This is a genomic window from Micromonospora sp. NPDC005171, from assembly GCF_040608575.1.
Lineage (GTDB): Bacteria > Actinomycetota > Actinomycetes > Mycobacteriales > Micromonosporaceae > Micromonospora.
Genome location: NZ_JBEXIM010000007.1, coordinates 115,344 through 171,257, shown reverse-complemented (window position 1 = coordinate 171,257; position 55,914 = coordinate 115,344). Strand labels below are relative to the sequence as shown.

52 protein-coding genes and 14 tRNA genes (2 of these 66 running past the window's edge) are annotated in these 55,914 nt (G+C 68.7%); 32 read left to right on the top strand and 34 right to left on the bottom strand.

The genetic code is table 11. The annotated features are described in order from the left end of the window. The 6 genes from msrB to ABZU74_RS13225 all read left to right on the top strand — a co-directional run. On the top strand, positions 1-103 hold the end of the coding sequence (msrB, locus tag ABZU74_RS13250; protein ID WP_355422331.1) for a peptide-methionine (R)-S-oxide reductase MsrB. 389 nt of this gene lie to the left of the window's left edge; 103 of the gene's 492 nt are visible here — the last part of the coding sequence; the start codon falls outside the window, past its left edge; the stop codon is at positions 101-103. After that, entirely contained in the window at positions 100-606 is a 507-nt protein-coding gene (gene msrA, locus ABZU74_RS13245) for a peptide-methionine (S)-S-oxide reductase MsrA (protein ID WP_355422328.1), read from the top strand. The genes msrB and msrA overlap by 4 nt, the downstream gene beginning before the upstream one ends. A 323-nt stretch (positions 607-929) precedes the next feature. Continuing rightward, positions 930-1,586: a TetR/AcrR family transcriptional regulator gene (locus ABZU74_RS13240; protein WP_355422325.1), complete on the top strand. Its 657-nt coding sequence runs from the start codon at positions 930-932 to the stop codon at positions 1,584-1,586. A 606-nt stretch (positions 1,587-2,192) separates the two neighbouring features. Next, positions 2,193-2,621, top strand: a complete 429-nt coding sequence (locus ABZU74_RS13235) for an OsmC family protein (protein ID WP_355422322.1) — start codon at positions 2,193-2,195, stop codon at positions 2,619-2,621. 497 nt (positions 2,622-3,118) lie between these two features. Beyond that, positions 3,119-4,942, top strand: coding sequence for a Na+/H+ antiporter NhaA (nhaA, locus tag ABZU74_RS13230; protein ID WP_355422319.1), 1,824 nt, complete (start codon positions 3,119-3,121; stop codon positions 4,940-4,942). A 137-nt stretch (positions 4,943-5,079) separates the two neighbouring features. Beyond that, the gene (locus tag ABZU74_RS13225; protein ID WP_355422316.1) at positions 5,080-5,559 is read left to right on the top strand and encodes a carboxymuconolactone decarboxylase family protein; all 480 of its coding nucleotides are present in this window, start codon (positions 5,080-5,082) and stop codon (positions 5,557-5,559) included. A gap of 85 nt (positions 5,560-5,644) precedes the next feature. Here the strand turns inward: ABZU74_RS13225 and ABZU74_RS13220 are convergent, their stop codons facing one another. The 3 genes from ABZU74_RS13220 to ABZU74_RS13210 all read right to left on the bottom strand — a co-directional run bounded on the left by ABZU74_RS13220 (position 5,645) and on the right by ABZU74_RS13210 (position 10,847). Beyond that, positions 5,645-8,830, bottom strand: coding sequence for a penicillin acylase family protein (locus ABZU74_RS13220; RefSeq protein ID WP_355422313.1), 3,186 nt, complete (start codon positions 8,828-8,830; stop codon positions 5,645-5,647). Between the two features lie 269 nt (positions 8,831-9,099). Next, positions 9,100-9,588 carry a MarR family transcriptional regulator gene (locus ABZU74_RS13215; protein ID WP_355422310.1) on the bottom strand — a complete coding sequence of 163 codons (489 nt, stop codon included), beginning with the start codon at positions 9,586-9,588 and terminating at the stop codon, positions 9,100-9,102. A gap of 8 nt (positions 9,589-9,596) precedes the next feature. Continuing rightward, the gene (locus ABZU74_RS13210) at positions 9,597-10,847 is read right to left on the bottom strand and encodes an NAD(P)/FAD-dependent oxidoreductase (RefSeq protein ID WP_355422307.1); all 1,251 of its coding nucleotides are present in this window, start codon (positions 10,845-10,847) and stop codon (positions 9,597-9,599) included. A gap of 404 nt (positions 10,848-11,251) precedes the next feature. Here ABZU74_RS13210 and ABZU74_RS13205 point away from each other — a divergent pair, with 404 nt between their 5' ends. Then, complete coding sequence (locus ABZU74_RS13205) at positions 11,252-12,361, top strand: carboxypeptidase-like regulatory domain-containing protein (RefSeq protein ID WP_355422304.1); 1,110 nt, start codon at positions 11,252-11,254, stop codon at positions 12,359-12,361. 193 nt (positions 12,362-12,554) lie between these two features. On the opposite strand, the gene ABZU74_RS13200 is transcribed toward ABZU74_RS13205, so the two are convergent. Then, positions 12,555-13,658 carry a serine hydrolase domain-containing protein gene (locus ABZU74_RS13200; RefSeq protein ID WP_355422301.1) on the bottom strand — a complete coding sequence of 368 codons (1,104 nt, stop codon included), beginning with the start codon at positions 13,656-13,658 and terminating at the stop codon, positions 12,555-12,557. Between the two features lie 344 nt (positions 13,659-14,002). Here ABZU74_RS13200 and ABZU74_RS13195 point away from each other — a divergent pair, with 344 nt between their 5' ends. From ABZU74_RS13195 to ABZU74_RS13185, 3 genes are all read left to right on the top strand, one after another. Then, on the top strand, positions 14,003-15,358 hold the full coding sequence (locus ABZU74_RS13195; protein WP_355422298.1) for a sensor domain-containing protein: 1,356 nt from the start codon (positions 14,003-14,005) through the stop codon (positions 15,356-15,358). Continuing rightward, the gene (locus tag ABZU74_RS13190; protein WP_355422295.1) at positions 15,355-16,002 is read left to right on the top strand and encodes a response regulator transcription factor; all 648 of its coding nucleotides are present in this window, start codon (positions 15,355-15,357) and stop codon (positions 16,000-16,002) included. Before ABZU74_RS13195 ends, ABZU74_RS13190 begins: the two co-directional genes overlap by 4 nt. 66 nt (positions 16,003-16,068) lie before the next feature. Next, entirely contained in the window at positions 16,069-16,635 is a 567-nt protein-coding gene (locus tag ABZU74_RS13185) for a hypothetical protein (RefSeq protein ID WP_355422292.1), read from the top strand. A gap of 130 nt (positions 16,636-16,765) precedes the next feature. On the opposite strand, the gene ABZU74_RS13180 is transcribed toward ABZU74_RS13185, so the two are convergent. Beyond that, the gene (locus ABZU74_RS13180) at positions 16,766-17,776 is read right to left on the bottom strand and encodes a mechanosensitive ion channel domain-containing protein (RefSeq protein ID WP_355422289.1); all 1,011 of its coding nucleotides are present in this window, start codon (positions 17,774-17,776) and stop codon (positions 16,766-16,768) included. A gap of 302 nt (positions 17,777-18,078) precedes the next feature. Further along, positions 18,079-18,471, bottom strand: coding sequence for a nuclear transport factor 2 family protein (locus ABZU74_RS13175; RefSeq protein WP_355422286.1), 393 nt, complete (start codon positions 18,469-18,471; stop codon positions 18,079-18,081). A 285-nt stretch (positions 18,472-18,756) separates the two neighbouring features. Between ABZU74_RS13175 and ABZU74_RS13170 the strand changes: the two genes are divergently transcribed. Both ABZU74_RS13170 and ABZU74_RS13165 read left to right on the top strand, forming a co-directional pair. Then, complete coding sequence (locus ABZU74_RS13170) at positions 18,757-19,107, top strand: hypothetical protein (protein ID WP_355422283.1); 351 nt, start codon at positions 18,757-18,759, stop codon at positions 19,105-19,107. Between the two features lie 103 nt (positions 19,108-19,210). After that, entirely contained in the window at positions 19,211-19,516 is a 306-nt protein-coding gene (locus tag ABZU74_RS13165) for a hypothetical protein (protein WP_355422280.1), read from the top strand. A 133-nt stretch (positions 19,517-19,649) separates the two neighbouring features. On the opposite strand, the gene ABZU74_RS13160 is transcribed toward ABZU74_RS13165, so the two are convergent. Further along, positions 19,650-21,119: a PLP-dependent aminotransferase family protein gene (locus ABZU74_RS13160; protein ID WP_355422278.1), complete on the bottom strand. Its 1,470-nt coding sequence runs from the start codon at positions 21,117-21,119 to the stop codon at positions 19,650-19,652. Between the two features lie 47 nt (positions 21,120-21,166). Here ABZU74_RS13160 and ABZU74_RS13155 point away from each other — a divergent pair, with 47 nt between their 5' ends. Together ABZU74_RS13155 and ABZU74_RS13150 are read left to right on the top strand one after the other, a co-directional pair. Beyond that, positions 21,167-22,516 carry an FAD-binding oxidoreductase gene (locus tag ABZU74_RS13155; protein WP_355422275.1) on the top strand — a complete coding sequence of 450 codons (1,350 nt, stop codon included), beginning with the start codon at positions 21,167-21,169 and terminating at the stop codon, positions 22,514-22,516. Between the two features lie 340 nt (positions 22,517-22,856). Then, a complete protein-coding gene (locus ABZU74_RS13150) occupies positions 22,857-23,711 on the top strand; it encodes an endonuclease/exonuclease/phosphatase family protein (protein ID WP_355422272.1) in 855 nt (284 codons plus the stop codon). Positions 23,712-23,929: 218 nt separating this feature from the next. On the opposite strand, the gene ABZU74_RS13145 is transcribed toward ABZU74_RS13150, so the two are convergent. Beyond that, entirely contained in the window at positions 23,930-24,427 is a 498-nt protein-coding gene (locus ABZU74_RS13145) for an LURP-one-related family protein (RefSeq protein ID WP_355422269.1), read from the bottom strand. 547 nt (positions 24,428-24,974) lie between these two features. On the opposite strand from ABZU74_RS13145, the gene ABZU74_RS13140 reads away from it, so the two are divergent. Next, positions 24,975-25,766, top strand: a complete 792-nt coding sequence (locus tag ABZU74_RS13140; RefSeq protein WP_355422266.1) for a hypothetical protein — start codon at positions 24,975-24,977, stop codon at positions 25,764-25,766. A gap of 29 nt (positions 25,767-25,795) precedes the next feature. Then, positions 25,796-27,361, top strand: a complete 1,566-nt coding sequence (locus ABZU74_RS13135) for a hypothetical protein (RefSeq protein WP_355422264.1) — start codon at positions 25,796-25,798, stop codon at positions 27,359-27,361. Positions 27,362-27,394: 33 nt separating this feature from the next. Here ABZU74_RS13135 and ABZU74_RS13130 read toward each other — a convergent pair whose 3' ends face one another. Continuing rightward, a complete protein-coding gene (locus ABZU74_RS13130; RefSeq protein WP_355422261.1) occupies positions 27,395-28,384 on the bottom strand; it encodes a HEAT repeat domain-containing protein in 990 nt (329 codons plus the stop codon). 498 nt (positions 28,385-28,882) lie between these two features. Between ABZU74_RS13130 and ABZU74_RS13125 the strand changes: the two genes are divergently transcribed. Together ABZU74_RS13125 and ABZU74_RS13120 are read left to right on the top strand one after the other, a co-directional pair. After that, positions 28,883-29,509, top strand: coding sequence for a DUF642 domain-containing protein (locus tag ABZU74_RS13125; RefSeq protein WP_355422259.1), 627 nt, complete (start codon positions 28,883-28,885; stop codon positions 29,507-29,509). A 493-nt stretch (positions 29,510-30,002) separates the two neighbouring features. Continuing rightward, positions 30,003-31,157 carry a serpin family protein gene (locus tag ABZU74_RS13120; RefSeq protein ID WP_355422256.1) on the top strand — a complete coding sequence of 385 codons (1,155 nt, stop codon included), beginning with the start codon at positions 30,003-30,005 and terminating at the stop codon, positions 31,155-31,157. A gap of 154 nt (positions 31,158-31,311) precedes the next feature. Here ABZU74_RS13120 and ABZU74_RS13115 read toward each other — a convergent pair whose 3' ends face one another. The 4 genes from ABZU74_RS13115 to ABZU74_RS13100 all read right to left on the bottom strand — a co-directional run bounded on the left by ABZU74_RS13115 (position 31,312) and on the right by ABZU74_RS13100 (position 34,778). Further along, on the bottom strand, positions 31,312-32,085 hold the full coding sequence (locus ABZU74_RS13115) for a hypothetical protein (RefSeq protein WP_355422253.1): 774 nt from the start codon (positions 32,083-32,085) through the stop codon (positions 31,312-31,314). 459 nt (positions 32,086-32,544) lie between these two features. After that, positions 32,545-33,357 (bottom strand): alpha/beta hydrolase, encoded by an 813-nt coding sequence (locus tag ABZU74_RS13110; protein ID WP_355422251.1) that lies wholly within the window; start codon positions 33,355-33,357, stop codon positions 32,545-32,547. 19 nt (positions 33,358-33,376) lie between these two features. Beyond that, positions 33,377-33,946 carry a DJ-1/PfpI family protein gene (locus ABZU74_RS13105; protein ID WP_355422248.1) on the bottom strand — a complete coding sequence of 190 codons (570 nt, stop codon included), beginning with the start codon at positions 33,944-33,946 and terminating at the stop codon, positions 33,377-33,379. A gap of 88 nt (positions 33,947-34,034) precedes the next feature. Next, positions 34,035-34,778 carry a GntR family transcriptional regulator gene (locus ABZU74_RS13100; protein ID WP_355422245.1) on the bottom strand — a complete coding sequence of 248 codons (744 nt, stop codon included), beginning with the start codon at positions 34,776-34,778 and terminating at the stop codon, positions 34,035-34,037. Between the two features lie 388 nt (positions 34,779-35,166). On the opposite strand from ABZU74_RS13100, the gene ABZU74_RS13095 reads away from it, so the two are divergent. The 8 genes from ABZU74_RS13095 to ABZU74_RS13060 all read left to right on the top strand — a co-directional run bounded on the left by ABZU74_RS13095 (position 35,167) and on the right by ABZU74_RS13060 (position 43,709). Further along, entirely contained in the window at positions 35,167-36,600 is a 1,434-nt protein-coding gene (locus ABZU74_RS13095) for an extracellular solute-binding protein (RefSeq protein ID WP_355422242.1), read from the top strand. Between the two features lie 101 nt (positions 36,601-36,701). Next, the gene (locus ABZU74_RS13090) at positions 36,702-37,547 is read left to right on the top strand and encodes a sugar ABC transporter permease (protein ID WP_355422239.1); all 846 of its coding nucleotides are present in this window, start codon (positions 36,702-36,704) and stop codon (positions 37,545-37,547) included. Then, positions 37,547-38,458: a carbohydrate ABC transporter permease gene (locus ABZU74_RS13085; RefSeq protein WP_355422237.1), complete on the top strand. Its 912-nt coding sequence runs from the start codon at positions 37,547-37,549 to the stop codon at positions 38,456-38,458. The genes ABZU74_RS13090 and ABZU74_RS13085 overlap by 1 nt, the downstream gene beginning before the upstream one ends. Next, the gene (locus ABZU74_RS13080; RefSeq protein ID WP_355422234.1) at positions 38,458-39,525 is read left to right on the top strand and encodes an ABC transporter ATP-binding protein; all 1,068 of its coding nucleotides are present in this window, start codon (positions 38,458-38,460) and stop codon (positions 39,523-39,525) included. The genes ABZU74_RS13085 and ABZU74_RS13080 overlap by 1 nt, the downstream gene beginning before the upstream one ends. Further along, the gene (locus tag ABZU74_RS13075; RefSeq protein WP_355422231.1) at positions 39,525-40,601 is read left to right on the top strand and encodes an ABC transporter ATP-binding protein; all 1,077 of its coding nucleotides are present in this window, start codon (positions 39,525-39,527) and stop codon (positions 40,599-40,601) included. Before ABZU74_RS13080 ends, ABZU74_RS13075 begins: the two co-directional genes overlap by 1 nt. A 154-nt stretch (positions 40,602-40,755) precedes the next feature. Next, a complete protein-coding gene (locus tag ABZU74_RS13070; protein ID WP_355422228.1) occupies positions 40,756-42,216 on the top strand; it encodes an NAD-dependent succinate-semialdehyde dehydrogenase in 1,461 nt (486 codons plus the stop codon). Between the two features lie 94 nt (positions 42,217-42,310). Then, a complete protein-coding gene (locus tag ABZU74_RS13065) occupies positions 42,311-42,454 on the top strand; it encodes a hypothetical protein (RefSeq protein WP_355422226.1) in 144 nt (47 codons plus the stop codon). Position 42,455: 1 nt separating this feature from the next. Then, positions 42,456-43,709, top strand: a complete 1,254-nt coding sequence (locus ABZU74_RS13060; RefSeq protein WP_355422223.1) for an iron-containing alcohol dehydrogenase — start codon at positions 42,456-42,458, stop codon at positions 43,707-43,709. 283 nt (positions 43,710-43,992) lie between these two features. Here the strand turns inward: ABZU74_RS13060 and ABZU74_RS13055 are convergent. The 17 genes from ABZU74_RS13055 to ABZU74_RS12975 form a co-directional block, all read right to left on the bottom strand. After that, positions 43,993-44,063: transfer RNA gene (locus ABZU74_RS13055), tRNA-Cys, on the bottom strand. 9 nt (positions 44,064-44,072) lie between these two features. Then, a tRNA-Arg gene (locus ABZU74_RS13050) sits at positions 44,073-44,145 on the bottom strand. A gap of 5 nt (positions 44,146-44,150) precedes the next feature. Then, positions 44,151-44,234, bottom strand: a tRNA-Tyr gene (locus ABZU74_RS13045). A gap of 1 nt (position 44,235) precedes the next feature. Further along, positions 44,236-44,310, bottom strand: a tRNA-His gene (locus tag ABZU74_RS13040). Positions 44,311-44,330: 20 nt separating this feature from the next. Continuing rightward, positions 44,331-44,402: transfer RNA gene (locus ABZU74_RS13035), tRNA-Val, on the bottom strand. 5 nt (positions 44,403-44,407) lie between these two features. After that, positions 44,408-44,495 (bottom strand) — tRNA-Ser (locus tag ABZU74_RS13030). 4 nt (positions 44,496-44,499) lie between these two features. After that, positions 44,500-44,573, bottom strand: a tRNA-Asn gene (locus ABZU74_RS13025). 1 nt (position 44,574) lies between these two features. After that, positions 44,575-44,648: transfer RNA gene (locus tag ABZU74_RS13020), tRNA-Glu, on the bottom strand. Positions 44,649-44,654: 6 nt separating this feature from the next. Beyond that, a tRNA-Gln gene (locus tag ABZU74_RS13015) sits at positions 44,655-44,738 on the bottom strand. 40 nt (positions 44,739-44,778) lie between these two features. Beyond that, positions 44,779-44,851, bottom strand: a tRNA-Gly gene (locus ABZU74_RS13010). Between the two features lie 17 nt (positions 44,852-44,868). Then, a tRNA-Glu gene (locus tag ABZU74_RS13005) sits at positions 44,869-44,942 on the bottom strand. A 55-nt stretch (positions 44,943-44,997) separates the two neighbouring features. After that, positions 44,998-45,070: transfer RNA gene (locus tag ABZU74_RS13000), tRNA-Ala, on the bottom strand. Position 45,071: 1 nt separating this feature from the next. Next, positions 45,072-45,147, bottom strand: a tRNA-Pro gene (locus ABZU74_RS12995). A gap of 109 nt (positions 45,148-45,256) precedes the next feature. Next, positions 45,257-45,329 (bottom strand) — tRNA-Trp (locus tag ABZU74_RS12990). 73 nt (positions 45,330-45,402) lie between these two features. Then, positions 45,403-45,681 carry a hypothetical protein gene (locus ABZU74_RS12985; protein WP_355422221.1) on the bottom strand — a complete coding sequence of 93 codons (279 nt, stop codon included), beginning with the start codon at positions 45,679-45,681 and terminating at the stop codon, positions 45,403-45,405. Positions 45,682-45,753: 72 nt separating this feature from the next. Next, positions 45,754-45,981, bottom strand: a complete 228-nt coding sequence (locus tag ABZU74_RS12980) for a ferredoxin (RefSeq protein ID WP_355422218.1) — start codon at positions 45,979-45,981, stop codon at positions 45,754-45,756. Continuing rightward, positions 45,978-47,207: a cytochrome P450 gene (locus tag ABZU74_RS12975; protein WP_355422215.1), complete on the bottom strand. Its 1,230-nt coding sequence runs from the start codon at positions 47,205-47,207 to the stop codon at positions 45,978-45,980. The genes ABZU74_RS12980 and ABZU74_RS12975 overlap by 4 nt, the downstream gene beginning before the upstream one ends. A gap of 212 nt (positions 47,208-47,419) precedes the next feature. On the opposite strand from ABZU74_RS12975, the gene ABZU74_RS12970 reads away from it, so the two are divergent. Then, entirely contained in the window at positions 47,420-47,722 is a 303-nt protein-coding gene (locus ABZU74_RS12970; RefSeq protein ID WP_355422212.1) for a hypothetical protein, read from the top strand. A gap of 78 nt (positions 47,723-47,800) precedes the next feature. On the opposite strand, the gene ABZU74_RS12965 is transcribed toward ABZU74_RS12970, so the two are convergent. The 4 genes from ABZU74_RS12965 to ABZU74_RS12950 form a co-directional block, all read right to left on the bottom strand. Further along, positions 47,801-49,096, bottom strand: a complete 1,296-nt coding sequence (locus ABZU74_RS12965) for a low temperature requirement protein A (RefSeq protein ID WP_355422209.1) — start codon at positions 49,094-49,096, stop codon at positions 47,801-47,803. 149 nt (positions 49,097-49,245) lie between these two features. Further along, positions 49,246-50,424, bottom strand: coding sequence for an SGNH/GDSL hydrolase family protein (locus tag ABZU74_RS12960; RefSeq protein ID WP_355422207.1), 1,179 nt, complete (start codon positions 50,422-50,424; stop codon positions 49,246-49,248). Positions 50,425-50,488: 64 nt separating this feature from the next. Beyond that, positions 50,489-51,091, bottom strand: a complete 603-nt coding sequence (locus ABZU74_RS12955) for a response regulator transcription factor (RefSeq protein WP_355422204.1) — start codon at positions 51,089-51,091, stop codon at positions 50,489-50,491. Continuing rightward, positions 51,088-52,242: a histidine kinase gene (locus ABZU74_RS12950; protein ID WP_355422201.1), complete on the bottom strand. Its 1,155-nt coding sequence runs from the start codon at positions 52,240-52,242 to the stop codon at positions 51,088-51,090. Before ABZU74_RS12950 ends, ABZU74_RS12955 begins: the two co-directional genes overlap by 4 nt. A 107-nt stretch (positions 52,243-52,349) precedes the next feature. On the opposite strand from ABZU74_RS12950, the gene ABZU74_RS12945 reads away from it, so the two are divergent. From ABZU74_RS12945 to ABZU74_RS12925, 5 genes are all read left to right on the top strand, one after another. Next, complete coding sequence (locus ABZU74_RS12945) at positions 52,350-53,231, top strand: ABC transporter ATP-binding protein (protein WP_355422198.1); 882 nt, start codon at positions 52,350-52,352, stop codon at positions 53,229-53,231. 26 nt (positions 53,232-53,257) lie between these two features. Next, positions 53,258-53,977, top strand: coding sequence for an ABC transporter permease (locus tag ABZU74_RS12940; RefSeq protein WP_355422195.1), 720 nt, complete (start codon positions 53,258-53,260; stop codon positions 53,975-53,977). Continuing rightward, positions 53,974-54,654, top strand: a complete 681-nt coding sequence (locus ABZU74_RS12935; RefSeq protein WP_355422192.1) for a GPP34 family phosphoprotein — start codon at positions 53,974-53,976, stop codon at positions 54,652-54,654. Before ABZU74_RS12940 ends, ABZU74_RS12935 begins: the two co-directional genes overlap by 4 nt. Before the next feature lie 74 nt (positions 54,655-54,728). Continuing rightward, on the top strand, positions 54,729-55,499 hold the full coding sequence (locus tag ABZU74_RS12930) for an alpha/beta hydrolase (protein WP_355422189.1): 771 nt from the start codon (positions 54,729-54,731) through the stop codon (positions 55,497-55,499). Positions 55,500-55,770: 271 nt separating this feature from the next. Continuing rightward, positions 55,771-55,914, top strand: the 5' portion of a protein-coding gene (locus tag ABZU74_RS12925) for a hypothetical protein (RefSeq protein ID WP_355422438.1). The gene runs 183 nt beyond the window's last position; 144 of the gene's 327 nt are visible here — the first part of the coding sequence; its start codon is at positions 55,771-55,773; the stop codon falls past the right edge of the window.

Here is a 55,914-nt window from a genome sequence, read left to right as displayed (position 1 = left end):
CATCCACCTCGACGACCTGGAGAACGCAGGGTACGGCGAATACCGCACCCTGTTCACGAGTGACACCAACACCGGCACGACGACAGGCAAGGAGATGACATGACCACCGAAAGGGCAATCCTCGCGGGCGGCTGCTTCTGGGGCATGGAGGAGTTGTTCCGCCGCCAGCCGGGCGTCGTGTCCACGCGCGTCGGCTACAGCGGCGGCGACGTCCCGAACGCCACCTACCGCAACCACGGCACACACGCGGAGTCCATCGAGGTCGTCTACGACACCGACAAGACCGACTTCCGCGCGCTGCTCGAGTTCTTCTTCCAGATCCACGACCCTTCGACAAAGAACCGCCAGGGCAACGACATCGGCACCAGCTACCGCTCGGCGATCTTCTACAGCAGCGACGAGCAGAAGCGGGTCGCCGAGGACACGATCGCCGACGTCGACGCCTCAGGCCTGTGGCCCGGCAAGGTCGTCACCGAGGTCACCGCGGCAGGCGACTTCTGGGAGGCCGAGCCTGAGCACCAGAACTACCTGCAGAGCTACCCCGACGGATACACCTGCCACTTCCCCCGCCCCGGGTGGAAGCTTCCGAAGCGGGCGACGGTCTGACACCTCCGACGCGCGGGCCCCGGGCCCGCGCGTCGGTCCCGGCCGAGGTGGTCGGCCCGGACAAGGAGTCGGCCGGATGGGTGCGTGCCCTACGGAGGCCGCTCACGACGCGTGGCGCACCAGCGCTAGACAGGCGTTAGGAATGGGACCAAATAGTCCAGACAATCTCTCACTAAAGATGATCTGGCCATCTGGCACACCACGTACCCGGCCCACCGTCGCGCGCGTTTGCCCTTCCCGTCAGGTGAATGCGACATGACACCGGATGGACTCCAAGGTCCCAATCCGCCTCAATTATCTGGTGCGCTGGATACACTTGACAGATGAGCGACGAGCAGGTGGCTGCGCCGACGAATAGGCGGAGGATCAGCCAACGGGGCATCGCGACCCGAGAGCGGATTCTCGAGGCAGCGAACCGGCTGATGCTCGTGCGCGGAGTGAACGCGACGACCCTTGACGACATCCGCGAGGCAAGCCAGACGAGCAAGTCTCAGCTCTACCACCACTTCGCCGACAAGCAGGAACTCGTGCGCGCCTTGGTCAACTATCGAGGCGCGCTCGTGCTTCAGCGTGAGCGTGCAGGGCTCGAACGACTGAGATCGTTCTCAGGGCTGATCCGGTGGCGTAACGCGCTCGTCCAGGCCAACTCCCTGAACAACGGTAAATACGGGTGCGGCCTCGGGTCGATGGCTCTCGAGCTGTCCGATCAAGATGAGCAGGCTCGATCGTCTCTGTCGGAGACGTTCGCAGCATGGGAAAAGCTGATCAGTGATGGTCTGCACCGGATGCGGGACAGCGGCCTGCTGCGCCAGGATGCCGACCCGGAGAAGTTGGCCACGGGGTTGATGGCCGCTCTGCAAGGTGGCTACCTGCTGGCGAACGCCGCGCACGACGTCGCACCCATGGAAGTCGCTCTGGACATGGCGCTGGAACACATCCGATCGTTCCTCGTGCAGCCGGCCGGTGAGCCGACCCGCTAATTCGACCCATTGGTCGTGCACGACGGGGTGCGAGCAGCCCGGAGTCGATGAGGACGAGATCGTGAGAGCGAGGCGCCCCAGGGGGCCACAGTCGAACCACGATGCGATGTCCCGACCCGGCGGCGACGCCGACCCCTTCCGGCGAGCCCTCTTCACCCGACACCACCCTCAAGACCCAGAAGATCTTGGCCAACCTGGCTGCCGTCACCCGTCTACCCCTACCTGGCACGCGTACCAGTGCCGATCGCGGCGCCCAACTGATCGACCGATGCTGTTCGACATCACGCATCGATCTCCCAGCCGGTGCACAGCGAAGGACTAATTGGTCCATTATCGGTCTCGGGGCAGATCGGGTTTCGGTACGGACATAGGGACCCTAGCTGCCCATCAGTGCAGCTTGATCCACCGCTCTCGCAGGTCAACCTGGGCGAACGGCCCTCGTCGGTGACAGCTGTTTGGACTATCTAGTCCGTCAAGGCTAATCTTCGGAGGCACCCGGCCATGGGGTGACCCGCCTGGCCACAGCCCTCGCTCAGACTGCGGCTCGGCTGCTGCTGGGTCCGTATCCCTGGACCTCATCACTGGATCTACAGGAAGGCGCGGCTGATGGAAATTGATCACGATCATGTCGTCGCATCGGCCCGAGTTGTCCTTCCGGCCACTGAGCGCCGGCGCACGGACATGACGACCCGCGGCTTCACGTTCGTCGCCGATGAACCACACAACGGCGCACTCGGTGAAGGCCCGACGCCGACGGAGTATCTGTTGATGGCGCTCGCGTCGTGCACTGCTCAAACGCTGCGGCAGTACGTCGACTACAAGTACGACACCGCCGGCGATATCACCGTCGAGATCGACTACCACGAACCCGAGCAGGAAGGCGCAGAGCGTTACCTGAAGCGCACGATCACGCTGAGCGAGGAACCTGACCCCGACGACCTGAAGGTGATGCACGAGATTGCCGACAGGTCCCCGGTGACCCTGCTGATTCAGTTCGCCTGGAGCGTGAGGACCGAGTTCGTCGGGCCGCGCTGAGGACAGGCCGCCCGCTGTTCGGCGCACAGCCGCGCAGCGGGCGGTTGCCGTTGGGCCCCAGGCGGCGACAGTGTTTCGGCCACGGCGAGAGCTTGAACGCGACGCGGGGGCCGTGCATGCGCGCGGGTCTTGGCCTTGGCCCGCGCCGGCGGCCCAGAGCCCGTCAGCGACGGCTACCGCCGCAGGCGAATCCCCTCGTGGATGTCGCCGGATTCACCATCGCGTCGATCATGTTCGTGGTCGTCCTGACGATCAACTCACTGATATGTCCCCCGCCGTCCTACAGCTCATCGGCGAGCCTCGTAGCTCTCCCCGCAGCCGACCACCCCTGGGGCGGCCCGATCAGTGCTGAACGGAGGGGTCGGGTGCCCCATCGCGGCACGTGATCCAGCTATCCGTGCAGGCCCCGCCGGCGCGTCGGAAGGTGACGTGTGACCGAAACCAAGACCGGCCGAACGATCTGGAAGCGGAACCTAGCGTCACCGCTGCGAGCATTCTTGCGAATCGAGTCCGGCAGCGCCGGCGTGCTCGTGGCCGCCATCGTCGCCGCACTGCTCTGGGCCAACATCGACCTCGGCTCTTACGAATCCGTCTGGCGCACCCAGTTGTCAGTGCGTCTCGGGCACCTCGAACTCTCCCGCGACCTGCACACCTGGATCAACAGCGGCTTGATGACGCTGTTCTTCCTTGTCATCGGCCTTGAGGCGCGGCGCGAGTTCGACCTTGGCGACCTCCGCGACCGGCGACGTTTCGTGCTGCCCTGCGTGGCCGGCCTGATTGGCATGCTGATCCCGGTACTGATCTTCCTGGCCGTCAACCGCGGCGGGCCGGGCGCGCACGGTTGGGGCGTGGCCATGTCAACCGACACCGCCCTCGCGTTGGGTCTGCTGGCACTGCTCGGTCGGGGTGTGCCCGACCAGGTCCGGATCTTCCTGCTCACCGTGTTCGTGGTCGACGACGTGATCGCACTCATCGTGATCGCCCTGGTCTACAGCGACGACATCACCGTGATGCCCATCGTGGTGGCTGTGGCGGCATTCGCGGTCATGTTGGCCATCCGCGCAGGCGGCGTCCGACGGGGTTGGGCCTACGTACCGGTCGCCGTGGTGATGTGGGGCGCGCTGCTGGTCAGCGGAGTCGACCCTGTGGTGGCCGGGCTGGCCATCGGATTGACCGCCTTTGCCTACTCTCCCGGCCGCACTGAGCTCGAGAAGGTCAGCGGGCTGTTCCGGTCGTTCCGTGAGCAGCCGACGCCCACGCTCGCGCGTACGGCGTCGATCGGCCTGACGAACACGTTGTCGCCCAACGATCGCCTACAGCGCATCTACCACCCATGGTCCAGCTTCGTCATCGTGCCGCTGTTCGGCCTGGCCAACGCCGGCATCAGCATCGACGGTCCGTTCCTGGCCCAGGCGTTCGCGTCGCCTGTCACCTGGGGCGTGCTGCTCGGGTATGTAGTCGGCAAGCCGCTCGCCGTGATCGGCACCTCGGCCGGGCTCACCTGGCTCTCACACGGACGCATCCGTCCGGCCGTGGGCTGGGCGGGCGTGCTCGGCAGCGGCACGATCGCCGGTGTCAGCTTCACGGTGTCACTGTTGGTCGCCAGCCTGGCCTTCACCGGTAACCAACTGGCCGAGGCCAAAGTCGGGGTGCTCGGTGCCGCGGTCGTATCCTCGGCACTGACCTGGATCACGTTCCGCGTCACCAACGCGTTGCCGCAGGACAAACGCATCCGGGCGCTCTTCGGCGACATGACGGACCTGATCGATCTCACCCCAGCGGTAGACGAGAAGCAGGACCACGTCCGCGGCCCAGCCGGTGCGTCGGTAACGCTGGTGCAGTACGGCGACTTCCAGTGCCCGTACTGTGGGACGGCCGAACCAGTCGTCCGAGAACTGCTGGGCGACGCCGACCTGCGTTTCGTGTGGCGTCACCTGCCTCTGTCAGACGTGCATCCGCAAGCCCGACTAGCAGCCGAGGCCGCCGAGGCAGCTGCCGCCCAGGGCAAATTCTGGCAGATGCATGACCTGTTGCTCGGCCACCAGGACGAGTTGGACATCGCTGCTCTGATCGGATATGCCGGCGACCTCGGTCTGGATCAGAGACGGTTCCACGACGATCTGACAAGCCAGGCGCACGCCGGCCGCATCGACAGCGACATCGACTCCGCCGACAACAGCGGAGTGTCCGGCACCCCGACGTTCTTCATCAACGGCCGCCGCCACTACGGCGCCTACGACATCACGGCCTTGACCGCGGCCATTCATATGGCTCGAGCCCGTGCCCGCCTCGGCCGCGACACACAGGCGACCCGTACGTGAGGTGTGATCGGCCCGCGAGGCGCACACACGGCAGCAGAGGTGCGACCGAGACCGTGCGATGGCTCCCCGGGTCTGCTGCACCGATGTGGACGTCCCCACCACCGGTGCTGTCGTTGTCACCTACAGGAGGTCACCTCTTGGATACCAGGATTCAGAACGTCCGACTGAACGCCACAAACGAAAAACTCATGGCTCTGGCAAATGCCGGGGCCGAAGCTTTCGGCCATACCGCCACACTCCAGGTGGACCAGGCGCTGGCCCAGCTCCTGCGATTACGCGTCGCGCAGATCAACAATTGCAGCTACTGCCTGCTGGTGCACCACGCTGCCGCCCGCGCCGCCGGCATCCCGCCGTCCAAGGTCGAGACCCTCACCGCGTGGTGGGAGACGCGCCTGTTCACCGACGAGGAGCAAGCCGCCCTGGCCTATGCCGAGGCGTTGACCCGGGCCGCCGACGCCACCGTCAACACCCGACTTCAGGAGGCACACGACAGGGTGGCTGCGCACTTCACTGAGGACGAGATCCTGGAGATCGTGGCCATCGTCATCAACATGAACATTTGGACGCGGCTCAAGCTCGCCGAGGGTGCCATGCCCATGACGGCGCCGCCCGTATGAGGTGATACCCGGCGCTGTCCTGGGAGAGGCTGCACACGCCCGGAGGGGCCGGCGAGTGATACCCCGCCGGCCCCTCCGGGTGAGATCACTTCCCGTACAGCTCGAATTCGTAGAGCGAGAACCCGTACGAGGTGGCCCGCTTGACTCCGTACACCCGCACGTAGCGGGCCGTGACCGGGGCGAAGGTGGCGTTGTCGACGCCGCCGTTGCCGGTGGTGGTGGCGAACACCGGCGTCCAGGAGTTGCCGTCGCCGGAGACCTCGATCCGGTACGAGGTGCCGTAGGCGGATTCCCAGCGCAGCACCGCCCGGCTCACAGTGCGGGCCGCTCCGAGGTCGACCCGGAGCCACTGGTTGTCGTTGTAGCTGCTGGCCCACCGGCTGCCGAGGCTGCCGTCGACCGCCTTGTCCGGCGTGTGGCTGGTCAGGAACTGGGTGCTCGACGCGGTGGTCGGACGACCCTGCGCAAGGTTGGTGACGTCGTCGCCGCGCCGCGCCGGGAACGAGACGACCTGCTGGTAGGTGGGGCGGTTCTGCCAGGCGATCAGCGGGTGGGTGATGCCGCCGAGCCCGGACTGGGCGATCGAGTCGGCACACCACTGGTCGCCGGCCCCGCAGGACTTGTCCCCGGGGTAGACAGTGGTGGCCGGCACCGCGGCGGCCTGGCCGAGCGTGTCGAGCAGGGCCTGCCGGCACCCACCGAGGTTGCCGTCGCCGCAGTACGCGCGGCCGAGGCCGCCCGCGACGGGGTCGCCGAGGACGGTGCGCAGGTCCTTGTCGACGTAGCCCCACCAGCCGTACTGGAACGACGAGCCCTTGTGCGCCTGCCCCTGCAACGCCCAGCTCGCGGCGCCGTCGCGCCCGCCGTTCTGGCCGCCGGACGGGGCCTCGTTCACCTCGATGGCGTCGACCAGCGCGGCGTAGAGGTCCGGCCCGAGGCCACTGCGGAACTGCGCCGAGGCCAGCAGCGGCCACCACGCGTCGAAGATCCGGATGGCGTCGGCGTGCTGGTAGACCTTCGAGCCGGGAACGGTCTCCACCCGCCGGGCGCCGGCCTGCTGCCAGGCCCGCAGCTTGCCCACCGCGTCGGCCAGCGCCGGATCGGTGACCGGCGCGCTGTCCAGCACCCGCAGCAGGTCGCCGAGAACCTGCTGGCCGCGCAGGTCGGTCACCGCCGCGTCCGCCATGATCTTGACGACGTCGGCGCGGCCGAGCTTGCGCTGGGCGATCGCGGCGCGCACCGGGCCGTCGAGCAGCTGACCCCGGTGTACGGAGCCGAAGCTGAAGTTGCCGTCGGCCGCCCCGAAGTCCCGCGCCTGCTTGTTGTTCCAGCTCACGTAGTAGTCCTGGTTGACCGACTGCGGGTGCGCCGAGGGCGGGGCGTACGTGGCGTCGTTGGTGTCCGGGTTCCAGCCGACCCACTCGTACGCCGGTTCGGCCTTGGTGGGCAGATTCGGGTCGGCGGTGGCCGGCCGCACCGGATTGGAGCCGGAGTTGTAGTACGCCGCCTCGGTCGAGTTGACGTAGAACCAGTTGAACGCGTACCCGACGCTGGCCGCGGACTCCTGGAACGCCGCCGCGCTGCCCATCGCCGACGGGTCGTTGTATGCCTGGAAGCCGATCGCCGAGTCGGCCTCGTGCCGGTAGGTGGATCGCAGCTTCGTGAACGCGGTCGGCTGCCCGTTCACCAGCCCCCGGTAGGACACCAGCCCGTACTTGGTGCGCAGCGCGCGCAGGGTGTAGGAGCCGGCCGGGGTGGAGTCGGCCAGCGTCGGCGACCAGGAGTTGCGCTGCTCCAACGCCTCCATGGCGACGCACTGCCCGTGGTAGAGGTAGCGGTTGGACCGCAGCGTGGGCGCGCTGCCGTCGGTGGTGCACAGCGGCACCGCGTACGTGTCGGTGAGGTCCTGGGAGGCGGAGGTCGCGCTCCACGCGTAGTCCTGGCCCCGACCGAGCAGCACGTAGAGGTTCAGCCCGGCGAACGCGGCGCCGCGCGCGCTGATGCCCGGCCCCTGCAACTCCTGGAGCATCAGCAGCTGCGGCGCGAAGTAGCCGGTCTGCGGGCCGAACACGGCGACCGGGTTGCCGGTGGCGGTGTGCCGCCCGGAGACCACCACCGCGTTGGACATGCCGTGCGCGCGCAGGTTGGACAGGCCGCCGATCAGCTCCTGGGTGGCGGTGCTGGTACCGGTGCGGGCGGCGGCCCCGCCGCTGGCGTCGTAAGCGAGCGGCTCGGCGACCACCGAGCCGGCGTCGGGGAGCACCGCGCTGGTCGCGCCCGGCGGCGTCGCCCCGTACGGGAAGCTCTGCCCGTCGTGCAGGGTGAGCACGGTCTCCGGGTCGTTCTGCGACCGGAACGCCGCCCACACCCGGTCGCCCTCTGTGGCGCCGTACTTGGCCCGGGCGGCCACCCGGACCAGCGCGGACTGGATCTCGCTGCCGCCTCCCCCGCCGAACAGCCCGCCGATCACACCGGCGGTGGCGATCAGGTCGGTCATGGTGAAGTGCTTCGGCTTGCCGGCACCGGCGAGCACGTACTCGCCCGGGTAGTTGTCGTCGGCGATCGACGTGTCGATGTACGCGTTGATGCCGGCGATGTAGTCGACCACGTCGGTGTAGAGCTGCTGACCCCGGGCGCCCTTGGTGCGCAGCGCGTCCACCTGAGCCTGGAGGTCCGCCTCGGTGTAGGGCGAGTTGGCCCAGACGCTCTGCTCCAACTCCCGGTTGCCGGGGGCACCGCCGGCGAACGAGGTGACGTTGCCGCGGCCGACGTGCCGCAGCAGGTCCATCACCCAGAGCCGGTCCTGCGCACCGGCGTAGCCGGCGCCGAACATGGTGCCGGCGCGGGTGGTGCCGGTGATGTGCGGGACGCCGGTCGCCTTGTCCCGCACGATGGTGACGTCCGCGCGCGGCGAGACGGTGCTCTCGACCTGCGCGGCCGGGACGCCGAACGAGGCGTCGTTGTAGAAGTGGGCAATCTGTTCGTCGGTCAGCCCGGCGTAGTTGTAGACCAGGTTCGCGTACTCGTCGAGTTGGTCGCTGGAGTGCGCCGGGCGGGTGCCGAGCGTCTGGTGCGCCAGGATGGCGACGAGTGTGGCGTTGCCGTTCTGCCCAGGGGGCAGGATGTCGGCGCACTGGCCGAGGCAGTAGTCGTTGGCGGCGAACGTGTTGGCGGCCAGCGCCGGCGACGGCGGGGTCACCGTCAGGACGCTCGCGGTCAGGACGGCGGCGGTGAGCGCCGCGAGCCGGTTACGGAGAGCGGGACGGGGCATGGCGATCCTCCGGGGACGCGGAGTCGGGCCGTTCGGTCACGCCCGGCTTCCGGTGCCGACGTCTCCCCCTCGGCGCCCGGGCGTTCCGCCAGGAGGTGAGAGTGATTCGCATCTATCTCCCCGGCAATGATCGACGCAGGATCCCCGTCCGGGATAGCCGTCGTTCATCACGCGCCAATGCCGACGTTTCGCCGCCTTTCGCTAGCCGCACCGATACGGCGGGAGCGGCCAGGGTCACCCGGTGGCGCGGCCGGTCAGGCGACGCCGCCTCAGGCGGACCGCTGCGCAGTGTCGCCGCTGACGAGGTGGTCCAACTCGGCGAGGTACATCGCCTGCATGCGCTCGAAGTGCCGGACCAGCAGCGTGAGCTCGTCGACGCTGTAGCCCTCGATGAGCCGCTCCGCCCGCTCGGCGAACCGCTCGTACGGTCGCTCCAACTCGGCGATCCGCTCCGGCCGCAGGGTGACGATCACCCGCCGCCGGTCCGCCGGATCGCGCTCGGTCGTCACGTAGCCTGCCTGCTGGAGCCGGCGGAGCATGCTGGTCACCGCCCCGGTGGTGAGATTGGTTCGCTCGGCGACCTGCCCCGCGGTGGCGGACCCGACGTCCGCCAGGTAATCCAGGCACTCCAGGTCGCTGACGGTGAGGCCGAGCCGCTCCGCGATGGCGTACCGGAACACCATGGACAGCCGCGACGTCTCCCGCCCGGCGCGCATGAGGTCAGCGATCGCGGACGCACGGGCCGGCTCGTGGGACATGGCGGCAATCATGCCTCCGGTACGGTCACCCGGTGCAGCCGAGGTAACACGCGGGTCAGCACCCAGTGCGGTGCGGCCGCGCCCCCGGTCAGGCGGCGCATCAGCCCGGCGGCGGTGTCGACGGCGCGGAAGGCGTAGGGCAGCATCTCGTCCTGGTAGCGGGCGATCGCCTCCTCCACCGGCGCGCCAGTGGCCCGGGCCTCGACCAGCCTGTGGCCGAGCAGGGCGGCGTCGCGGAGCGCGGTGTTGCCGCCGTGAGCGCCGAACGGCGGCATGACGTGCACAGCGTCGCCCATCATCGTCGCCCGGGGCACCGCCCACCGGCGCGGGCGACGGCCGGTGGCGAAGAGGTTGAGCACCGTCGCGTCCAACTCGGCCGTGCCGACCAGCCGCCGGATGACCGGGTGGAAGTCAGCACTCATCCGGGAGGCCAGTCTCCACAGCGCCAGCAGGTCCCCGCGGACGCCGACGGGCACCTCCTCCTGCCGGAGCAGGAGACCCCACATGACGTAGTCGTAGCCGCTGGGCGCATAGCTGCCCGGGGCCAGGCGCGCGAACGCCTCCGGCGGGCTCTCGCCGAACCGCATCGACGTGAAGAAGAAGGCGCGGCCCGGCCGGTCGGCGATGGCCAGGACCCCGCTGGTACGCAGCGCTTCCGGGATGACACTCTCGCCGTTGCGCCGCAGGGGCGACCGGCCGTAGATGCCCGCCATCGGAGTGTTCGCCGGGTCCGCGTCCGGCATGAGCTGCGCGCGCAGCGCCGATCCGACGCCGTCCGCGCCCACGACGACGCTTGCCGCGGCGGCCCCGCCGTCGGAGAACCGCAGCCGCAGCAGTGTCGGGTCCTCGGTGGTGTCCACCGCGACGGCTTCCTTGCCGTAGTGGATGCGCCCATTCAGCCCGGACTGAAGGATCGACCGCAGGGTCAGCCGGTCGACCTGACGGGTCGCGTGCGGCTCGTCCTTGAAGGTGATGGTGAATGCGTCCCGCAGCCGGCTGTCGGTGAAGCGCAGCTGACCGCCGGGCTCGTCGCCGGTGGTCAGCGCCAGGTTGTACAGCGAGCGGGGCAGGCTCTCGCGCAACGCATCCAGCCCGTACCGGTCGAGGATGATCCGGTAGCCCTGGCGCCGGACGAAGGGGCCCGGGTCCCGCTCGTAGACGTGCACGTCGATGCCGGCGCGCATCAGGTACTGGGCGAGGCAGAGGCCGGAGAGGCCGGCGCCGGCGATTGCCACCGAGAAGTCCGTCGATATGCCCATGCGGTTATCTTAATGGCTAAGATGATTTGGGCAAGGGTGCGTCGGGCCCGCGCCGGGCGACCTCGACGCCGTGCTGCCTGAGGTCCGGGCGAAGGGCTGCCGCGCTCCCCCGTGGCGTGCGGCCGGCCACCTCGGACGGTCGGCCGGTGCGCCCCGGCGAAAGCCCAGCCGTCCGCGACAGCAACGGTCCTCGGCCAGGGTGTGACAAAGCGCACGTCGAGACCTCTTGGCGGCAGTGGTACGTCACCGTGCGTCACCACCGGGCGGCAGCGTGCGGCGCCACGATCGTGTCGTGCGGCCAGCCGTCGGAGGCGGGTCGCGCAACTCGTCCCAGGCACGGCATAGTGGCCCGCGGCGCCACCGACCGGTGGTGCCTACCCTCGGAGAAGAGAAGGTGGTGGGAAGTGACGACCCGCTCAAGTGTCCGATGGACCCGTGCGGCCGCAATGATCACGCTGGCCGGGGGGACGCTCGCGGTGTCGGCGGCACCCGCGACGGCCGCCCCGGAGACCGTCCGCATCCTGAGCGTGTCGGCGGAGAACGTGAAACCCAACGAGACGGTTCGCGTGCAGTTCCGCGTCACCAACAACGGAAGCAAAGCCGAAACAGCCATCGTGGTGGTCGGCGGCGGCTTGCGATGCACCTCCGGATGCCGGGCAGAGCCGAACCTCGGACCTGGCCGGAGCCAAACCTTCGACGCGACGCTCGTCGCCCCCGACGCTCGCCCGGGTGAGATCACCGGCCTCAACATCTCGATCGGCGTACGGCTCGGCGGGCAGAACAGCTATGACTTCAAGATGGTCTACGTCCACGGCCCGGGTGCGTCGTCGTCCGGCGGGGACAAGCCGCCAGCCGGTGTGAAAGGGGTATCCGGCCGGGTCCGCGACGCCGGCGGAAAGGCAATCGGCGGCGTGGACCTGACCGTCCGGGACAGCGCCGGGCATGCCTACCGGGCAACCAGCAGCCCCAGCGGCCAGTTCTCGATCACGTCGAGCGCCAGCAAGACGATCGCCGCGGGAACCATCACTGTCAGCGCGGCCAAGGACGGATACCGGACCGCTCGCACGACCGTACGGGGCAGCGCCGGTGACGTCGCGACAGTGCGGCTGACCCTCTCTGCGGTGGCAGCGCCCACCAAGGCATCGCCGTCGCCCGAGGCGGAGGCAAGCCCTCTCGCCGCAGCGGGCGACGGCACCCCCGAGGCTGCGGCGCCCAACCTCAAAACCGTCAGCGACGAGGAAAGCGGTTCGTCGCCGTTCTTTCTCCTGGGCGGCGTGCTGGTCGCTGCGGGCCTAGCCGCGCTCACACTGCTCGTGATGCGTCGGAGAAACACACCGGACGCGGTGGCGGAGGCGGGTGGCCCCTCGACGACCCAGCTGTTGCCGCCCACCGGCGGGGGCATGGTCGACGCCCCGACCGCGGTACTGCACACCGGGCCGGTCGGCGGCGGGTTCCCGGGCTCGTACGGCGCGCCCCCGCAGGGTGGCATCCACCAGAACGACTACCGAGGCTGACAGAAGCATGTGTCCCCGGACCTGAGCCTTCACCGAGGTCGAGGTCCGGGACATCGACCCTCCGGAGCTGCCCGAGCGCCTGCTCGCGGGGCCGGGGTCGTGCTGGCCCGGTTCCCCGGGTCGTCAGGCAACAACGCCTGGCTGCCCGCGCGCACCGACCCGGGGAGTCGTCTCGTCGAGAGATGTTGGCCGGTCAGGCGCAGAGGGCCTCGGTCATGAGCGCGTCGACCGCGGCGAAGACGACGGCGTACTCACCTCGGAAGTTGGGCGTGAGCGCGATCGTGACCTGGCGGTGCCGGTCCTCGGTAGAGAACGACCAGGATTGGTACGCCAGGGTGCCGCCGTCGTTGCCGTACACCCGGATTCCGCACGTGGTGTCTCGCCAGGCCAACCCGAGTCCGTAGCTACCGCCCTCGACACCCGGTGTCTTCATCTCGGTGAGGAGGCGATGCGGGAGAAGACGCCCGCCCAGCAGTGCGGCAAAGAACCTGTTGAGATCCGTGGTTGTAGAGATCATCTCGCCAGCTGCGCCGAACACTGACGGATTCATCCGCGTGTAGTCGAGAAGCTCCATCTCGCCGTCCTGCTGTGTCGGCACGTAGCCGTGTGGATGCGGTCCGCGAATCTGCGACGACGTCCCTGGCACTGCGGTCTCGCGCAACCGCAACGGCTGTGTGATCCGGCGTTCGATCTCCTTGCCGTATGGCTGACCGGTCACCTTCTCGATGATCTGGCCGAGCAGAAGATAGTTGGTGTTCGAGTACGCGTAGGCCACACCCGGCTGGTCGGACGTCGGCGGGTTGGACACCGCCCGCTCAATGAGTTCGGCCGGAGTCCAGGTCCGCCATCGGTTGCTCAGGAACTCAGGCTCAGGCGGCATCGGCAGTGTCTGGACGTAATCGAACAACCCGCTGGTGTGGTTGAGCAGTTGGCGCACGGTAATGCGGTGACCGTCGGGAACGACTCCGGGCAGCCACGATTCGACCGTATCGCCAAGCCGCAGCCGACCCTCGCCGACGAGCTGCAGGACGACGGTAGCGACGAACGTCTTCGTGATGCTGCCCACCCGGACGCGGCCGTCAACCGGGACCGCCCTCGTGGTCTCCAGTTCGGCGACACCGCTGGCGCCCCGCCAGATGCCATGCGGGTCACGCACCTCCGCCAGCGCACCCACCGTGCCGGCGGCTACGACATCGTTCAGCCGACGCTGCAGTTCGACGCGATCCGCCTCTTGTGGCGCGGCAGTGGCAGCACCCGGGGCGGCAATCACTGCCAGCACTGTCGTCGCGATCGTCATGGACCGGAGCACACGTTTCATTCGGTCTCCTTGAACAATTCCGTCCTTGGTGTTTACGGAAGACCACGCTAGGCAGGCCATCGCCCAGGCGGGACCCGGCTGACAGCCGTCTTTTGCTGGGGGTTTTCCCCCAGACCGCTCCACGCGCAGCCAGCCAGCCCGCCACCTACGGGCTCAGCGATGGGGACCCGCGAGCTGAACCCAGCCGGGCCGGGAGGCAGGGATGCGTGAGCAGAAGGCAGGCCGGAGCGGGTAGGACAATGGCCGGCATGGGCCCTCCGGTGACGCCACCGACAGCAGACGCATCGTCCGGCGGCCAGGGTCGGGGCAGGAGTTTGTGGGCGGTGGCCCGTGCGGCGGTCGTGGCGCCGTTCACCCGGCGACAGCTTCGCGAGCTGTCATTCTGCCTGGCCGGACTGCCGTTCATCCTCATCAATCCGCTGGTGCTCTTCGTTCTCACCGTGGACATCATCTGGTTCGTGGCCGACGGCGGGCGAGGTAATCCGTCGGTGGGCGAGATGGCCATCGCCTGCGGCTGCCAGGGACTGCTGCTCGTACTGCTGGTGTCGACACCGGCGGCCCGGAGGCTCGGCTCACTGCAGCGCCTGCTCGCGACCCGGCTGCTCGGGATGCGAGTCGGGGCGCCGCCGCCGCCGGCGCGGCGGCGGCCCGGCGGTCGGGCCTGGTCCGGCCCGGGCCCCCGGGACGGGGCCGGCTGGCGGGTGATGGCCTACCAGTTGGCCAAGCTGCCGGTCGGCCTGATCGAGCTGTACGCCGTGTTCTTCTGGGTCGGCGGGCTGGTCAACCTGGGTTACCCGCTCTTGTGGGGGGCGTTTCGCAACCATCCGCCGGGGGTCCAACTGAGTCCAGTGCCGGTGTTCACGCCGTTCGGGTTGTTCGGCGAGGGCACGTTCCGCGTCGCGACCTTCCCCGACACGTTCGCCGCCGCAGCGGCGGGAGCGGCGATGCTGCTGGCCGCCCCGTGGGTCACCAGGGCTGTCACGTCAGTCGATGCCTGGTTGATCCGGGGCTTGCTCGGGCCTGGGCGGCTGGCGCAGCGGGTCCACGACTTGGAGCTGAGTCGGGCGCTGGCCGTTGACGACTCCGCCGCCATGCTGCGGCGGCTCGAGCGGAACCTGCACGACGGCGCGCAGATCCGGCTGGCCACGTTGGCCATGAACCTCGGCATGGCCCGGGAGAAGCTCGGCAGCGACGGCGAGGTTCCCGACGCCGCGGCTGCCCGCGAGCTGGTCGACACCGCCATCCGGGGTGCCAAGGACGCGCTCGGCGAGCTGCGCGGCCTGGTCCGCGGGATCCACCCACCGATGCTCGACAACGGGCTGGCGGACGCCCTCGCCTCGTTGGCCGCCGACAGCGCGATCCCGGTCGAGCTGCGGGTCGACCTCCCGGTCCGGCCCGCCCCGGCGATCGAGACCATCGCGTACTTCTGCGCCGCCGAACTGCTGGCCAACGCGGCCAAACACAGCCTCGCCAACACGATCGCCGTCCAGGTTGTCGAACATCGGGACGTACTGCTGCTCAGCGTCACCGACGACGGCACGGGCGGTGCCGACTCGGGCCGGGGCAGCGGCCTATCCGGGCTCACTTCCCGGGTCGCCGTGGTGGATGGCCGGCTCACCATCAGGAGCCCACCTGGCGGCCCAACGAAGATCACCGTCGAGCTACCGTTACGCGCATGAATGCGCGGGTCGTCATCGCCGAGGATGCGGCTCTGTTCCGGGCGGGGCTCACTCGGCTGATCGAGGACCGCGGCCATCAGGTGTGCGCTGCCGTGGGCGACGGCGACGGCCTGCTGGCCGCGGTGGCCGAGCATCAGCCCGACGTGGTGGTGGCCGACATCCGGATGCCGCCAACGCACACCGACGAGGGAATACGTGCCGCGCTCGAGATCCGCCGCCAGCATCCCCGCACCGGTGTGCTGGTGCTGTCCCAGTACATCGAGACCAGGTACACGTCCCGGCTGCTGGAGGGCAACGCGGCAGGCGCCGGATACCTGCTCAAGGAGCGGGTGGCCGACGTCGCCGAGTTCGCCGACGCGCTGGAGCGGGTCGCCACCGGCGGCACGGCGCTCGACCCTGAGATCGTCGGCCGACTACTGCGCTCCAGCCGCCGCGCTGACGGCGTAGCGACACTCACCGCACGTGAACGCCACGTGCTCGCGCTCATGGCAGAGGGGCGGTCGAACGCAGGCATCGCCGGCGCGCTCCTGGTAACCGGCGGAACCGTGGAAAAACACGTCACCAGCATCTTCGACAAGCTGGGCCTCCCCGCCTGCGAGGCAGACAACCGTCGCGTCCTCGCGGTCCTGCGCTACCTGGATTGACCGAACACTCCAGCTTCCGCGGACCGGCGCCCCCGAGGTTCGTGCGAGCCGCAGAGCGCCCGGCTGTTGACCGGCATGGTCCGCGCCAACCGCCCGGGGCGCGCCCTGCTCGGCCTGTCCAAGCTGCTGGTCGGCGCGTTCGGCACGGCCGCGTTCGCGCTCACCACGGACACCATCTGGCAGATAGGCGATGCACTCGGCGGACTGCGGCTCACCGTGATCATGCTGCTCGGGCTGACCGCGTTGGTGGCCTGGCTGATCGTCGCGCACGACCTGTGGGAGAAACCAGACCGTGAGACATCGGCTGATTTGGCTCGGCTGTTCAACCTGGGTACGGTCCTCACCCTCACGCTGGCCACGGCGGTGTCCTACGTGGTGCTGCTCGTGGGAACGGTGCTCGCCGGGGCGCTGCTGATCGACACATCCGTGCTGGAGCAGACCTTGCAGCGGCCGACCAGTTTCAGCGACTATTTGACGCTCGCCTGGATCACCAGTTCGCTGGCCACCGTGGGGGGCGCGATCGGCTCCGGGCTGGAGAACGAGGAAACGGTTCGTGCTGCCGCGTACGGATACCATCCTGAACCCGGCGGCTGGCGGGACGAAAAAGAGAGGCAGCCCCACGCCGGCAGGTAGTCGACGCGTGCCCCGCACAGGTCGCGGGGAACCCTCCAGGCGCGCCCTCACGGCGGAAGACGGCTACTTCCACCGCGATCTGCGGCTAGAAGGACAATCATCGGCGCGGGCGGGCCGTCGGACCCGCCGGTCAGGGCTGATACTGACCGCGGGTGCGGGGCAGCCACTGGGGATGATGGTCACGCAGGTAGCTAACCAGTCCCTCACGCAGGTCGCAGCGCAGGTCCCAGGCGCTGGCGCCGTCGGCGGCCGAGGCCTGCACCTGGATGACCACCGTCTGGGGGGTGGCGTCGACCATTTGGAGCACCCACTGGTCGCGGTCCCACAGCGGTGAGGACTCGACCAGCCGGCGAGCCTCCCGGCGCAGATCATCCACGTCGGTGGTGTGGTCGACATGAATCTGCACCTTGCCGACGACCCTGGACTCGTTCCGGGTCCAGTTCTGAAACGGCCGCTCAGTGAAGTACGTGGTCGGCAGGATGAGCATCCGCTCGTCCCAGAGCCGGATCACCACGTTGGTCAGCTTCACCTCCTCAACCCGGCCCCATTCACCGTCCACCACCAGCACGTCGCCGACGTGCAGACCGTCGGCGAAAGCGACCTGGACACCGGCGAACGCGTTGCCGAGCGCGGTACGGGCCGACAGGCCGATCAACGCGCCGACCACTCCCGCCGACGTCAGCACGGAGACGCCGAAGAGGCGTACCGGCCGGAAGGTGATCAGGATCAGGCCGATCGCGACAATCGTGACCACGGCGACGGTGAGCCGCCGCACGGGGCGGATCTGGGTGCGGGCCCGCCGGACCCGCCGGCTGGCGACCGCGTCACCCGGTAGCCGACTGAACGCGACCGCCTCGGCGACATGCAGCGCCTTGATCACTAACCATGCCCCGGACACGACCAGGACCACCAGGACGACGTGCCGCAGATGACGCTGCCACCCGGCCGGTCCCAACGGCAGCGCGAAATACAGCGCCCCGACCAGCAGGACCGCCGCCGCAGGGCGGCGGCAGGCATGCCGCAGCGGCTCTAGAAGCCACGTGTAATGGCCACGGGCCACACGGCGGACGAGCATGCCGGACACCAGGTCCACGACCACCGCCGCCGCCAGCGCGGCTACTACGATCAACGCGGTACGCATCAGAGGCCGTTCACTGTGATCCCGATGCCAGCTTCCCCCGACTCCCTGCCCAGTCCACGGAACTCAGGGTGCCACCCCGCCCAGTGGTAGGCGGCCCACTCGGCGAACAACCGCTGACCACGCCTGCGTCAGCCGACCGTCGGTTCGTTACCGGGTTGCCGCCTTGACCGCACTGCTCACTCCGCCGACACCACCCGAAAGGGTGGCAGAGCTGCATGCGTGTCCGAGACCCATTGCCTCGCAGCCGACGACGCTTCGCGCCATTTTCGGGCTCACGCAGGTCCAGCTCAGCTGTGGACGTGCTAGCCGGCGGTGGCCTCACGCTGGATCTGCTCGAACTGGGCGGCCATCGCGGCGGCCAGGGCCTGCGCGGCGGACAGCGGGCGAATCATGACCGTGAACTCATCGATCAGGCCGCTCTCGTCCAGGTGCAGGAAGTCGCAACCTTCGACGGCGGCGTCGCCGATCCGCGCCTCGAATACCAGCGCATGTTCGCGATCGCCGTCACCGCTCAACTCACGGACGTACCGGAAGTCCTCGAACACCCGTAGCACGGCGCGCAGGATCGCCGCGGTGATTGCCTTGCCCGGGTAGGGTTTGAACGCCACCGGGCTGCGAAAAACCACATCGTCGGCCAGGGCCGCCATCATGGCATCGGGATCGCGTGCTTCAACCGCCGCGCGAAAGTCGATCACCAACCCAGCGTACGGGGTTTCCTTGGCCGCCGGTCGCCCAGTACCCGTCCAACCGGCACCACGCAACATTGGCAGCAGATGAACCTGACAAGTTCGGATTTCGGCCGCCCTGTCTGCGAACCCGACGTCCCACCGGCTATCTGCCGTTGATGCGTCCGAGTGACCGCAGGAGCATGTAGCGGCCTCTCACGACGGAGTCGCCGATGTGCTGGCGAAGACCCGGCCTGACGTGCCGCCGCTCGAGTCGTCCCGATTCGGCGGCCACTGCCGGGGAGAATGCACTCCATGGCGAACACCGACGCGCGACGGCGCTGGCGAGAGCAGCAGCTTGCGGAGCTGCGTCGACGGCTCCATCCGGATGTCGCTCAGGGTGACCTCGAGGGATTCGCGTTGGTGCGTCCGGACGGATCCCTGACGGCGGAGGTCGTCCACGTGCAATGGATGGACAACCACCCGGCAGGTCCCAACACTCACGTAACGGTCTCGTTTGCCGACGGGTCGAACGTGGAGTTCGAATTTGATGTCCCAGTCGTGAAAGCCCGAGCGGCCGATCTGCAGCTGGCGAGCCGAGATGACGTCCGTCGGGCAGCGCCGTCCGGGTGGGGAGCAGACGCCGGGCGCTGGGAGGAGGCCTGAACCGTCGCGTTCGAGGCCTCCGACTACCTGTCATGCGGCGGAGGAGCGCCCGCCGTCAGGAGCGCGGAATGCCCTGGTTGTGCACCGCTGATTAGATGTGCTGATGGGTCCGTGGGAAGCAACATTGCTCGTTATCGCCACAGTCGGGTCGGTCGGGGCTGCGGCCGGAGCCTGGTTTCAGGAGAGGCGCAGCTCGGCGACCCAGCTCGCGGCCATCCAGCGGAAGCTCGATCTGGTGATGGATCACCTCGGCATCACCGCGCCAGTGGAGGCAGAAGTAGTCCGGCACCTGGAGGGCGGACGGACGATTGAGGCTGTTCGGGCCTACCGCAAGCAGACTGGCACGAGCCTGATCGAGGCGAAGCAGGCGGTGGACCGTATAGCCGGCCGGCTCCGTCTCGAGCGGTAACGCCGCGCTCGCCGGCCAGGTGAAACGTCGATCCGTCGGCGGGAATGCTGAGTCGGCCTCCACCACAATGTCCGCGCATTCCGAACTCTTGAGCGGTGTGGATCGCCGACGCCGTGGGGCTGTCGCGGCGCGCTCAGGAACCCCCGACCGCGCCAACGCCACCTTCGGTGGCGAGCGCTTTCCGGCAGACTTGCGCACGGACCTCTGCGACCGCCTCGGCAAGGGCTTCCACTCCGTCGGTGATGGAGCGTTCGGTGAGGGTGGCGTAGCCAAAGATCAACCCGCCGGGCCCGGTGGGGCTCAGTCGGTACCGGGTGACGCCTTGCACGACCAGTCCGCGCCGGGCGGCGGCGGCCACGACCGGGGCCTCGTCGAGGTCGTACGGGAGCCAGGTTACGACGTGTTGGCCCGCCGCGACGCCGACCGGTTCCAGTTCGGGTAACCGTGCGCGCAGCGCGGCCAGGAGTGCGTCGCGGCGGCGGCGGTAGACCGGGCGCATGCGCCGTAGGTGCCGGTCGAATTCGCCGCGGGTGAGGAAGTCGGCGAAGGTGAGTTGGTCGATGACGGGAGAGCCGCGGTCGGCCCGTACCTTGGCCGCCGTGATTTCGTCGACCAGGTGTGACGGTGCGAGCAGCCACCCGAGGCGCAGCCCTGGCGCCAGGGTCTTGCTCGCTGTGCCGCAGTAGACGACGGTGTCGGGTGCCAGACCCTGCATGGCGCCGACGGGCGAGCGGTCGTAGCGGTACTCCGCGTCGTAGTCGTCCTCGATCACCACGGCGCCGCGACGCTGCGCCCAGCCGATGACCTGCGCCCGCGCGGTGGCCGACAGGACGCCGCCGGTGGGCCACTGGTGCGAGGGCGTCAGCACGACGGCGTCCGCGTCGGTCTGTTGGAGCTTCTCGACGAGAATGCCGTCGGGCCCGACCGGGACGCCGATCACGTCCAGGCCGACGGCTTCCGCGACGAGGCGGGCGTCGTCGTCCGCGGAGGGGTCCTCGACGGCCAACCTGCGGGCGCCACGCGCTGCGAGCACCTGGAGTATCAGCGCGATTCCTTGGCCGTAGCCATTGCAGATCACGACGTTCTCCGGGCGGGCCGATGCGCCGCGAACGCGGTTGAGGTAGTCGGTCAGGGCTGCGTGCAGTTCGGGTACGCCTCGTCCGTCGAGGTAGGAGAAGCGTTCGTTCGGCGTGGTGGTGAGGACTGTTCGCACCGAACGCAGCCAGGCGGCGCGGGGAAATGACGACACGTCGGTGCGGCCGTACCCGAAGTCGATCCGGGCCGCCGGCCGGTCCCCGCCGCGCCGAGCCGCCGCGGGCGGAACAGGCTCGACCGCCACCTGGGTGTAGCCGCCCGCCCGGCTGGTGAGGTAGCCCTCGGCGACGAGTTGCTGGTAGGCCTCGACCACGACGCCGCGTGAGACGCCCAGGTCGGCGGCGATGGTGCGGGTGGGCGGCAGGGAGGTTCCGAGACGCAACCGGCCGGCCCGGATGCTGCCCCGGATCGAGGCGGCTATCTGCCGGTGCAGCGGTTCGCTTGCGGACCGGTCGACATGGATGAGCAGGTCCTCCGCTGTGCTCGAATTGGTCCTGCTTCGGCCCATGGAATCGGACCTTACCGGGTGTACCGATTTCCGTCAGGCTCAGACGTATGACAACGACCAGTCCCCGCTTCGACGGCCGCGTCCTCACGCCGGGTAGTCCCGCTTACGACGCGGCCCGCACGGTCTGGAACGCCATGATCGACCGGCGCCCGCGGATGATCGTGCAGGCCGCGAGCGTCACCGACGTGGTGACCGCGGTGCGCCTGGCCCGCGAACTCGACCTGGAGATCGGGGTGCGCTGCGGCGGGCACAACGTGGCCGGTCACGCCGTCCCCGCGAACGGCCTGATGATCGACCTGACCCCGTTGAACGGCGTTCGGGTGGACCCGATCCGGCGACGCGCCCGGGTCCAGGGCGGCGCGCTGCTCGGCGCACTCGACCGGGCGTCGCAGCCATACGGCCTCGCCACGACCGCGGGTAACGTCTCGCACACCGGGGTCGGCGGCCTGACCCTCGGCGGCGGCATGGGCTGGCTCGCCCGCCAACACGGTTTGGCCTGCGACAACGTCGTCTCCTACACTATGGTCACCGCGGACGGGGAAGTGGTGGCCGCGAGCCGAACCGAGAACCCCGACCTCTACTGGGGCCTGCGCGGCGGGGGTGGCAACTTCGGCATCGTCACCGACTTCGACTTCCAACTGCACCACACCGGAACGCAGACCCTGGTCGCCGAGTTCGACTTTCGCGCCGAGGACGCCGTACCGGTTCTCGAAGGCTGGCGGGACCTCAACGCCGTCGCGCCGCGGCAGGCGACCTTCACCGCCGACGTCAACAGCACGGCCGGGGGTCCGATCGCCACCGTCGGCTTCGTATGGGTCGGCGACCCGGCACAGGGTCACCGGTTGCTGCCGGCGATGCGCGCGCTCGGGCGCCCGGTCGCCGAGCGGATCACCACCCCCTCATATCTGGAACTGCAGCAACGCGACGACACCGTCGGCGGTCACGCCTACCGCCGGTACTCCAGTGCGCACTACCTGCGGCAGTTCCCCACCGCCGCGATCGAGGCGTTCCTGCTGCGCGGCGCGTCGGACCTGCACAACGGCACCGACCTGGCCGGCGTGGGCCTGCAGGCCCACGGCGGCGCCATCGCCGACGTCGCGGATGCCGACGCGGCGTTCAGCCACCGCGGCACCATGTTCGAGTTCGGCGCCGGCTCCCGCTGGACCGAGCCATCCGAAGACGACCTTCGGATGGCAGCGACTCGCAGTGCCGGAGCCGCGCTCGACCCGTACGCCGACGGCGTCTACGTCAACTCGCTCGCCGCCGACGAGGGGCAAGGTGGGGTACGCCGCGCATACCCGGCCGCCAAGCTCGCCAGGCTCACCGCACTCAAGACGATCTGGGACCCGCACAACGTGTTCCACCTCAACCACAACATCCGGCCCCACAGCCAGTAGCGCGGCCGCTGCTCCCGCCCAGCCTGCTTACCGCCTGTTCGCGGCGCAGGGCCCTGGCGGCTCTGCTTCGGCAATCCCGCCCGCGCCCGGGCTGACGAGCCCTCGCCGCTGATCGGTCGTTCTCGCTGCAAGCTACGGCAACGCTTGTTCGGGCCTGTTCCGTACAGGTTCGATCCGGGTCACTGCACCCCGCGCCCCGATAGCTTCGACGTGCACCTCGGCAGTCCGATCCTGCCGATACCGCTGTCCCTTGTCTCCCGTCGGAATCGACGCCGAGGAGGTAGCGGGGCTCTGCTCGCGGCTCGTGCGACGGCACGAGCGGTTCGAGGAAGGATTCTCCATGAAACGATCGCGCTCAGTCCGTTGGGTAGCGGCCTCTGTCGCACTCGTCGCCGGGCTCACGGCGCTCGGCCCGACACCCTCCGTCCACGCCGGGCAGGCGTCACCTCCCAGAACCCCGTCCGCCGTCGCGGCGGCCGAGACCACTGTGATGACCTGGAACATCGCCGGTGGCGCGATAGACGCCGGCGCCGACAAGTGGGCGGAGCACATCAACGTGCTGCTCGCCGATGTGGTCGGTCTGCAGGAGGTGTGCCAACACCAGGTGTACGACATCGAGACGAACCTGGAGGAGGTCACCGGCGTCTCCTGGGAGTCCCGGTTCGGCGTGGCCCAGAACTTTGCCGCCTCCTGCATCGGCCCGTACGGCCAGGCATTCATGATCAAGTCCTCGGCGCAGCCGCGGGACTGGCTCAACCACCCTTATCCGCATGAGGAGGCGGGATGCGGGCAGGACCCGGAGGAGCGGGCGGCCCAGTCGGTGACGGTGACCCTGGGCGGCGTCGACGTGAGGGTGTTCAACACGCACATGGCCACCGAGGGACGCGCGTGGTGCCAGGTTCCCGTACTGATCCGACTTGCCAGCCACTGGCCGAACTCGATCGTGATGGGTGACTTCAACCTGCGCCCGACAGACACGCCGATGCAGCAGTTCACCACCGCCGGCTTCCGCAACATGCATCCGAACTCGTACCTGACTGTCAGCAACGACCCAGAGGACTGCAACAAGAAGCCGACCATCAAGTTTGACTACATCCTGGTCCGGGGCTCCGTCCGCAAGAGTTTCGACCTCTTCCCGATGTGCAACGACGCCTCCGACCACCGCGCGCTGATCGCCGGCGTGCTCACGCCGTAATCGGCGTCCCGGAGGGCACGGCCGGCGTGGACGTGCCCTCCGGGACAATGTGATTGCCGCACATGGAGGACCGTGGCAGCGGACCGCCGCCACCAGGTCAGGCAGCGCAGCGACCGAACGTGAGCGAGCGGCGTCGGGGAGCCTGGGCGCCGGCTTGTCGAACTACCAGATCCCAGCCAGGAGCCCGGCCCCGAGCGATGCGGCTGCCGCCCAGGGGGTCAGTCCTCGTCGCTCTTCTTCTTGTCGCGGTTCATGGCGAGGTCGAGCGCGAGGACGCTGCCGATGATGAGCAGCGGGTCGACGCCAGCGGTGACCTGAACGGCGTAGGTGTCCCGGATCGTCAGCCACCGCTTGGAGACCACAGCCACCTCGGTGCCGTCGCGTTCGATCACGTACTCGTGGTCGAGCAGGTCACCCTTCATCTCCAGGTCGTCGGGCCCCGGCACGTCGATGGTGAACTTGTCGCGGAACGGCGTGAGCAGATTCTTGCGGACCTCTGCGGCCTTCTCGCCGCCGATCCGGATCTCGTACGTAGGACGCAGCGCCACCAAGTGCCGGTGCAGCGTGGCGACCTCACGGCCGGAGGCGTCCTCGATGAGGACTTTGTTGCGGACGCTGAGCACCTTGCCGTCGACGTGGAAGACCTTGGTGCCGTGCTCGTCGAGCACGTCGAAGTCGTCGCCGATCGAGAAGAACCGCTCCCTGATGACAAACATGATTCGATTCTCCCCCATCGGGCACTGAAGTGCCGGCCGTGCACTCCCGGCCCCTAAAGCCGCCCCGCTGTCCGCTCCGCAAGAATGACACCGCTGCAACGGCGCACGCCGCGCCAGAAACCATGTCACCGCCGACGGCGGAATCGACGAGGGCGCCCCGGAATCTGCCCGAGGTGCTCGGCGAACCACGGGCGCACTGACGATCCCGTCGGGCTTCCGATTGCCAATCGGTCGGTCGTCACTATCGTCAGGCTCGCCCGACCGACCGTAACTCGCCACCTCTCGCCCACTTGGTCACCGGCGTGATCTGCGGTACGAGCAGCGGGGCCAGCCGGCCACCGAGGTCGCCGTCGTCGTCCCGTGGGCGCGATGATCAGATCACCCACCGTGGCCGTCCGCCCGATGTCCGTCTATGTCTTCGGCTGTCCACAATCGAGGCCGGACCTGTCCTGCGCTTGCCGGCCGGGTCCAATCGCCCTCACCCACGACATCACTCGGCGGTCAATACACCATGTCCAGTAAACGGAGACCGCGGCCTTCTCCCCCCGTGGCAGAGGCGCGCCAGCCGGTGGAGAAGCCAAAGACGGCCTGGGACCGATTCATCAAGAAGCACGCGTTCCTCTATGCCGCGGTGTTGACCGCGCTCGCCACCACCGTGGTGACCGCGCTGATCGCAAACGTCCCAAAGACAGTGGAGTCCGTCTTCAGCGGCGGCGATCCCAAGATCAGCGTCGAGGACGACAGCATGTCGCTCACCGACCTCTCCATCGTGTACGCGGACAAGATCGACCGACCCACCGGTGGGATGAGCGCCGACCTGCCCCGCGGCGGCGTGAAGGCCGGACACACCCGGACCAAGATCGTCGTATACAACTCCACCGGCGCGGCGATCCGCATCACTGATCTTCGGGCGCGGATCACGAAGCGGTCCGCGCCGCTGTCCGGCGCACTGGTGGCCCGCACGTCACAGGGCGCGACCAGCGAGATCATGGGGATAGGGCTCTGGCAGGACCCGCCGATCGCCCGCACGCTGGGCCGCAAGCACGAGCTCGGAAGCGAGGCCTTCTTCGCGGTCCAATCAATCGACATCGGTAAGGAACAGACCCAGGTCATCGAGGTGACCGCCTTTCCGGACGAGCATTACTACGAGTACGACATCGACATCAGCTACCACCGCGGCGGCGAGCAGAAGACAGTGGTGGCCCAGGACGATTCGATGCGTGTCTCCGGTTACGCGGCCACCTACCGCTCTGCGTTCACTCCGACCGGCGAGCGCTACGAGCCGATGAGCGCGGAGGAGGTCGCGTCGTGGTCGAGCAGCCACCAGGCCGACAGCTGAGACGGCAACGTCGGTGGCTGCTACTGCCGGTGATTGTTGTGGTCGTCGCGGGCGGAACCTGGGCGATCCAACGCACGACCGGCCGCCCGGAGCCCGCCGCTGCGCCCAGCCGGGCGACGCTCAGCGAGCAGGAACTGCGCGATCTGCTCAGTCACCCGCCGGCGCCGCTGACCTTCGCCGGCTTCGACGAGGACACCGAGTCGAACGGCGGGCCGTGGCCACCATCCTGCACCGGCCCGCCCGATGCAGAGGGGCGGTCGCCCGACCTGTTCTCCGGCAAGCTCACCGCTCCCTCGTACGCCCCGTCGTACCGCGATGGGGACGTCGGCGTCAGCATCCTGCTGGAGCGGGTGCTGCCAGAGTCCCGGGCGGAGGTCACCCAACTCCTCAGCGACCCGGCGCAGTGCCTGCCGGAGGAGTACGAACCGGCGAACTTCAACCCGGCCATCCCCCAGACCCAGACCTGGGAAACCGAGTTCCCGGCCGACCTCGGGGACGCCGCCCGGCTGGTGCGATCGGTCAACCTGAACCCGGGCGACTCGAACCCTCTGGCCATCCTCGGCCACGCCCAGGTGATCGCCATCTCCGGCGCCTGGATCATCTCCGCCGTCAGTGAATTCTGGGAACCCGCGCCGTCCCCGGATCCGTCCGGGGAGGGCCCACCGGAGGAGACGCCGGACCCCCGCAATCCGGACGCCGTCCACGCCACACTCGCTCTGCCCGGACTTGTCCGCACCGTGCTGAAGACGTTCGACGCCGCCGTGGGAACCACCTTCGCCACGCCACCGGATCCGGCGAAGCCATGCACCGCCGAGGCGCTTGGCGAGGACGACCTGCGCAACACGACCGGCCCGGCCCTCATGCTCGCCGTGCTGGTCCACGACGCCGCCTGCCGCAACGATGCCGAATGGCTCGGGGACTACCGGGCGCCCACCTACTTCGTCGACGGCGAACTCCGCACCGGCATCGACGCGCACACCACCGACGGTAAGCACGTGCCCGACCTGCCCGCACTCGCCGAGGCGATCGAGACCGGGCCGGCACCCTCGGCCGGCAAACGCCCGGTCTTCGCCGCTCGCGGCTGGACGTTCGCGTTGGACCCCCGCTTTCCCGGTCTCTCCGGCTACCTCGGTCACAGCACCCGCTGTGCGACCGCCCCGGCCAGATCGGATGCCATCTGCGACGCCGCCCGAAACGATGGCGTCGTGGGTCTGGACTGGGAACCGCCCGGCATGGCCGCTGGCTGCGACGGCCGTCCCGTGGACATCAGGCAACGGCTCTATCTCAGTCACCGCTCGGCGACCCTGCCCGACCTCGCGGTCCGCGCGACCTGCCCGTCGGTGTCGACAGGCAACCGCCCCTACGACGTCACAGTGCTCGACGGGCAACGCAGCACCGGTGACCGGGCCGAGGTGCTGAGTCGCCTGGTGACCGAGGGGGACGGGTACGTAATCGGCCCGCTCGACAGCGAGGACCGCACCCTGTACGTCCCGGTGGAAGGGACGCTCGCCGGCGAGAACCGCTGGGAGCGGATCACTCTGGGCGTCGAGTGGAACGGCACGTCGTACAAGGTCGTGAGCCGGAAGGTGGGTTGATCGGGCCGCCGTCAGCGGACGCACGAGGGCGATCTAGCCGGCGATCTTCTGCCGGGTGGCGATGGCGGCGGCGTGCAGCATCTCGTCGGCGCGCATCTCGGCGTCGAAGCCGCCGATATTCATCCCGGCTCGGCGCCGGGATGCCACGAATCGATCCAGCCGGTCGAGTACCGGCCGCGCGTGCGATCCCATCGCGGCGAGGACCCGCAACGCCTGTCGCCCGTACAGGTCGTCGAACAGGTACTCCGGTAGAACCTCTACCAGTTCGGCGGCTACCGCAGGGCCGTCGTGCAGCCATAGTGCCCCCGCCGACTTCAGATGCCCGAATCCGGGAGCTCGGAACAGGTTCCGTAGCTGCTTGTACTGGCGGGGGGTGAGCCCGCCGTGCTCGGCCAGCCAGGTAAGCAGAGCCGATGCGATCCCGTCTCGGCCAGGATGTTCCGGCCGGCCGCCGAGATACTGGTCGGCCACCGTACGGTCCGATGTGACCTTGAGGAGCGCAAGCGTCGCGCCTTGCGTCGGGTACTGCCCCAGCAGCGCTGCCGCAGCAGCGGCGGCTGGCCCGATCCGTCCCAGAACGTAGATGGCACAGCTCGGAGTGTCGTTCTCGGCCCCTTCGAGTTTGGCAATGACCTCCGGCACCGCAGCAGCAGCCGGACCGAAAGCGGCCAGCACCCGCATCGGTAGGGCCGGCGCGCACGAATCCGGCAGCGCGGCCAACATCTGCCGGGCGGCGGCCACCGACGCCTGTGGATCAGCGCCCGCCCGGGCAACCGCCTTGAACGCCTCAGCCAGGCGCGGCTCGTCGCTGTCGGACAGCATCAGCCGTACCAGATGCGGCACCGCCCGGTGGTCGCCGACGCTGCCCAGTGCGGTAGCGGCCACCGCACCGAGATCAGGATCATCCAGCATTGACGCGAGCTCGTCGGCGGCCAGACGGGACGCGGTCAATGACGCCGCCAACGTGTGCAGCGCCGCCGACCGCACCTCGGAAATTTCATCCCGCAGGAGGCCGGTCAGCATCGGCGTCCCTCACGAGCACCGCGGCACGCAACGCGTAACCGCTTCTCGGCACGCCCAGATGAACGCCAATCCATTCGTGCCGCTTACCGTAGCCGTGAGTCGAGACATGGTGAGAGCGTGGGGATGAGCCTCGATATCTCGGTGTGGATACCGGACGGCGACGCCCACGCCGGTCGGGACGTTGTGGCGGATCCGCCGGGCACCAGCACCGGAGTGGGAGCTGAAGGTCATCGTCACGAACTGTGGGGTTCCGCAGCCACTCGGCGTCTCGGTTACGAGCCTGACGGCAATCCTCTCCGGGCAACTAGGCGTCAAGACCCTCCGATACTCAACCGTTGTCAGATTATGGCCGGCTTATGGGAATTGAAGGGCCTTGCGAGCCTTTGCGGCGTCGCCGTAGCGTCACTGATGGACCTCGATTCCCTGGCGCGGGTTGCAGATCCGCGAGACGAAGTCCGGGGCACGGCCCCAGCCGATGATGACTTCGGGAGGACAAGCATGGCGACGAAACGTCCGCGTACCCATCGCACTGCCATCGGAGCGGCGCTGGCGGTGGCAATGTCGGTCCTACTCACCGCCCTCTCTGCCAGTCCAGCCGCGGCGGCCACCGTCTTCACCGACGGTTTCGAGAGCCCCGCCATCACCGACGATTTCGTCGAGTTCGCCGCCGGCCAGCAGTTCGGCCCATGGACCGTCACCACCGGCACGGTCGGCCTGACCCGCGACTGGGAGGCCGCAGAAGGTAACCAGTCACTCGACCTCAACGGGTTCAGCCCAGGAGCGGTCGCCCGAACCTTGCCCACGAAGCTGCTCACCACCTACCGTGTGAGCTACGCCCTGGCCGGCAATCCCGACAACGGCCCCCTCATCGTGACGGGCAAGGTCACGGCGAACGGCCAGATGGTCGACAGCTTCACCTTCGACACCGCCGGCCACACGCCATCCGACATGGGATACGTATACCGGACGTTCTATTTCACCAACGTCCTGTCCCCCGCTACGGTTCTGCAGTTCGCCAGCACCACGGTGGATGCCTTCGGCCCGGTCATCGACGACATACGGGTCGAGAGCTGCTTGCTCGTCATCTGCCCCACCGGAACGGCCGCGGCCGTGCGAGTCGCCTAGGTCCGTCTCGGCCGGCTGGCCGAGGGCTCCCTGCCAACCGGCGAATGCCTGACACGCGACGGCCCAGGCGACTACGCCGTGTTGCGGCACGATCTGCTCCCCCAACCGGGCTCGCACCGGGCCGCCAACCGCCGACCGATCGTGAGCTGCCGGCACAGCGCTGGCGCCAGCGCCGGCTCTCGCAACCACGTCGGTCGATCGGGGAGGACGCTCGCGATCGCGCCTGTCAGCGACATGAGCGGATGTCTCGCTGATCGCGAGTTTCGTCAACGCACAAGTGGCAGACATTCCCAAACTTCGATTAATTCGCCGTCGCGTCTGGTGGGTCCCCGTGGGGCTGCTCTACCGTCGACACATGGTCTCGCGTCGATCTGTCTTGCGGGCGATACCGCTTGCGGCCGCTGCCCTCACCGCCGCCCCAGGTCATTCCCGTTGCCTCGACCCGTCGTCGACCCCGACGGATGCCGAGCGCGTACCACCGGACCCCGCCACGATGCAGGCTACCGCCACCGCGGTTCGCGGCTTCACCAGCGACCTCTATCGCGCACTGGCCTCGACCCGCGCAGGCGGCAATGTGGTGTGCGCGCCGTACTCGGTCGGGCTCGCGCTCGCGATGACCAGGGCGGGCGCCGGCTCGACCACGGCGGACGAGATGGACGCCGTGCTCCACGCGCCGCATCCGCGCCCCAGCGCGCTCGACAGCGGGCTCAACACGGTCGATCAGACGCTCGCGGACCGGTACCGGGACGGCGACGGGACCAGGCAGCCTCGGCTGACCACGGCCAACGGGCTGTGGACACGACTCGACCTGGGCCTGCGACCCGAGTTCCGGGACACCCTGACCGGCTACTACGGTGCCGCGCCGCACCCGGTCGACTTCGGCGGCAACCCGGAGGTGGCCCGCCAGGAGATCAACACCTGGGTGTCCGATCGGACCAACACGAAGATCCCGGAGCTGTTGCAGCCCGACGCCGTGAGCCCCGACACCCGTCTGATGCTTACCAACACGATCTACCTCATGGCAGCTTGGAAGTACCCATTCACCGCGACCGCCACGGCGGTAGGACCGTTCACCCGGGATGACGGCAGCGTCGTCGACGCCTCGATCATGCGCGGACCGTTCGACAGGATGGGCTACCTCGAGGGGGACGGTTGGCGCGCAGTCGACGTGCCGTACGCGGGTGACGGGCTTGCCATGGCCATCGTCATGCCGACCCGGGGTGATCTCGCCGCGGTCGAGGCGAACCTCGATGCGACCTGGCTGGGCGCGTTGCTGACCGGGTTCCGGATCACCGACGTCGAGCTACGCCTGCCCCGATGGAGGTTCCGCCTGCCGGCCGAACTGGGAGGCGCGCTGAGCAGCCTCGGCATGCCCACGGCATTCACGTCACAGGCCGACTTCACCGGCATGAGCACCGAACCAGCCCTGTGCATCGACGACGTGGTGCACGAGACGTTCATCGCGGTGGACGAGAAGGGTACTGAAGCCGCAGCCGCGACGGCCGTCGTCGTCCGGCCGCCGTCGATCCCGCAAGGGCCGCAGTTCTTCGTCAACCGGCCTTTCCTGTACGTCATCCACGACCGGCCCACCGGCGTACCGCTGTTCCTCGGCCGGGTCCACGATCCACTGGCCACCGGCTCAGCCTGACCGGACCGACAACCCGGAATTTCCCACATCACCAGGCAGGGTCGGTCTTGCCGCGCTGCGCGCCTGCGGCCGAATCCGTTCCGGCATCCGGCCTACGACGGAGGTCTGCGGGCCGCGCCCGGTGCGGGCACGCGGTGGAACGTGACGAGCGACGTCAGCAGCCGAGGCGTTTGGTGGAGAGAGCGATGTCGTCGATCCAGAGGTCGAATTCGCCCGGCGTCGTGCCGCCCTGGTAGAGCTGCCAGCCGATCTTCACCGTGTTCACCGTCGGCAGGACGAAGGGAACATCGTTGCCACCGTGGTCGCTGGTGGAGGCGGTCAGCTCCGGGTTCGCCACGCCGTCGATCCACACCGTGACTCGGTTGTCCGTCGGGTCGAGTTTCCACTCGAAGCACTGCCAAATGTCCTCGGCGACCGGGGCGGACTCCCGCCAGTTGGTCCAGTCGCCGGTCGGGCCACCGTCGGCGCCGACGCCCCAGAAGGTTCCGGGGACTGTGGGCGCGTACTGGCCGCCGATCGGACGAACGACCTCCGAACTGCCGGCGCCGGTCGCCTCCACCAGTGTGAAGTGCGCCCAGTCGGGCGCGGTGGGGAACGCGTCGACGCGCAGCCGCATCCGGCCATAGAAGCGGTTGCCCGGCGCGGCAAAATCGTCGACCCGCAGGAACGCGCGTCCATTGTCGACCGTGTGGACGTGCAACACCTGATTGCCGTGACGGGCACGCTCGACGGTGAGCGTGCCGTTGCGGGTGTCGATGCCCCAGTCCAACGTGCTGGCGCCACCACGTGGCAGGCGCTCGAAGTCTTCGCAGAAGAGCAGGCCACGGGTGCACGAGCGTGGGGAGGCGCCCGACGCGGCGGCCGGGACACTGCCGGCTGTGGTGCCGAGGATCAGGGCGGCGGTGAAAACCGAGAAGAAACGGCGCATGGTCATCCTTCATGGCGTTGAGCCCCTGCCGCGCGGGCAGGGACCCGGATCAGTGCTTTCGGACATCGCGATCGCTGCTCACCTCGTCGCCGGTTCAGGTGCGTCGACGTGGCGCATCGGACGCCTGCGGCGTTGTCAGAGGTCGAACACCTCCGGTGTGGTGGGAACACGTGGCCGGGACACGTGCGGCGGACATCTGCCCGTCGTACGTGGAGATGGTTCGGCAGCGCGGCGCGCGTCCGCCGAAGCGGCACTCTGCCAGCACTGCCATGCTCCCGCGCTGACCGTTCCCAGCGCGGTTGCCCCCGCGCTGCAGCGATGCTCGCCATTCCAGCACACCTGCGACCGTGCAGGCAACATCGACGCGCATCAGTGCACGAGGCGCTTGTGGCGATTGCGACGTCATCCCAGACGGCCTGGCCAAGCGGGCAGCGGACCTGCCCGCAGCAACCAGTGACCTCAGTCCCGGCGGAGGAAGCCCGACAGCAGTTGCCTGAACTCGTGCGGGTGCTCGATCGCCGGCACGTGCCCGCATCGGCCGAGCACGTGCATACGGACATCGGCCAGGTGTTCGAGCAGGGGCTGGGCTGCCGTCCCGAGCGGGGTGATTCGGTCCTCGGCGCCGTGGACGAGCAGCACGGGCGCGCGAACCGCTGCCAGCGTCGGCGCCGAGAGGGTGAGATCGTCGACCCATCGCGCCCTGGGTGGAGGGAACAACGACGCGAACGCGGCCGCCCCCGCTCGCATCGCAGCTGCGCGGGCATCGACCGCCGCTTCGGTCACGAGCGCTTGGTCGAGGACGAGGCGACTCAGCATGTCGCGTGCCCCGAGCGGGCCGGCGGGGGCGGCCCAGACCGCGTCGAGGTCGGCGGACAGCGGAGCCCCGGGGGCGCCCATCGTCGAGACCGCCACGACACGGGTGACCTGCTGGGGGCGCGCCGCCGCCAGCGCCAGCGCCACGGCACCGCCCATGGAGTGACCCACAACGGCGTAGGACTCGATACCGAGAGCGTCCATCAGGCCGGCGGCCTGCTCCGTCCACAGCCGGAGCCCACCCCTGGAGCCCGCCGGGACGGGTGTCCGGCCGAACCCCGCCTGGTCAGGAGCCACCAGGTGCCAGGACGTGCCCAACGCCTGCGCCGTCGTTGCCCAGGCGCCGGACCCGGTCGTGCCGGGTCCGGAGCCGTGCAGCATCAGCACCGCGGGCCCGGTGCCGCTCTCCAGGATGTGGACGGGGGAACCGTCGACTGTGACGGTCCGAAGTGCCGTCACCGGCGCAGGCCAGGGGTGCTCATGCCGATGCGGAGTTGACGGACTTCGAGAAGAGCTCCATCATCGCCCGGCCGAATTGCGGCATGTCGGGCCATCCCCGGCAGGACACGAGGTTGCCGTCCACGACGTCGGGAGCGTCGATGACCGTCGCGCCCGCGTTCTCCATGTCACCGGTGATCGGGGGGAAGCACGCCGTCTTTCGCCCCTTCAGCAGCCCGTACACCGCTGGCACCTGCGCGCCGTGGCACACCAGCGCGATGGGCAGGTTGCGGGCGAAGAAGTGCTCGGTGATGCGCCTGACGTCGGCGTCGACCCGGATCCATTCGGGGGCACGCCCGCCGGGGATGATGAGGGCGTCATAGCGCTCGACGTCGACCTCGGCCCAGGGCACGTCGACCGGCAGCTTCCGGCCGTTCTTCTCCACGTACGCGTCGGAGTTGGGGTCGAACTCGTGGATGACCAGTTGCACGTCACGCATCGTCCGTGACGCGACGTCGACGTCCCAGCCGCCCTCCTGAACGCGATAGTAGGGGTACATGGTGTCGAGCTCCTCGGCGGCGTCGCCGGTCAGGAGCAGCGCTCTGGGCACCTGCTTCTCCTCGCATCTGGGGGCGGGTGAGGTGGATCCGATCCAATCCGATCTAGTTGAGTTAGCATTCCTCGGCCCAGCCCGCCCGTCAAGCCTCTACTCCCATTCCGTCCGCGTCCTTGACCTCGTCGAAGATTCGTCGGAAACGCTCGCCGGACCGCAAGATGTGCCGACGCATCGCGTACGCGGCGGCGTCAGGGTCACGGGCGGCGATCGCGGCCACAACTTCCTCGTGCTCGGCCATCGCCAGGTGAGTGACCTGGGCGTCGTGGTGAAGCCGGAAGAGGTGCACATGGCTGTGCAGGCGAGCGAGCGCCTCACGGATGACCTGGTTCTCCGCGCTCAGGGCGACGAGATCGTGAAATGCGGCGTCGCGTAGCCCGAAGGCGCCATAGGCCGTGGGCCCGTTGCCCCCCTCCAACTCCGCCATCTCGTCCAGCATTCGTCGCAGACCGGCCACCTGCTCCAACGATGCGCGTTCGGCGGATCTGCGCGCCGCCGCCGGCTCGAGGAGCAGGCGAACCTCAAGCATGTCCTCGAATCGATGACGGGTGATCTGCGGGGGAATGCGGTAGCCAGCATGGGGCACACGCACGACCAGGCCCTCGGCCTCCATGCGGTTCAGAGCGTCCCGGATCGGCGTCTGGGAGACCCCCAGCTCTCGCGCCAGGACGTCGATCGTGACGCGGGAGCCAGGCTCGATCCGGAGCGACATCAGCTGTCCGAGCAGCGTGTCGTACACCTCGTCGGCAAGCCGGCCGCCCGATCTTCCCGGCGGCATTCCGCCCGTCACGACCCTCCGGCCCCGCGCGATCATCGCTTCGTCGTCCATCGTGACGTGAGGTCCTTTCTTGCGTCTTCGGGAACCTGTTGACATCAGTCACAACGCTGCGACATGCTGACGCCCCCGCTCGATCGTATAGGAAAAGTGACGGACGCCCGCCATCCTGCACCACCGCGGAACCGCCCGCCATCGCTCTACTTCGATCACCTGGAGCTCCCATGAGCATGCTCGACGTCCGGCTCGATCGGTCACCGGCCGCAGCTGGGCCGAAGGACGTCCCGACGGCATGAAGTCCCGGTACAGCGCGGCGTACTCGTGACGCCGGTCCGCGGGTCGGCCCCCGCGACAGCCCGGCGACCGCCTGAACAACCCAGCAACTGCACGGCGAAGCACATAGCGAGGCTTAGAAGTTCCCACCCAGAGAGCAGGCGAGAAGATGCGGAATCCAAAGCGAATAGGACGAATGCTCGTTCCCGGCCGAAACGTGCGGTTGGCGGCGGCGGCCATGCTGCTGGTGGCCACGACCGTGACGGCTTGCGGCGACAGCCCGGACGACGGCGGGAAGGCGAGTGCCCCCAAGGCACCGGCGACCATCCCTGAGCTCACCAAGGACCCGCTGACCCTCAGCTTCATCTGGTTCGACTGGCCGCCCGCCCAGGCACTGGAAACCTTCGCGAACGCGGAGTACAAGAAGGAACGACCGAACGCGACCGTCAAGGTCAACACCGTGCCGAACGCGAACTGGCACGACGCGATGTTCACCCAGTTCGCCGCGCGCAAGACCGACTTCGACATCGCGATCCTGGACTCGCAACACATCGGCGAGGCCGTGACGAACGGCAACATCCTCGACCTCACCGACTTCGTCAAGAACAACATCGAGGTCTCGGCCTACAACCCGTACCTCCTGGCGGCGTACGGCCAGTTCCCGCAGGCGGAGACCGGTAAGCGCGACGAGAACGCCAGCCTGTACGGGCTGCCGCTGCTCGGCGACACCTGGACGATGATCTACCGCAAGGACCTGATCGGCGACAAGCCACCGCAGACCTGGGACCAGATGATCTCAGCCGCCGAGAAGTGCCAGGCGGACAACCCCGGCGTCAGCGGGCTGGCTTTCCACCAGGCCAACGGCTCCGACGCCGCGGCCGTCACCTACAACACTGTCAACGGCGTCTACGGCGGCAACCTCTGGGACGCCAAGAACCGCAAGATCGACGGCGTCCTCAACGACGCGGCGGGCCAGGAGGCGATGGACGTCCTGGTCAACAAGATGAAGCCGCTGACCGCAAAGGGCTCCGGCAACTGGTTCATCGACGAGGTGAACGCGGCGGTCGCCCAGGGCAAGGCCTGCATCGCGTTCAACTGGATCGCCGCGAGCGGCGGCCTGCTCGATCCGAAGCAGTCGACGCTCGGCACCACGCGGGAGCAGATTCTCGACAAGCTGGGTTTCGCCACGCTGCCGAGCCAGAAGACGAACCTGGTCCCGCTCGGCGGTATGGGGATGCACGTGTCGGCCTACTCCGCCGCGGCGAACCAGGCGGAGGCCCTGAACTTCATGAAGTGGTTCGAGCGGGCTGACGTCCAGAAGAAGTGGGCCGCCGCCGGTGGCGTGCCATCGCGTACGGACGCGCTGCAGTCGCCCGAGTTTCTCAATGCCGGGCCGTTCAACCAGGTGTACGCCGACTCGGTGCCGCGAATGCGGGACATGTGGAACGTGCCCGAGTACGCGCGCCTCGTCGACATCGAGAACACCAACGTGAACGCGGCCCTCAACGGCGCGAAGAAGCCGAAGGACGCGCTCGACGACATCGCCAAGGGGCAGCAGAGCGTGCTCGACTCCAGCAACCGCAAGGGTGGCGGCGGACTGTGAAAGACCCCGCCCCTCTGACGACCGACCACCCCGGGCAGGTGGCGTCCGCGACGCCACCTGCACCGGGGCGGTCCCGCCGGCTGAGCGACCGCGGGCTCGCCATGGCCTTCATCTCCCCCGCGATGCTGCTGTTGCTGGCCATGTCGGTGTTCCCGTTGCTGTGGTCGTTGTACCTGTCCTTCACCGACTACTCGGCCACCCGCGGCGGGCCCGCCAATTTCATCGGGTTCGGAAACTACACCGCCATCCTGACGTCGGCGCAGGTCCACACGAGGGCCTTGACGACGCTGATCTACGTGATCGGCGCGGTCGGCCTGCAGACAGTGCTCGGATTCGGCATCGCCTACCTGATCTCACGACGCACGCACGGGCGAGGGGTGCTGACCACGCTGTTCCTGGTGCCGATGATGCTGTCGCCGGTCGTGGTCGGGCTGTTCTGGCGATTCATGCTCGACGCGCAGTTCGGCGTGGTCAACAGCATGCTCGGCTCGGTCGGCCTGGGGCAGGTGGAGTGGCTGACCCGGCAGCGGACGGCACTGATCTCCCTGATCGTGGTCGACACCTGGCAGTGGACACCGTTCATCATGCTCATCGCACTCGCCGGCCTCAGCGCGGTGCCCAAGTACCTCTACGAGGCCGCCTCGATCGACCGGGCGTCCGAGTGGTTCCGGTTCCGCACCATCACGCTTCCGCTGGTGTGGCCGCTGCTCCTGATCGCCGTGATGTTCCGGGCCATCGAGGCGTTCCGGCTCTTCGACCTCGTCTACATCCTCACCAACGGCGGCCCGGGTGTCTCCACCGAGACGTTGTCGTTCCACATCTACAAGGTCGCGTTCCTGGGCTTCAACACCGGAACCGCGTCGGCGTACGGGATCCTCATGGTCCTCGTCGTCATCGTCCTCACGCAGTTCTACCTGCGCTACTTGAACAAGCTCAAGGAGGGCTGATGGCCGTCTCCGTCGACGAGGCCGTCTCCACAGGCCCGGCCCGGGACAACCCGCCCCCCGCGCGTCGCCTCGGCGGCCGGGGCCGCGCCGCGCTGGAGGTCGCGCTGCTGACCGTGCTGGCCGTCGTGATGCTCTTCCCGGTGCTGTGGATGATCGAGACCTCCATCAAGGAGAACCGGGACGTCTACGCCATCCCGGCCAAGTTCTTCGACTTCACAGTCACCCTGGACCATTACCGGGACGTGTTCGTCGCGCCCGACGGCGGTCGCTCGGCCCTGTCCGTCTCGTTCCTCAACTCCGTCGTGGTCGCCGGGGTGTCCACGGTGCTGGCCACCGTGCTGGGGGTCCCGGCGGCCTGGGCCTACTCACGCTTCGCGGTGAAGGCCAAGAAGGACCAACTGTTCTTCATCCTGTCCACCCGCTTCATGCCGCCCGTGGTGGTCGTGATCCCGATCTTCCTCATGTACCGCCAGGTCGGACTCATCGACAACAAGCTCGGTCTGATCCTCATCTACGCCGCGTTCAACGTCCCGTTCACGATCTGGATGATGAAGGGGTTCGTCGACGAGGTGCCCGCGGAGTACGAGGACGCCGCCATGCTCGACGGCTACACCCGGTTGCAGGCGTTCTGGAAATTCACCCTTCCCCTGCTCGTGCCCGGCATCGCCGCGACGGCGGTGTTCGCACTCATCTTCTCGTGGAACGAGTTCGTGTTCGCCACCTTCCTCACCTCCAGCGACAGCGTCCGGACGGCGCCACCCGCCATCGCCGGCCTCATCGGCGGCACCACCACCGACTGGGGTCTGGTGGCCGCCGCCTCCGTGGTGTTCGCCCTACCGGTGCTCGTCTTCGCGTACCTGGTGCGCAGGCACCTCATCGCCGGTGTGACGCTCGGGGCGGTGCGACGCTGATGGCCGGCATCGAGGTGACCGCCCTGCACAAGCGCTACCCGGACGGGACCGTCGCAGTTGACCACGTGGACCTGTCCATCGGTCACGGCGAGCTGTTCGTGATGCTCGGCCCGTCGGGTTGCGGCAAGACGACCACGCTGCGGGCCATCGCCGGCCTGGAGAGGCAGACCAATGGCGACATCCGCATCGGCGACACGCTGGTCAACGACCTGCCGCCCGCCGAGCGTGACATCGCCATGGTGTTCCAGTTCTACGCTCTCTACCCGCATCTGAAGACCCGCGACAACCTGGCGTTCCCGCTGCGGGCCGAAGGGCTGCCCAAGCAGGAGGTGCGCGCGCGGGTCGACGAGGCCGCCCGGCTGATGCGGCTCGGTCCGCTCCTGGACCGGCGACCGCGCCAGCTGTCCGGCGGGGAGCAGCAGCGTGTCGCGCTCGCCCGCGCCCTCGTACGGCGACCGCGCGCGTTCCTCATGGACGAGCCGCTCACCAATCTGGACGCGGAGCTGAGGGCGGACATGCGCACGGAGATCAAGCACCTGCAGGGCGAGCTGGGCGCGACGATGGTCTACGTCACCCACGACCAGGTCGAGGCGATGTCGCTCGGTCACCGGATCGCCATCCTCAACAAGGGCCGGGTCGAGCAGATCGGCACCCCGCTGGAGGTCTACGACCGTCCGGCGAGCCTGTTCTGCGCCGCCTTCATCGGCTCCCCGCCGATGAACCTGATCGAGGTGGAGGTGGCCGACGGGAAGTTGCACGGTCAGGGCGGACTGGTTCTCACACCACCGTCGGGCTTGCCGCGCGACCGTCGCCTGGTCGCAGGCGTCCGGCCGGAGGCGCTGGAAGTCACCACGCCGGGAGCGGAGGGCTCGATCCCGGCCCGGGTGGTCTCGGCCGAGTGGCTGGGCGACGAAATCATCTACGTGGTCGACCACGGCGGCCAGCGTGACGTCCGGGTTCGGATGCCACCGACCAATCGTTTCGCCGCTGACGCAAAGGTCGGGCTGCGGCACACCGGCGGGACCCCGGCGGTCTACGACGTGAGCACGGAAGAGCTGGTGGCCTGATGGGAACCGTGGCAGCGCACGGGCTGCGCAAGTCCTTCGGCAAGGTCCAGGCCCTGGACGGGGTGACGCTGGACGTGCCGGACGGCTCGTTCTTCGTCGTGCTCGGGCCCTCCGGGGCAGGCAAGACGACGACGCTACGGGCGATCGCCGGCCTGGAAAAGCTTGACGCCGGGTCGGTGCGTCTGGACGGGAGAGACGCGACAGCTGACGCCCCGGCCGCACGCGACCTGGCCATGGTCTTCCAGAACTACGCCCTCTACCCGCGACACACGGTGTACGAGAACATCGCCTCGCCGCTGCGGGCACGCCGTAGCTCCGCGAGCGAGATCGCCACCGCCGTCGAGCAGATGTCGAGCCTGCTGCACATCGAACGTCTGCTGCAACGTCGACCCGCGCAGTTGTCAGGCGGTGAGATGCAGCGGGTCGCCCTGGCCCGGGCGCTGGTCCGTCGCCCCCGCGCGTTCCTGATGGACGAGCCGCTGACGAACCTCGATCTCAAGCTCCGCGTCGAGATGCGCACCGAGCTCACTCGCATCCACCGGAGCCTCGGCGCGACCTTCGTCTACGTGACAAACGATCAGGTCGAGGCCCTGTCCATGGCCGACCAGGTCGCGATCCTCAAGGAGGGGAAGGTGCAACAGGTCGGAACGCCGACCGAGGTGTACGAGCGTCCCGCCAACCAGTGGGTCGCGGGATTCGTCGGGAGCCCCCCGATCACCCTGCTCGCCTGCCGCGCCGAGGGAGATCGTCTGATCGGCGCGGATGGCTGGACGCTGCCGAGGCCGCGCTGGACCACGGCTGAGGACGGCCGTCCGCTGCTGCTGGGCCTGCGGGCGGAGGACCTCTCCGTCGAGCAGCGGGGGGACGCGTCGTTGTCCGGGGAGCTCTACGGGCTTGAGCCGCTCGGTGACCGCACTGTGGTCGACGTCCGGGTGGGGAGGGAGATCCTCAAGGTCAAGGCACGACCCACAGTCACCGGTACGCCCGGCGAGCGGCTGCTTGTCACAGTCGACCTGGACCGCGCGCACCTGTTCGACGCGGACACCGGGCTGTCGCTGTCCGAGGCTGGGCGGTAACCGCGCCGGGCGGCGACGGCGACATGCGCCCGCAAGTGGCAGTCGAGCCTCGGCGGCCCGTCAGCGGTGAACAGGGGCCGACGCCGCTGAGACGGCCGTGGCGATCGCTGGGGCACGCCGGACATCAGCACGAAGGATCACAGGAGGCGACGCAATGACTGACCCGATGAACGCCCTGGCCCCCGAGCACCGGCGGCTCCGGATCGGCGACGCCTGGCGCGACGCCGCGAGCGGAGCCACCTTCGCCATCGAGGATCCGGCCACCGGCAAGACCATCGCCGAGGTCGCAGACGCGGACGTCGGCGACGGGCTCGCCGCCTTGGACGCGGCGAGCACGGCGACGACGGAGTGGGCGGCGACCCCGCCCCGGAAACGGTCGGAGTTGTTGACCGCGACGTACCGGGCGCTGATCGAGCGGTCCGAGGAGGTCGCCCGGCTGATAACGCTCGAGATGGGCAAGCCGCTCGCCGAGGCTCGGGCGGAGGTGGCCTACGGCGCCGAGTTCTTCCGCTGGTTCGCCGAGGAGGCGGTGCGCGTCGAGGGGCGCTACAGCGTTGCTCCCGGAGGTGGATATCGCATCCTCACCGTGCCGAAGCCGGTCGGACCGTGCGTCTTCGTGACGCCCTGGAACTTTCCGTTGGCCATGGGTGCCCGCAAGATCGCTCCCGCGTTGGCCGCGGGCTGCACGACGATCACCAAGCCGGCAGCCCAGACGCCACTCACCATGCTGTTCCTGGCCCGCATCATGGAGGAGGTCGGTATTCCCCCCGGCGTCGTCAACGTGCTGACCACCAAGCGTTCCGGCACTGTGGTCTCCGCGCTGCTGGCCGACAGTCGGACCCGCAAGCTCTCGTTCACCGGGTCGACCGAAGTCGGGCGTGTGCTGCTCCGACAGGCTGCGGACAACGTGCTGCGCACCTCGATGGAACTGGGCGGCAACGCGGCCCTGATCGTGTGTGCCGACGCTGACCTGGACGTCGCGCTCGACGGCGCCATGGTGGCCAAGATGCGCAACATCGGGGAGTCCTGCATCGCGGCCAACCGGATCTACGTCGAGGAGCCGGTGCGCGAGGAGTTCACGGCGCGCTTCGCCGAGCGGATGAGCGCGCTTTCGGTGGGCCATGGCCTCGACGACGGCGTGGACGTCGGGGCGTTGATCGACGAGGCTTCGGTCGCCAAGATCGACGAGCTCGTCGCCGACGCTGTCGATCGCGGTGCCCGGGTCTTGGTGGGCGGTGAGCGTCCGGATGGTCCGGGCCACTTCTACCCGCCTACGGTCCTCGTCGACGTGCCCGACGATGCGCGGATGCTGAAGGCGGAGATCTTCGGCCCGGTGGCGCCGATCATCTCGTTCACGTCCGACGACGAGGTGCTGGCGAAGGCCAACGACACCGAGCACGGCCTGGTCGGATACATCTTCACCCGTGACCTCCAACGGGCGCTCCGGTTCACCGAGGGACTGGATACCGGGATGATCGGCATCAACCGTGGTCTGATATCGGACCCGTCTGCTCCGTTCGGAGGCGTGAAGCAGTCCGGGATCGGCAAGGAGGGGTCGCACGAGGGCATCCTTGAGTATCTCGACCTCACCTACGCGGCGATCGACCTCCCGTGACCGGCCTGCTGCTCTGGGCGCCCGCCGAGGATCACTGCGCCCTGTGCACACCTGACCCGACCGGCCTCCACCCAACGGCGACGTCTTCGTCGCGATGGAGCCGACGGCGACCGGGCACGATCCCGCCGCGCGCGCCTGCGCCACCCGGACGGCCAACCAGGTCGACGCCGTCGGGGTGTCGCAGGTGACCTGGACGTCCGCCCAGCAAATCGCCGCCGACGTTCCGGAGAGGCACTGACATGCTTGAGACCGTCCGCGGACCACGCCAACTGATAGTGGGCGAAGGGGTCGCGCAGAACATCCCACGAGTGGTGGCCGAGAGTGGCTCGCGAGTCCTCATCGTGACCGACCGGGTTCTTCTGGGGCAGCCGGGCGTTGCCGAGATCGTGGCCGCCGTGCGGGAGAAGGTCGAGGTCGTCGAGGTGTTCTCCGACGCGACTCCGGACGTCCCACTCGCCGATGTCGCCCTGGCCGTCTCGGCCGCCGCCAAGGTGGACGCCGACGTGATCCTCGCCATCGGGGGTGGCACGGTGATCGACCTCGCCAAAATCGTCGGCGTCATCCGGCGCCACGGTGGGACGCCGCGCGACTTCTACGGCGAGTCGAAGGTGCCGGGGCCGACGTACCCTCTCGTCGCGGTCCCGACGACGTCAGGCACCGGCTCTGAGCTCACACCCGTCTCGGTGTTGACCGACCCGGACCGCGAGTTGAAGGTAGGGGTTTCCAGCGTCCACATCGTGCCCGACTTCGCCATCGTCGACCCCGAACTCACCTACACCTGCCCTGCGACCGTCACCGCCCACTCCGGCATCGACGCGTTCTGTCACGCGGTGGAGAGCTACACCGCGCGACCCCGGGCCCACGGACCGCGCGACCCGGTGGAGCAGGTCTTCCTCGGCCGCAACGCGATCACCGACCACTACGCGCTCCTGGCCGCGGAGCGGATCGCCCGTAGCTTGCGTCGCGCTGTCCGGGACGGAGGCGACACGGAAGCACGCGCGGACATGTCCTACGGGTCCATGCTCGCCGGGCTCGCCTTTTCCCACGCGGGCAACGCGGCCCCGCACGCTCTCCAGTACCCCATCGGCGCAGCCACCCACACGCCCCACGGCCTGGGTGTCGGGCTGCTACTGCCCTACGCGCTGGACGCTGCCAGGGATGCCATCGGCGACCGGTTGGCCACGCTCGCCGGGGTGTGCGGGCTCGACGTGACCGACGCCTCTGATGCCGAGGCCGCGGATACGTTCCTCGCCTGGCTCGACGGGCTCCTTACCGACATCGGCATCCCTCGTACCCTGGCGGACATCGGCGTGGCACGCGCCGACCTCCCGCGCTTCGCGGAGATGGCCAGTGGCGTCACCCGCTTGATCCAGAACCATCCAGGCCCGACCGACACCGCCAGCCTGACCGCGATCCTCGAAGCGGCCTGGACCGGGGACCGGACCCGACACGTCCTGACTCCGAGCAGAGATAGTGACCGGCCCTTCACATGACGACGAGTTCCCTGCCCGCCCTGGGTGTCGGAATGTTCGGTAGGCGATGGCGTTGATGTTCTGACACCTGTGGTGTCGAGCTTGGTGGTGACCTCTTCGGCGCCCCGAAGAGGTCACCACATCGGATACACGGGCCACGGCACTACGAGTGGGACGAGTGACACGTCCGCGCCCATTCTCGGGTGACGCGCGGCAACCGTTCGATAAATGCCGCAGACGGACAGCCTCTCGGCTCCCCTATCGGAGCAGCATCCCGCTCGGTATCCGCAGTGGATGGCATTCGAGGCCGTGACCGGGATCGAACCGGTGTACGCGGTTTTGCAGACCGCTCCCTCACCACTCGGGCACACGACCAGGCAGAAGCGCCCGCGGAGGGAATCGAACCCCCGACACCCAGCTCCGGAAGCTGATGCTCTGTCCCCTGAGCTACGCGGGCATGCGTGGGAGTGGAGAGATTCGAACTCCCTGAGCGCGAACGCACCGGGGTTACAACCCGGCCCACCTCACCATCGGTGGCGCACTCCCCTGGGGTGACTGGAGGGTCCTGACCCCTCGTCCTCCGGTGCCACGAACCGGCGCTCTACCTCTGAGCTACAGCCACAACTTCGGCCTGAAGGCCAGTGCCCGCGGAAGGTGTCGAACCTCCGACCCCCTGGGTGTGGACCAGGTGCTCTCCCGTTGAGCTACGCGGGCATGCGCGGAAGGTGTGGGATTCGAACCCACGGAGGAGACTTCCGCCCCATACACCGTTTCCAACGGTGCCCCGGTGACCGCCGAGGCCCCTCCATTGCTCCGACGATTGGACTCGAACCAGTACCTGTACGGATCAACAGTCCGCTGCCCTACCGATTGGGCGACGCCGGAATGGTCGCGCGTGCGGGGCTCGAACCCGCTTCACCAGCTTGAAAGGCTAGGGGCCTACCCATGACCGAACGCGCGTCTGCGTGCCCCGAGCGGAGGATTCGCACCTCCAACCCTTCCGGGTCAGAACCGGATGTGCTGCCAGGTTGCACCAGCTCCCGTCGGGGCCGGCGAACCGCTGTGGGTTCGCCGGCTCCCGGAACGGTTGAGCGGCCGGCGGGCACCGACCCCGCTTCTTCGGTTTGGAAGACCGACGTGTCCGCCAAGTTCACCACGACCGCATGGCATTTTGCTTGCGTAGGCCGTACGGGGCTCGAACCCGTAACCTCCTGGCTGAGAACCAGGTGAGCTGCCAGCTTGCTCCAACGGCCCATGGAGCCGGCGGGGATCGCAGTCGCGCCCGCGGTCGCCGCCGATCATGATGGCGTGGAGAAGAAGGGATTCGAACCCTCGACCTCCGGTCTGCCGAACCGGCGCTCTCCCATCTGAGCTACAACCCCATGGTCCGGGACCGGGGTGTCGAACCCCGTGTCTCTCGCTCCCAAAGCGAGCGGGTCAGCCGTCTCCCTCGTCCCGGAGGTAATGCCCCCGGCCGGCCGTCGCGGGCGCCGGCCGGGGTTTTGCTCATGCCATCCACTGTGTAATTGAGAACCTGCAACGCCGCCGGCCGCAGCCGGGACGAGAAGCAGGGGCGGCAGGACTCGAACCTGCGACCTTCGGTTCTGGAAACCGGCGCTCTACCAGTTGAGCTACGCCCCTGTGGAGTTGTTCCAGTAACGAGAAAGCCGCCCTGTCCCTGTCGGGGTGGGCGGCTTCGCAGCTTGCGCTGGCGCTATTCGCGCCGCCACCCCGACTTCCAGTTCTGCTCACTCGCGCACAGATCGTGAGCTCGCCCAATTGAGGGCAGCACGACACCGCCGCGCGGCATGAGCCGCATGGTTTCGGTGTAGGCGTACTGCAACACGGGGAACTCCTTGGGTTGGTCGGGGCGGCCTTGCTCAATGAAGGTATGCGCTGCGCCGATCGGGTGGCAACGGATATTCCGAGCCACCGTCAGGTGACTCGCGGCCGGCTGTAGCGGGTTACTGGCGGTGGGCAGCCGCTTGAGCATCCCGGCGGTCGAGACGATCAGCAGTTCAGCGTCCTCGCGGGTGTGGGCGCAGACGGCCGGGCTCGATGTGGGTCATTCCTGCGGCGCGATCAGCCGGTCGTCGGTGGCGTCGCGGACCGTGATCGCTTCCACCGGGCAGGAGTCGGCGGCGTCCAGGATGACCTCGGCAGGGGCGACGACATCGGCCAGCGGCGCGGACAGGCCGCCGACCAGGCGGAAGTGCTCGGGCGCGGTACCGGCACAGATGCTCGTGCCGATGCAGCGGCGCGAGTCCACCCCGATCCGCCAGGCGGTACTCACCAGGCCACCGGCATGCCGAGCAGGCCCCGCACCAACATGCCGCGCTTCCACTCCAGCTCGGCTTCCGGTACGGCGAGCCGCAATCCGGGCAGGCGAGTCACGAGGGTCGCGACGGCGACCTGCAACTCCATGCGGGCCAACTGCGCGCCGACGCAGTGGTGTACGCCGTGCCCGAAGCCGAGGTGCGGGTTCTGCTCGCGGTCGAAATCCAGCCGGTCCGGTTCGGCGAAGACGGTACCGTCCCGGTTCGCCGACGACAGTGAGCCGAGAACCGGCTCACCGGCCCGGACCAGCACCCCGCCGACCTCGACGTCCTCCTTGGCGTACCGGGCAAAGGAGGAGCCGACGCCGAGCGGCACGTACCGCAGCAGTTCCTCGACGGCGGCCGGTACCAGCGACGGGTCAGCCCGCAGCCGAGCGAGCTGGTCCGGGTTGTGCAGCAGGACGTAGACGAAGTTGGGAATCTGGGTCACCGTGGTCTCGTGGCCGGCCGCGAGCAGCCCTCCGGCCAGCTCCACCAGCTCGGTCTCGCTGAGCCGATCCTGATTCTCGTCGCGGGCCCGCACCAAGGCGCCGAGCAGGTCGTCGATCCCGGGCTCGCGGCGGCGCTCGGCGACCAGCGCACCGATGTAGCCCCAGAGATTGTTCAGGTACTCCTGGATCGTCTCCATTGGCAGGGAGGTGGTCGAGACGATCGCCTCGGACCAGATGTGGAAGCGGTCGCGGTCGGCGTACGGGACCCCGAGCAGCTCGCAGATCACCTGGATCGGCAACGGCGTGGCGACGTGCTCCACCAGGTCGGCCGGAGGACCGAGCCGGACCATGTCGTCGACCAGTGCGTCGGCGATCTCCTGGGTTCGTGGTCGCAGTGCCTCGACCCGACGTGCAGTGAACGCCTTCGCCACCAACCGGCGCAGCCGAGTGTGATCCGGCGGGTCCATCGTCAGCATGCCGCTGTCCTGCTGGCGCGGGGTGAGCCTGGGCTCGTCGCGTTGGACGGCCGGGGCGCGGCCGAACCGCACGTCGCCGAGGACCGTACGGACGTCCTCGTACCGGGTGGCGAGCCACGCCTCCTCACCGTAGGGGAGCTTCACCCTGGTCATCGGTTCGTTCTCGCGCAGCTCGCCATAGGTCGGATCGACGACGAGGCGGTCGGGCACACTGAACGGGTACGGCCGCGCGGGCGGAACGGTTCGGCTCTCGGTGGTCTGCGCGCTCTCCGTCATCCGAATTCCCTTCGTCGAGACGGCGTGATCCTCAGCCCGGCACCACGTCGTAGCGGCGCCGGATTGCCAGCGTCCAGGGCTTACGAACAGCACACATCAACACTCAGTAATGCATCGGTATCGGATCGTAGCGACAGATGTCGATGATCGCCATGGAGACCAGTCCGCGTCCGTACGCGACACGCGTGCGCGGAACCTCATCCCACGGTGAAGTGCCTGTCCTCGCCCGGGCTCTCCAGTTCGTCGAGGACGGCGACGGCGAGGTCTCCGCAGAAATTCGGGACGCACCTTCGGGACCGGTGATGAGCGTCGTGGTGCCCCGTTGGTACGTCCCGGTGCGGGTTCCGGGTTCGAGGCCGGCCGGCGGGCTGAGGGCCAGTGAGCCGAGCGCGACCTGCGGACACGGCGAGCAGGGCGTCGCCGCCGCCGTGATCGTCCTGGCCATCGCCCCGATGGTCCTGACCGAGGGCCGCCCCGAGCGTCGCGCACGCCTCGATCAACCGGCGGACAGGTGAGGGTCGGTGGAACCGGGCCGTCTCAACAAGTTCAGCCGCCGCTCCGGGGGCCGGCAGGCCTGAGCAGGCATTTGCCGCTCACTGTCTGAAGTGGGGCGGGTGGGGCCGTTCGGGCGGTTTTCCCAGGGCATGGACAGCGTCGGAAGCGGCGATGCCGGCGAGGACGACGACGGCGGTGACGCCCACGGCCAGCGGCGGCAGAAGGGTCATGAACGGGGTGGCGCCGGCAAGCGCCAGAGCGCCGATGATCCGAGAGTGGGACACCCGGTCGAATACGGCGTGTTCCACCAGGGCTCGCCCGATCAGAAACAGAATCGGTCCGCCGAGAACAACGAGAATCCAGGCCGCGCGGGTGTGCCCGAACGGATGTTCGATCACGATTTCGTACCCGACGGCGACGGCGACGATGCCGGCCACCATGAGTACGTGCGCGAGGAAAGCCTCCCGGACAAGGTGCGCGGGCTCAGCGGCGGCTCTGATCGCTTCTGGCAACAACTGGCCGGCCCTGAAAAGGTAGACGCGAAACAGCAGCACGGTCGTGATGAACGAGACCGCGAAGGCCGTCGCGGTTCCGCCATGCTGAAAGGATGCGTCGCTGTAGGCCGAGCCCGTCGTAAGAATCAGCTCGCCGAGAGCGATGATGAAGAGCTGTCGGTAGCGCTCAGACAAATACTCGGCCAGAACGGGCCACTGCCGCTGGTTGGGGCGGGACCATGGCGTGGGATAAAACAGCAGCAGTGCCGCGCAGTCGATAGCAATCGCGAGCGTCCACAACAGCCCGCGCGCCGCATCCGCCACGATCGCCCCGGCGATCCACGGCACGGCCGACAACGTGAACCAGAAGAACACCGCAGCCGCCCGGCCCTGAGCTTCGTGGCCGCGCAGTATCGGCACGATGACCAGCCCACGAACGATATGAACGGCGACGTACGCGCCGGCGAAAGCCAGACTTCTGTCGCCGAAGGCGTGCGGCACCGCTACTGCCATCACCAGCGCGCCGAGCATGGCCGTGTAGACCAGCAGCTGCAGCTGCGGCCTCTGTGGATCGTAGAGGTCGGTGACCCATGCCGTGACGAACCACAGCACCATGAAGGCCAGCAGCAACAGCAGCGTCTCCCCCGCCTCGATGAGGACGATTCGCCGCTCGGTAAGCTCCTCGACCAACCGCTGTGAGACCCGATTCAGCGCAAAGACGAACACCAGGTCGAAGAAGAGCTCCAGAAGGCTTGGCCGCTGCGGTTGCCCAGGCTTTCGAAGCAGCGCTGCTGCCCTTGTCGACATGGGCCGCCCATTTCTGCCGGCTTCGCCTATCCGGTATTGGTACCACGCCGGGCAGGTCGTCACGCCGATACCCGAAGAAGTGCCGGTGGGCACACATTTTCAGTAGACGTCGTGATCTCCATTCCTCCCGTTGGGCCCGTAGGTCCGACGCGTCGACGCCGGTTGACAGGACCGGCCCTCGCAGCGATCAAGCGTGCGGTCGAAGACCGACGTCGCGGTGTTCATGCCGATCCGGCATGCGTTCAGGAGCTACGGTCCGCGAAGGGACCGTCAGCGGTGAACGCCCGCTTGGCGAAGCGTTCGGCGATGCGTCGGTGGGTGGCGGTGTCCGGGTGGAGCTGGTCGGGCAGCGGCAGCTCGGCGAAGTCGGCCGCGCCGTAGAGGTCGAGGCCGTCGAGATGGTGCAGGTTCGGATCGCTGGCCGCCCGCTGGGCGGTGATGCGGGCCAGCTCGTCGCGGATGACACCCAGGGTGAGCTTCCCGCTGGCCCGTTCCGCCGGGTCCCCGGTGGCCCGGAACCGCACCTGTCCGGTGGCGAGGGCGGCGAGGTCGAACGTGCCCGGGCCGGGGGTGTCCTCGTGGATGGGGCAGTAGATGGGCGAGACGACCAGTAGCGGCGTGGTGGGATGACCGTCCCGGATGGTGTCGAGGAAGCCGTGCACAGCCGGGATGAAGGCGCGCACCCGCATCAGATCGGTGTTGACCAGGTTGATGCCGATCTTCACGCTGATCAGGTCGGCCGGCGTGTCCCGCATGGTGCGGGCGGTGAACGGGTCGAGCAGCGCGCTGCCGCCGAAGCCGAGGTTGACCAGGTCGACGCCGCCCAGGGAAGCGGCGACGGCCGGCCAGGTGGCGGTGGGATTTGTGGCGTTGGAGCCCTGACTGATGGAGCTGCCGTGGTGCAGCCACACCCGGCGCCCCTGCTCCGGCGCGGGCGCCACCGGGGCGTCGGTGCGCAGGGAGACGAGTTCGGTGGTCTCGTTGTGCGGCAGCCAGATCTCGACGTCCTTCACCCGGTCGGGCAGGCCGGTGAAGCGGAGGGTTCCGGGTGGGCCGGACCGGCGCTCGGCGGTGCCGCTGGCCAGGTCGACGATCACCGTGTCGCCGCCGGTGACGCTGGCCTGGTCGGTCAGGTGGCCGTCGACAAGAAGGTCGTAGACGCCGTCCGGGCGAGACGGCAGGCCGGTGTAGGTCTGCCGGGTGGGCAGCGTGTCGAGTTCGACGGCGGTGGCGCGGCTGCGGAAGGCCAGTCGTACGCCGGCGGGCTGGGCCTCGACCATGGCGAGCTGGCCGTCGGTGTACTGGGCGCGGGCCCAGGCCGGCAGCCGATGCGGCAGCACACCCCGCGCGGTGTGCTCCACGTCGAGCGCACCGCGCAGGAGCTGCATGGTGATCGGGGTGGTGATCCAGGTGGACGTCATGCTCTCATTCCATCGATAGGTGTACGGCGGTCGCGCGCACGGCGAGACCCGGCCGAACGGTCGGTTACAGCCAGTCGTGCTCGCGCGCGTAACGGGCCGCTTCGTGGCGGGTCCGGGTCTGGGTCTTGCGCATCGCGTTGGAGAGGTAGTTGCGGACGGTGCCCGGAGCGAGGTGGAGCCGAGCAGCGATGTCGGCGACCGAGTACCCCTCGCCGGTGACGCGCAGGACGTCTGCTTCACGGTCGGTGAGGGGGCAGTCCTCGGTGACGGCGAGCGCCGACACGTCCGGGTCGATCCAGCGCTTGCCGGCGTGCAGGGTGGCGATGACGGAGGTGATGTGGGCCGGCTCGGCGGACTTGCTGACGAAGCCCTGCACACCGAGCTTCAACGCCTTGCGCAGCACGCCCGGGCGGGCGTGCCGGGTCAGCATGAGGATCACCTGCTCCGGTCGCTCACGGCGGATCTCGGCGACCGCGCCCAGGCCGTCCACGCCCGGCATCTCCAGGTCGATGACCAGCACGTCAGGCTGGTGCCGCATTGTGGCCTCGATGGCCACCCGGCCGTCCTGCGCCTCGGCGAGGACGGTGATGTCCCCCTCCAGGGGCAGCAGCGCGGCCAGGGCCGTGCGCAGCAGCACCTCGTCGTCGGCGAGCACAATGGTCGTCATCGGCCGTCCTTCCCCGTGACAGTTTGGGCCGCATCGGCCCGGGCGGGTGGAAAGACCGCTGCGGTCAGGAACCGCCCGTCGTTCTGTTCCACGGTCAGCTCACCTCCGTCGCCCGCCACCCGTTGCCTCAGTGCCGCCAGTCCCCTCAGCTCGGGGGGCGTGGTGGCGGTCACGCCGTCGTTGACGATGGTGATGCCGGTTTCGGCGAGAGTGATCTGCACGTGGGTGGCCTGCGCGTGCCGCAGGATGTTGGTGGTCGTTTCCCGCAGCACCTGGCCAAGCAGTTCACCGGCGCGGGCATCGACATCGGCCTCCCGGGTCACCCGAACCCGGATCCCAGCGGCCTCGAACAGGTTCTTCGCGTTCTCGATCTCCGCGGTGAGGTTGAGCCGCCGCTGGGCGTAGGCGAGTTCCTTGGTCTGCGCGATGGTGTCGCTGACCAGCGCGTACGTCTCCCGCAGCTCCTTCTCCGCCCGAGCGCTGTCGCGCAGCAGCAGCCGCTGCGCCAGGGCGATCTTGAGTTTTACCACGTGCAGAGTGTGGCCCTGGATGTCGTGCAGGTCGCTGGCGAACCGCACGCGCTCCCGGACCACGGCCAGCTCCGCCTCGCGCTCCCGGGTCTGTTCGAGCTCCCGGATGAGGTCGTAGAACCGCTCGCCCACCACGGTGAAGACCGTCACGACGACGGTGAGGACGGTCGGGATGAGGACGTAGGTGACCAGGACGTGACCGATGTCGTCCCGCTGCACCAGCAGCCGCGCCGCGCCGACGGCGGCGACGTAGGTGAACAGCCCGGCCATCGTCAGAGCCCGATGCCGTCGCACCTGGCGCAGGGAAAGCGAGCCTACCGCGCAGACACCCCAGTAGGCGTTGGGGCTGCCGCTCACCAGGACGCCGACCGGCCAGACCGCTGCCGCTACGACCAGGCAGGGCAGCGCGACCCTGGCGAGGTCGTTTGCCGTCCATCGCTCGAAGGCCACCACGGCCGCCACGGCCCCTGGTGCCAGGACGATGATGTGCCACCAGGTACGCGCGTCGGTGTAGAGCAGGACCACTGCGGCGAACACCACCGGCGGCAGTGACGTGGCGAGGTTGAGCCGGCGCAGTCTTCCCTGCGTCGACTCGGTGAAGCGCGGCGATGTCGCGGTCACCACGCCAGTATCCGGCAGCCAGGGGCCATCACCAGTGACACCGCGTCACATGCGGTGATGACGCAGTGCCACTGACGGGTCGGCCGCGCCCGCGCTGTCATGGGTGCATGTCCACCACACCCGTCATCGAAGTCGAACGGCTGAACCTCACTTACGGCGACTTCCACGCCGTGAAGGATCTCTCCTTCGAGGTACGGCCCGGAGAGCTCTACGCGCTGCTAGGCACCAACGGAGCCGGAAAGACCTCGACCCTGGAGGTTGTCGAGGGACACCGGAAGCCAACCTCAGGTACCGTACGCGTCTTCGGGCACAGCCCCGACGAGCGGCGGGCGGTACGTCCCCGAATGGGTGTCATGCTCCAGGAGAGTGGATTCTCCCCGGACCTCACCGTCCGTGAGTCCGTCGGCCTGGTCGGTCGGCTCACCCGGCGCACCGACGACGTCCAGCGGGTGCTCGACCTGGTCGACCTCACCGGTCGAGCCGGCCGCAAGGTGTCGCAGCTGTCCGGCGGGGAGAAACGGCGGCTGGACTTCGCCACCGCGGTCTACGGCACCCCTGAGCTGATCTTTCTGGACGAGCCGACCACCGGCCTCGACATCCAGTCCCGCGACGCCGTGTGGGCAACAGTGGACCGGCTGCGGGAGAACGGCGCCACCATCGTGCTCACCACGCACTACCTGGAGGAGGCGCAGCAGCGCGCCGACCGGATCGGGCTCATGCACGAGGGCACCCTCCACCGGGAGGGCACGGTCTCCGAGCTGACCCACACCCTCCCCGGCGTGATCCGCTTCACCCTCGCCACGCCGGTTCCGCCGCTACCGCTGCGGGCGGTCGTCGACGCCGACGGGAAGGTCACCGTCGAGTCCTTCGAGCTGCAGGAGGACCTGCACCTCCTGCTCGGTTGGGCACGGGCCCACGCCGTGGAGCTGCGCGACCTGGCGGCGGGGCCGACCCGGCTCGACGACGTGTTCCGCGCCATCAGCAACTGATCCGTGCTTTTCAGAGGAGCGTCAACGTGTTGTCCATCGCCTTGAGCGAACTGATCCAGATCTTCCGCAACCGACTGGTGCTGATCACCAGCCTCATCATCCCGGTCGCGGTCTGTGTGTTCTTCGTCCGTCAGCACGAGACCTACGCCGCCCTCGGGAGCCTCGGCTACATCGCCGCGATCGTGATGTTCACCGTGGCCGCGTTCGGTCTCTACGCCACCGCCGTCACCACCCTGGCCTCCCGGCGCCAGAACCTCTTCCTCAAGCGACTGCGCTCCACGGCCGAAGGTGACGCCGGCATCCTCGCCGGCCTGCTGCTGCCCGTACTCGTCCTCGCCGTGGTGCAGGTGACCGCGATCCTGGTCGCCCTGGCCGTGGTCGCCGGCGGACCGGCAAACGTCGCCCTGCTGGTGGTGGCGGTCCTCGCGACCGTGGCCATGATGATCGGTCTGGCGCTGGCCACGGCCGGGTTGACGAACTCCCCCGAACACGCCCAGGTCACCACTCTGCCCGTTACCCTCGGTGTGATCGCCATGGCCAGCTGGGTGGGCATCTCCGGCACCGAGAACCTCGCCTGGCTCAAGCGACTGCTGCCCGGTGGCGCGGCCACCGAACTGACCATGAACGCCTGGAACGGCGGCGTCGCCGTGACCGACTCCCTGCTCCTGCTCGCGCCCACGCTCGGCTGGGTCGTCATCGCCGTCGCCCTCGCCACCCGGCTCTTCCGCTGGGAGCCCCGCCGATGACCACCGAACCCCAGTCGGACGCGCCGACTCTCGTGGAAGATCTCCTACTGCTTCTGTTCCAACCCCGGTCCGGGACCATCGCGGGAGAGAACACCCTCTTCTACGTCCTCGGCGGAGCGGTCCTCGCGGACCTCGCCCTCGGCGACCACCTGACCACGACGGACCGGGGGCGGGTCGGCAGCGTGACGGGTCACCCGCCGTCGGACGACCTCCTCCGCCCGGCCTGGGACTACCTCGCCGAGAAACCGAGGGGGGCGCAGACGGCACTGGCGGCGATCGGTCCCGCCCTGCGCGAGCCGGTGTTGCAGCGGCTCATCGCGCGCGGTGACATCGACCAGGAGCCCCGCAAGGTGCTCGGCCTGTTCCGGACGACGGCCCTGCGGGACGGCCGGACCGAACGCCGGTCCCGCCTGCTCGCCGATGTCCGGCAGGTCCTGGTGGACGGTGCGGAGCCGCAAGCCAGGGTCGCCGCACTCGCGGCGCTGCTGTCGGCGAGCGGGACGCTCCCGCAGTTCCACCGCGAGATTCCGTGGACGTCGTCGGTGATCGGTCGAGCCAAGGAACTTGAGCGGGGCGACTGGGGCGCCGACGCCGCCGGAGCGGCCGTGACCCGCACCGTGACGGCCACTGTCGTCAACAGCGCCATCGTGGCCATCACCGTGCTGCCGAGAAGCTAGCGGGTCAGTGAGCCCGGGTAGGTCGTACCCCAGAAGCGTCACTGGTCGCCACTCCCGCCGGCGCGGACAGTGGGGTGGTGACCTTGAGAACGCTTCGGACCATTCCCCTCGCGCACGACGTCGACGGGACCGGGCCCCTCCTTGTCACGATCCACGGGATGACCGAGGACCGTCACTTCTGGGATCGCGTCCCACTGGCCACGCACTTCCGCACCGTCCGCGTCGACCTGCGCGGCCACGGGGACTCCCCCCGCGTGGCGCCGTACGACCCGCTGACTCTGGCCGCCGATGTGCACGAGGTCGTCCGCACCCTGGGCACCGTGCAGCGCCCCCTGGTGGTGGGGCACTCCTACGGCGGGATGGTGGCCACCGCCTACGCCGCACGCTTCCCGGCACGCGGCGTGGTCAACATCGACCAGACCCTCGACGTGACGCCGCTGCCGGCACGGATGGCCCAGGCCCTGCGCGGCGAAGACTTCGAGGCCTTCCTGACGTCGGCCTTCACCAAGATGTACGGGCAACTCGACCCCGCCGTCGCCGAGGACCTCGACGCACGCCGGAAGGTGCGCCAGGACGTCCTGCTCGGCATGTGGGCTCCCCTGCTCGACCTCGGCCCACAGGAGTTGACCGCGTACCTGGCGAACCTGATGCCGATGCGGGAACCCACCCCGTACCTGTCACTGCACGGCCTGCGCGTCGCCGACGACTACCCGGACTGGCTACGCAGCCGCATTCCCGGTGCGGTCGTCGAATCAGCGCCGACCGTCACCCACTATCCTCATCTGGCCGATCCGTCCTGGTTCGCGGGGCGGCTGATTGCCTTCGACGACGCACAGGCGCGGTAACAACGCGAACAGCGCAGCCGCGGACGCCGGCAGCGCCGCCCACCGCTCAGGGTTGTTTTCCCCTTCGCGGGGTACGCCGTTCCGCCACACGGGTGTCGTCGGATCAGCCGAGCGGGTCGTGTGCGCCGCGGACGCGCCTGGGGGCCGGTACCGGATGGATCAGCGAGAGGCGGGTCGGCGCGCTGGGGCTGGCGGCCTCGTGGAACTGCGGGTGCACGGGGTGTCCGCGATACATCCGGCTGACCTGCTGGATCGGCCGCACGTGCGGCAAGTGGCGGGTGACCACACTGGCGGCTTCTACCGGCCCCGCCCGGGTCTTCACGAGGGTGACGAGGCCGACGGGCTGACGCTGGAGGCCTACCGCTGGAACAACCTGCCGGCTGGAAACGCGGCGCGGACGCTGTCGATGGTGATC

What these genes read in the sequence shown, in the direction of transcription:
- msrA (WP_355422328.1), top strand. Translation starts at nt 100, where the DNA reads ATGACCACCGAAAGGGCAATCCTCGCGGGCGGCTGCTTCTGGGGCATG.
- ABZU74_RS13240 (WP_355422325.1), top strand. Translation starts at nt 930, where the DNA reads ATGAGCGACGAGCAGGTGGCTGCGCCGACGAATAGGCGGAGGATCAGC.
- ABZU74_RS13235 (WP_355422322.1), top strand. Translation starts at nt 2,193, where the DNA reads ATGGAAATTGATCACGATCATGTCGTCGCATCGGCCCGAGTTGTCCTT.
- ABZU74_RS13220 (WP_355422313.1), bottom strand. Translation starts at nt 8,830, where the DNA reads ATGCCCCGTCCCGCTCTCCGTAACCGGCTCGCGGCGCTCACCGCCGCC.
- ABZU74_RS13215 (WP_355422310.1), bottom strand. Translation starts at nt 9,588, where the DNA reads ATGTCCCACGAGCCGGCCCGTGCGTCCGCGATCGCTGACCTCATGCGC.
- ABZU74_RS13210 (WP_355422307.1), bottom strand. Translation starts at nt 10,847, where the DNA reads ATGGGCATATCGACGGACTTCTCGGTGGCAATCGCCGGCGCCGGCCTC.
- ABZU74_RS13200 (WP_355422301.1), bottom strand. Translation starts at nt 13,658, where the DNA reads ATGACGATCGCGACGACAGTGCTGGCAGTGATTGCCGCCCCGGGTGCT.
- ABZU74_RS13190 (WP_355422295.1), top strand. Translation starts at nt 15,355, where the DNA reads ATGAATGCGCGGGTCGTCATCGCCGAGGATGCGGCTCTGTTCCGGGCG.
- ABZU74_RS13180 (WP_355422289.1), bottom strand. Translation starts at nt 17,776, where the DNA reads ATGCGTACCGCGTTGATCGTAGTAGCCGCGCTGGCGGCGGCGGTGGTC.
- ABZU74_RS13170 (WP_355422283.1), top strand. Translation starts at nt 18,757, where the DNA reads ATGGCGAACACCGACGCGCGACGGCGCTGGCGAGAGCAGCAGCTTGCG.
- ABZU74_RS13165 (WP_355422280.1), top strand. Translation starts at nt 19,211, where the DNA reads ATGGGTCCGTGGGAAGCAACATTGCTCGTTATCGCCACAGTCGGGTCG.
- ABZU74_RS13160 (WP_355422278.1), bottom strand. Translation starts at nt 21,119, where the DNA reads ATGGGCCGAAGCAGGACCAATTCGAGCACAGCGGAGGACCTGCTCATC.
- ABZU74_RS13155 (WP_355422275.1), top strand. Translation starts at nt 21,167, where the DNA reads ATGACAACGACCAGTCCCCGCTTCGACGGCCGCGTCCTCACGCCGGGT.
- ABZU74_RS13150 (WP_355422272.1), top strand. Translation starts at nt 22,857, where the DNA reads ATGAAACGATCGCGCTCAGTCCGTTGGGTAGCGGCCTCTGTCGCACTC.
- ABZU74_RS13145 (WP_355422269.1), bottom strand. Translation starts at nt 24,427, where the DNA reads ATGTTTGTCATCAGGGAGCGGTTCTTCTCGATCGGCGACGACTTCGAC.
- ABZU74_RS13130 (WP_355422261.1), bottom strand. Translation starts at nt 28,384, where the DNA reads ATGCTGACCGGCCTCCTGCGGGATGAAATTTCCGAGGTGCGGTCGGCG.
- ABZU74_RS13125 (WP_355422259.1), top strand. Translation starts at nt 28,883, where the DNA reads ATGGCGACGAAACGTCCGCGTACCCATCGCACTGCCATCGGAGCGGCG.
- ABZU74_RS13120 (WP_355422256.1), top strand. Translation starts at nt 30,003, where the DNA reads ATGCAGGCTACCGCCACCGCGGTTCGCGGCTTCACCAGCGACCTCTAT.
- ABZU74_RS13115 (WP_355422253.1), bottom strand. Translation starts at nt 32,085, where the DNA reads ATGCGCCGTTTCTTCTCGGTTTTCACCGCCGCCCTGATCCTCGGCACC.
- ABZU74_RS13100 (WP_355422245.1), bottom strand. Translation starts at nt 34,778, where the DNA reads ATGGACGACGAAGCGATGATCGCGCGGGGCCGGAGGGTCGTGACGGGC.
- ABZU74_RS13095 (WP_355422242.1), top strand. Translation starts at nt 35,167, where the DNA reads ATGCGGAATCCAAAGCGAATAGGACGAATGCTCGTTCCCGGCCGAAAC.
- ABZU74_RS13090 (WP_355422239.1), top strand. Translation starts at nt 36,702, where the DNA reads ATGGCCTTCATCTCCCCCGCGATGCTGCTGTTGCTGGCCATGTCGGTG.
- ABZU74_RS13085 (WP_355422237.1), top strand. Translation starts at nt 37,547, where the DNA reads ATGGCCGTCTCCGTCGACGAGGCCGTCTCCACAGGCCCGGCCCGGGAC.
- ABZU74_RS13080 (WP_355422234.1), top strand. Translation starts at nt 38,458, where the DNA reads ATGGCCGGCATCGAGGTGACCGCCCTGCACAAGCGCTACCCGGACGGG.
- ABZU74_RS13075 (WP_355422231.1), top strand. Translation starts at nt 39,525, where the DNA reads ATGGGAACCGTGGCAGCGCACGGGCTGCGCAAGTCCTTCGGCAAGGTC.
- ABZU74_RS13070 (WP_355422228.1), top strand. Translation starts at nt 40,756, where the DNA reads ATGACTGACCCGATGAACGCCCTGGCCCCCGAGCACCGGCGGCTCCGG.
- ABZU74_RS13065 (WP_355422226.1), top strand. Translation starts at nt 42,311, where the DNA reads ATGGAGCCGACGGCGACCGGGCACGATCCCGCCGCGCGCGCCTGCGCC.
- ABZU74_RS13060 (WP_355422223.1), top strand. Translation starts at nt 42,456, where the DNA reads ATGCTTGAGACCGTCCGCGGACCACGCCAACTGATAGTGGGCGAAGGG.
- ABZU74_RS12985 (WP_355422221.1), bottom strand. Translation starts at nt 45,681, where the DNA reads ATGCTCAAGCGGCTGCCCACCGCCAGTAACCCGCTACAGCCGGCCGCG.
- ABZU74_RS12975 (WP_355422215.1), bottom strand. Translation starts at nt 47,207, where the DNA reads ATGACGGAGAGCGCGCAGACCACCGAGAGCCGAACCGTTCCGCCCGCG.
- ABZU74_RS12960 (WP_355422207.1), bottom strand. Translation starts at nt 50,424, where the DNA reads ATGACGTCCACCTGGATCACCACCCCGATCACCATGCAGCTCCTGCGC.
- ABZU74_RS12955 (WP_355422204.1), bottom strand. Translation starts at nt 51,091, where the DNA reads ATGACGACCATTGTGCTCGCCGACGACGAGGTGCTGCTGCGCACGGCC.
- ABZU74_RS12945 (WP_355422198.1), top strand. Translation starts at nt 52,350, where the DNA reads ATGTCCACCACACCCGTCATCGAAGTCGAACGGCTGAACCTCACTTAC.
- ABZU74_RS12935 (WP_355422192.1), top strand. Translation starts at nt 53,974, where the DNA reads ATGACCACCGAACCCCAGTCGGACGCGCCGACTCTCGTGGAAGATCTC.